The sequence below is a fragment of the Bradyrhizobium lupini genome (genome assembly GCF_040939785.1).
GTDB lineage: Bacteria > Pseudomonadota > Alphaproteobacteria > Rhizobiales > Xanthobacteraceae > Bradyrhizobium > Bradyrhizobium canariense_D.
In genome coordinates this window covers 7,204,490-7,260,068 of the sequence record NZ_CP162553.1, presented here as the reverse complement: position 1 = coordinate 7,260,068, position 55,579 = coordinate 7,204,490, and the positions used below count along the sequence as shown (strand labels likewise).

General features: G+C 64.1%; 54 protein-coding genes, 1 tRNA gene and 4 pseudogenes (2 of these 59 cut by a window edge). 22 read left to right on the top strand and 37 right to left on the bottom strand.

Going from position 1 to position 55,579, the window contains the following annotated elements; translation table 11 throughout:
• From clpA to AB3L03_RS34890, 3 genes are all read right to left on the bottom strand, one after another.
• Positions 1-2,075 carry the 5' portion of an ATP-dependent Clp protease ATP-binding subunit ClpA gene (clpA, locus tag AB3L03_RS34900; protein ID WP_018455181.1) on the bottom strand. It extends 331 nt beyond the left edge of the window, so the window shows 2,075 of its 2,406 coding nt (coding positions 1-2,075); its start codon is at positions 2,073-2,075; its stop codon lies off the left edge, out of view.
• A gap of 290 nt (positions 2,076-2,365) precedes the next feature.
• Positions 2,366-2,698, bottom strand: coding sequence for an ATP-dependent Clp protease adapter ClpS (gene clpS, locus AB3L03_RS34895; protein ID WP_018455182.1), 333 nt, complete (start codon positions 2,696-2,698; stop codon positions 2,366-2,368).
• Positions 2,699-3,479: 781 nt separating this feature from the next.
• Complete coding sequence (locus AB3L03_RS34890) at positions 3,480-3,818, bottom strand: phasin family protein (protein WP_368507949.1); 339 nt, start codon at positions 3,816-3,818, stop codon at positions 3,480-3,482.
• A gap of 384 nt (positions 3,819-4,202) precedes the next feature.
• On the opposite strand from AB3L03_RS34890, the gene AB3L03_RS34885 reads away from it, so the two are divergent.
• Positions 4,203-6,053, top strand: coding sequence for a serine hydrolase (locus AB3L03_RS34885; RefSeq protein ID WP_368507948.1), 1,851 nt, complete (start codon positions 4,203-4,205; stop codon positions 6,051-6,053).
• A 224-nt stretch (positions 6,054-6,277) separates the two neighbouring features.
• Here the strand turns inward: AB3L03_RS34885 and AB3L03_RS34880 are convergent.
• The 4 genes and pseudogenes from AB3L03_RS34880 to AB3L03_RS34865 form a co-directional block, all read right to left on the bottom strand.
• Positions 6,278-7,001: pseudogene (locus tag AB3L03_RS34880) on the bottom strand (DnaJ domain-containing protein).
• Between the two features lie 70 nt (positions 7,002-7,071).
• On the bottom strand, positions 7,072-7,821 hold the full coding sequence (locus AB3L03_RS34875) for a hypothetical protein (RefSeq protein WP_085351368.1): 750 nt from the start codon (positions 7,819-7,821) through the stop codon (positions 7,072-7,074).
• Positions 7,822-7,942: 121 nt separating this feature from the next.
• Positions 7,943-8,803 carry an alpha/beta fold hydrolase gene (locus AB3L03_RS34870; RefSeq protein WP_007603233.1) on the bottom strand — a complete coding sequence of 287 codons (861 nt, stop codon included), beginning with the start codon at positions 8,801-8,803 and terminating at the stop codon, positions 7,943-7,945.
• A 343-nt stretch (positions 8,804-9,146) separates the two neighbouring features.
• Complete coding sequence (locus AB3L03_RS34865; RefSeq protein ID WP_247399092.1) at positions 9,147-10,070, bottom strand: division plane positioning ATPase MipZ; 924 nt, start codon at positions 10,068-10,070, stop codon at positions 9,147-9,149.
• Positions 10,071-10,351: 281 nt separating this feature from the next.
• Between AB3L03_RS34865 and panC the strand changes: the two genes are divergently transcribed.
• Positions 10,352-11,203 carry a pantoate--beta-alanine ligase gene (panC, locus tag AB3L03_RS34860; protein WP_368507947.1) on the top strand — a complete coding sequence of 284 codons (852 nt, stop codon included), beginning with the start codon at positions 10,352-10,354 and terminating at the stop codon, positions 11,201-11,203.
• On the opposite strand, the gene AB3L03_RS34855 is transcribed toward panC, so the two are convergent.
• The 4 genes and pseudogenes from AB3L03_RS34855 to AB3L03_RS34840 form a co-directional block, all read right to left on the bottom strand.
• Positions 11,200-11,640: a DUF1489 family protein gene (locus AB3L03_RS34855; protein ID WP_007603229.1), complete on the bottom strand. Its 441-nt coding sequence runs from the start codon at positions 11,638-11,640 to the stop codon at positions 11,200-11,202. The genes panC and AB3L03_RS34855 overlap by 4 nt on opposite strands.
• 42 nt (positions 11,641-11,682) lie before the next feature.
• A complete protein-coding gene (locus tag AB3L03_RS34850; RefSeq protein ID WP_368507946.1) occupies positions 11,683-12,648 on the bottom strand; it encodes a hypothetical protein in 966 nt (321 codons plus the stop codon).
• 159 nt (positions 12,649-12,807) lie between these two features.
• Positions 12,808-13,011, bottom strand: a complete 204-nt coding sequence (locus AB3L03_RS34845) for a hypothetical protein (RefSeq protein WP_007611353.1) — start codon at positions 13,009-13,011, stop codon at positions 12,808-12,810.
• A gap of 327 nt (positions 13,012-13,338) precedes the next feature.
• A pseudogene (locus AB3L03_RS34840) lies at positions 13,339-14,000 on the bottom strand (glutathione S-transferase family protein).
• 124 nt (positions 14,001-14,124) lie between these two features.
• On the opposite strand from AB3L03_RS34840, the gene AB3L03_RS34835 reads away from it, so the two are divergent.
• From AB3L03_RS34835 to AB3L03_RS34815, 5 genes are all read left to right on the top strand, one after another.
• A complete protein-coding gene (locus tag AB3L03_RS34835; protein WP_085351440.1) occupies positions 14,125-14,838 on the top strand; it encodes a DUF599 domain-containing protein in 714 nt (237 codons plus the stop codon).
• Positions 14,839-15,950: 1,112 nt separating this feature from the next.
• A complete protein-coding gene (locus tag AB3L03_RS34830) occupies positions 15,951-17,216 on the top strand; it encodes a glycosyltransferase (protein ID WP_368507945.1) in 1,266 nt (421 codons plus the stop codon).
• A complete protein-coding gene (locus tag AB3L03_RS34825) occupies positions 17,213-17,638 on the top strand; it encodes a hypothetical protein (protein WP_368507944.1) in 426 nt (141 codons plus the stop codon). Before AB3L03_RS34830 ends, AB3L03_RS34825 begins: the two co-directional genes overlap by 4 nt.
• Entirely contained in the window at positions 17,589-18,266 is a 678-nt protein-coding gene (locus AB3L03_RS34820) for an HlyD family efflux transporter periplasmic adaptor subunit (protein WP_368507943.1), read from the top strand. The genes AB3L03_RS34825 and AB3L03_RS34820 overlap by 50 nt, the downstream gene beginning before the upstream one ends.
• Before the next feature lie 481 nt (positions 18,267-18,747).
• Positions 18,748-18,912, top strand: coding sequence for a hypothetical protein (locus AB3L03_RS34815; protein ID WP_247336178.1), 165 nt, complete (start codon positions 18,748-18,750; stop codon positions 18,910-18,912).
• 541 nt (positions 18,913-19,453) lie between these two features.
• Here the strand turns inward: AB3L03_RS34815 and AB3L03_RS34810 are convergent.
• The 4 genes from AB3L03_RS34810 to mgtE all read right to left on the bottom strand — a co-directional run bounded on the left by AB3L03_RS34810 (position 19,454) and on the right by mgtE (position 23,452).
• On the bottom strand, positions 19,454-20,437 hold the full coding sequence (locus AB3L03_RS34810; protein WP_368507942.1) for a hypothetical protein: 984 nt from the start codon (positions 20,435-20,437) through the stop codon (positions 19,454-19,456).
• Between the two features lie 49 nt (positions 20,438-20,486).
• Entirely contained in the window at positions 20,487-21,305 is an 819-nt protein-coding gene (locus AB3L03_RS34805) for an aldo/keto reductase (protein ID WP_018455196.1), read from the bottom strand.
• 185 nt (positions 21,306-21,490) lie between these two features.
• Positions 21,491-21,808, bottom strand: coding sequence for a DNA-binding transcriptional regulator (locus AB3L03_RS34800; protein ID WP_085351361.1), 318 nt, complete (start codon positions 21,806-21,808; stop codon positions 21,491-21,493).
• Between the two features lie 222 nt (positions 21,809-22,030).
• Positions 22,031-23,452, bottom strand: a complete 1,422-nt coding sequence (gene mgtE, locus AB3L03_RS34795) for a magnesium transporter (protein ID WP_018455198.1) — start codon at positions 23,450-23,452, stop codon at positions 22,031-22,033.
• Positions 23,453-23,568: 116 nt separating this feature from the next.
• Here mgtE and AB3L03_RS34790 point away from each other — a divergent pair, with 116 nt between their 5' ends.
• Positions 23,569-24,342 carry a polysaccharide deacetylase family protein gene (locus AB3L03_RS34790; protein ID WP_368507941.1) on the top strand — a complete coding sequence of 258 codons (774 nt, stop codon included), beginning with the start codon at positions 23,569-23,571 and terminating at the stop codon, positions 24,340-24,342.
• 190 nt (positions 24,343-24,532) lie between these two features.
• Positions 24,533-25,852 (top strand): polysaccharide deacetylase family protein, encoded by a 1,320-nt coding sequence (locus tag AB3L03_RS34785; RefSeq protein ID WP_368509110.1) that lies wholly within the window; start codon positions 24,533-24,535, stop codon positions 25,850-25,852.
• 3 nt (positions 25,853-25,855) lie between these two features.
• Here the strand turns inward: AB3L03_RS34785 and AB3L03_RS34780 are convergent, their stop codons facing one another.
• Positions 25,856-26,230 carry a hypothetical protein gene (locus AB3L03_RS34780; RefSeq protein WP_368507940.1) on the bottom strand — a complete coding sequence of 125 codons (375 nt, stop codon included), beginning with the start codon at positions 26,228-26,230 and terminating at the stop codon, positions 25,856-25,858.
• Positions 26,231-26,517: 287 nt separating this feature from the next.
• On the opposite strand from AB3L03_RS34780, the gene AB3L03_RS34775 reads away from it, so the two are divergent.
• The gene (locus tag AB3L03_RS34775; RefSeq protein ID WP_240543306.1) at positions 26,518-26,775 is read left to right on the top strand and encodes a hypothetical protein; all 258 of its coding nucleotides are present in this window, start codon (positions 26,518-26,520) and stop codon (positions 26,773-26,775) included.
• Positions 26,776-26,796: 21 nt separating this feature from the next.
• On the opposite strand, the gene AB3L03_RS34770 is transcribed toward AB3L03_RS34775, so the two are convergent.
• From AB3L03_RS34770 to AB3L03_RS34740, 7 genes are all read right to left on the bottom strand, one after another.
• Positions 26,797-26,985, bottom strand: coding sequence for a hypothetical protein (locus AB3L03_RS34770; RefSeq protein ID WP_018455203.1), 189 nt, complete (start codon positions 26,983-26,985; stop codon positions 26,797-26,799).
• 10 nt (positions 26,986-26,995) lie between these two features.
• Positions 26,996-27,325, bottom strand: coding sequence for a four-helix bundle copper-binding protein (locus tag AB3L03_RS34765; RefSeq protein ID WP_007611368.1), 330 nt, complete (start codon positions 27,323-27,325; stop codon positions 26,996-26,998).
• 101 nt (positions 27,326-27,426) lie between these two features.
• Positions 27,427-28,371 (bottom strand): cation diffusion facilitator family transporter, encoded by a 945-nt coding sequence (locus tag AB3L03_RS34760; protein ID WP_247362521.1) that lies wholly within the window; start codon positions 28,369-28,371, stop codon positions 27,427-27,429.
• 18 nt (positions 28,372-28,389) lie between these two features.
• Positions 28,390-29,295 carry an NAD(P)/FAD-dependent oxidoreductase gene (locus tag AB3L03_RS34755; RefSeq protein WP_247336174.1) on the bottom strand — a complete coding sequence of 302 codons (906 nt, stop codon included), beginning with the start codon at positions 29,293-29,295 and terminating at the stop codon, positions 28,390-28,392.
• Positions 29,292-30,368, bottom strand: coding sequence for a flavodoxin family protein (locus tag AB3L03_RS34750; RefSeq protein ID WP_018455206.1), 1,077 nt, complete (start codon positions 30,366-30,368; stop codon positions 29,292-29,294). The genes AB3L03_RS34755 and AB3L03_RS34750 overlap by 4 nt, the downstream gene beginning before the upstream one ends.
• 80 nt (positions 30,369-30,448) lie before the next feature.
• Positions 30,449-30,649: a hypothetical protein gene (locus tag AB3L03_RS34745; RefSeq protein ID WP_026232903.1), complete on the bottom strand. Its 201-nt coding sequence runs from the start codon at positions 30,647-30,649 to the stop codon at positions 30,449-30,451.
• A gap of 2 nt (positions 30,650-30,651) precedes the next feature.
• Positions 30,652-30,858, bottom strand: a complete 207-nt coding sequence (locus AB3L03_RS34740) for a hypothetical protein (protein WP_018455208.1) — start codon at positions 30,856-30,858, stop codon at positions 30,652-30,654.
• Between the two features lie 23 nt (positions 30,859-30,881).
• Between AB3L03_RS34740 and AB3L03_RS34735 the strand changes: the two genes are divergently transcribed.
• Positions 30,882-31,451, top strand: a complete 570-nt coding sequence (locus AB3L03_RS34735; protein WP_368507939.1) for a hypothetical protein — start codon at positions 30,882-30,884, stop codon at positions 31,449-31,451.
• A 47-nt stretch (positions 31,452-31,498) separates the two neighbouring features.
• Here the strand turns inward: AB3L03_RS34735 and AB3L03_RS34730 are convergent, their stop codons facing one another.
• The 5 genes from AB3L03_RS34730 to AB3L03_RS34710 form a co-directional block, all read right to left on the bottom strand.
• The gene (locus tag AB3L03_RS34730) at positions 31,499-31,711 is read right to left on the bottom strand and encodes a hypothetical protein (RefSeq protein ID WP_018455210.1); all 213 of its coding nucleotides are present in this window, start codon (positions 31,709-31,711) and stop codon (positions 31,499-31,501) included.
• Between the two features lie 138 nt (positions 31,712-31,849).
• Positions 31,850-32,596 carry a Crp/Fnr family transcriptional regulator gene (locus AB3L03_RS34725; protein WP_368507938.1) on the bottom strand — a complete coding sequence of 249 codons (747 nt, stop codon included), beginning with the start codon at positions 32,594-32,596 and terminating at the stop codon, positions 31,850-31,852.
• The gene (locus tag AB3L03_RS34720) at positions 32,596-35,763 is read right to left on the bottom strand and encodes a CheR family methyltransferase (RefSeq protein ID WP_247392984.1); all 3,168 of its coding nucleotides are present in this window, start codon (positions 35,761-35,763) and stop codon (positions 32,596-32,598) included. The genes AB3L03_RS34725 and AB3L03_RS34720 overlap by 1 nt, the downstream gene beginning before the upstream one ends.
• Before the next feature lie 170 nt (positions 35,764-35,933).
• The gene (locus AB3L03_RS34715; protein WP_018455213.1) at positions 35,934-36,200 is read right to left on the bottom strand and encodes a hypothetical protein; all 267 of its coding nucleotides are present in this window, start codon (positions 36,198-36,200) and stop codon (positions 35,934-35,936) included.
• An 8-nt stretch (positions 36,201-36,208) separates the two neighbouring features.
• Positions 36,209-37,216, bottom strand: coding sequence for a chemotaxis protein CheB (locus tag AB3L03_RS34710; protein WP_368507937.1), 1,008 nt, complete (start codon positions 37,214-37,216; stop codon positions 36,209-36,211).
• 89 nt (positions 37,217-37,305) lie between these two features.
• Between AB3L03_RS34710 and AB3L03_RS34705 the strand changes: the two genes are divergently transcribed.
• Entirely contained in the window at positions 37,306-37,716 is a 411-nt protein-coding gene (locus AB3L03_RS34705) for a response regulator (protein WP_083926391.1), read from the top strand.
• Between the two features lie 331 nt (positions 37,717-38,047).
• Here AB3L03_RS34705 and AB3L03_RS34700 read toward each other — a convergent pair whose 3' ends face one another.
• On the bottom strand, positions 38,048-38,830 hold the full coding sequence (locus tag AB3L03_RS34700; protein WP_085351353.1) for an SDR family oxidoreductase: 783 nt from the start codon (positions 38,828-38,830) through the stop codon (positions 38,048-38,050).
• A 171-nt stretch (positions 38,831-39,001) separates the two neighbouring features.
• Between AB3L03_RS34700 and AB3L03_RS34695 the strand changes: the two genes are divergently transcribed.
• The 5 genes and pseudogenes from AB3L03_RS34695 (at position 39,002) to AB3L03_RS34675 (ending at position 43,842) form a co-directional block, all read left to right on the top strand.
• Positions 39,002-40,177, top strand: a complete 1,176-nt coding sequence (locus tag AB3L03_RS34695) for a zinc-dependent alcohol dehydrogenase (protein ID WP_085351352.1) — start codon at positions 39,002-39,004, stop codon at positions 40,175-40,177.
• Between the two features lie 12 nt (positions 40,178-40,189).
• Positions 40,190-40,732: a hypothetical protein gene (locus tag AB3L03_RS34690; RefSeq protein WP_018455219.1), complete on the top strand. Its 543-nt coding sequence runs from the start codon at positions 40,190-40,192 to the stop codon at positions 40,730-40,732.
• Positions 40,733-40,759: 27 nt separating this feature from the next.
• Positions 40,760-42,363 (top strand): annotated as a pseudogene (locus AB3L03_RS34685) (alpha-amylase family glycosyl hydrolase).
• A 142-nt stretch (positions 42,364-42,505) separates the two neighbouring features.
• Positions 42,506-42,685, top strand: a complete 180-nt coding sequence (locus AB3L03_RS34680; RefSeq protein WP_085351350.1) for a CsbD family protein — start codon at positions 42,506-42,508, stop codon at positions 42,683-42,685.
• Positions 42,682-43,842, top strand: a complete 1,161-nt coding sequence (locus AB3L03_RS34675; protein ID WP_247399116.1) for a DUF305 domain-containing protein — start codon at positions 42,682-42,684, stop codon at positions 43,840-43,842. The genes AB3L03_RS34680 and AB3L03_RS34675 overlap by 4 nt, the downstream gene beginning before the upstream one ends.
• Before the next feature lie 12 nt (positions 43,843-43,854).
• On the opposite strand, the gene AB3L03_RS34670 is transcribed toward AB3L03_RS34675, so the two are convergent.
• On the bottom strand, positions 43,855-44,463 hold the full coding sequence (locus tag AB3L03_RS34670) for a cysteine hydrolase family protein (RefSeq protein ID WP_018455224.1): 609 nt from the start codon (positions 44,461-44,463) through the stop codon (positions 43,855-43,857).
• 34 nt (positions 44,464-44,497) lie between these two features.
• Complete coding sequence (locus AB3L03_RS34665) at positions 44,498-46,819, bottom strand: FdhF/YdeP family oxidoreductase (RefSeq protein ID WP_018455225.1); 2,322 nt, start codon at positions 46,817-46,819, stop codon at positions 44,498-44,500.
• Between the two features lie 237 nt (positions 46,820-47,056).
• Here AB3L03_RS34665 and fdhD point away from each other — a divergent pair, with 237 nt between their 5' ends.
• Positions 47,057-47,809 (top strand): formate dehydrogenase accessory sulfurtransferase FdhD, encoded by a 753-nt coding sequence (gene fdhD / locus AB3L03_RS34660; RefSeq protein ID WP_247399119.1) that lies wholly within the window; start codon positions 47,057-47,059, stop codon positions 47,807-47,809.
• 185 nt (positions 47,810-47,994) lie between these two features.
• On the opposite strand, the gene AB3L03_RS34655 is transcribed toward fdhD, so the two are convergent.
• Together AB3L03_RS34655 and AB3L03_RS34650 are read right to left on the bottom strand one after the other, a co-directional pair.
• Positions 47,995-48,079, bottom strand: a tRNA-Leu gene (locus AB3L03_RS34655).
• A 218-nt stretch (positions 48,080-48,297) separates the two neighbouring features.
• The gene (locus tag AB3L03_RS34650) at positions 48,298-48,540 is read right to left on the bottom strand and encodes a FliM/FliN family flagellar motor switch protein (RefSeq protein WP_085351347.1); all 243 of its coding nucleotides are present in this window, start codon (positions 48,538-48,540) and stop codon (positions 48,298-48,300) included.
• A 79-nt stretch (positions 48,541-48,619) separates the two neighbouring features.
• On the opposite strand from AB3L03_RS34650, the pseudogene lipB reads away from it, so the two are divergent.
• Positions 48,620-49,356, top strand: a pseudogene (gene lipB, locus AB3L03_RS34645) (lipoyl(octanoyl) transferase LipB).
• A gap of 184 nt (positions 49,357-49,540) precedes the next feature.
• Complete coding sequence (locus tag AB3L03_RS34640; RefSeq protein ID WP_368507936.1) at positions 49,541-50,254, top strand: DNA helicase; 714 nt, start codon at positions 49,541-49,543, stop codon at positions 50,252-50,254.
• A gap of 57 nt (positions 50,255-50,311) precedes the next feature.
• Here the strand turns inward: AB3L03_RS34640 and AB3L03_RS34635 are convergent, their stop codons facing one another.
• The gene (locus AB3L03_RS34635; RefSeq protein WP_018455230.1) at positions 50,312-50,734 is read right to left on the bottom strand and encodes a 4-oxalocrotonate tautomerase family protein; all 423 of its coding nucleotides are present in this window, start codon (positions 50,732-50,734) and stop codon (positions 50,312-50,314) included.
• Positions 50,735-50,845: 111 nt separating this feature from the next.
• Here AB3L03_RS34635 and AB3L03_RS34630 point away from each other — a divergent pair, with 111 nt between their 5' ends.
• Both AB3L03_RS34630 and AB3L03_RS34625 read left to right on the top strand, forming a co-directional pair.
• Positions 50,846-51,700, top strand: coding sequence for a LysR family transcriptional regulator (locus AB3L03_RS34630; RefSeq protein WP_368507935.1), 855 nt, complete (start codon positions 50,846-50,848; stop codon positions 51,698-51,700).
• Between the two features lie 147 nt (positions 51,701-51,847).
• Entirely contained in the window at positions 51,848-53,368 is a 1,521-nt protein-coding gene (locus AB3L03_RS34625; protein ID WP_368507934.1) for an ATP-binding protein, read from the top strand.
• An 8-nt stretch (positions 53,369-53,376) separates the two neighbouring features.
• Here AB3L03_RS34625 and AB3L03_RS34620 read toward each other — a convergent pair whose 3' ends face one another.
• The 3 genes from AB3L03_RS34620 to AB3L03_RS34610 form a co-directional block, all read right to left on the bottom strand.
• Positions 53,377-53,676 carry an acylphosphatase gene (locus AB3L03_RS34620; protein ID WP_007603158.1) on the bottom strand — a complete coding sequence of 100 codons (300 nt, stop codon included), beginning with the start codon at positions 53,674-53,676 and terminating at the stop codon, positions 53,377-53,379.
• A complete protein-coding gene (locus AB3L03_RS34615; RefSeq protein WP_368507933.1) occupies positions 53,673-54,539 on the bottom strand; it encodes an oxaloacetate decarboxylase in 867 nt (288 codons plus the stop codon). The genes AB3L03_RS34620 and AB3L03_RS34615 overlap by 4 nt, the downstream gene beginning before the upstream one ends.
• 163 nt (positions 54,540-54,702) lie before the next feature.
• Positions 54,703-55,579, bottom strand: the 3' end of a protein-coding gene (locus AB3L03_RS34610; protein WP_368507932.1) for an acetyl-CoA carboxylase biotin carboxylase subunit. Its footprint extends 1,139 nt past the window's final position; only the last 877 of its 2,016 coding nucleotides appear in the window; its start codon lies off the right edge, out of view; its stop codon occupies positions 54,703-54,705.

Sequence of the window (55,579 nt, the reverse complement as noted above, 5' to 3'; positions counted from 1 at the left end):
TCGGACAGTTCGATGGTGACATCGCGATCGCCGAGTTGCGCTTCGAGCTGAAGCACGAACTTCTCGACCACCGTACCGATCACCTCGACGCTGAGATGGCCGAACGACACGACGGCATCGAGACGGTTGCGGAATTCCGGCGCGAACTGCCGGTTGATCGCCTCGTGGTCGTCGCCTTCGCGCTTCGAGCGCGTAAAGCCGAACGCCTGCTTGGCGAGATCGGACGCGCCCGCGTTCGTGGTCATGATCAGGATCACGTTGCGGAAGTTGACCTGCTTGCCGTTGTGGTCGGTGAGCCGGCCGTGATCCATGATCTGGAGCAGGACGTTGTAGAGATCGGGATGCGCCTTCTCGATCTCGTCGAGCAGCACCACGCAATGCGGATGCTGGTCGACACCGTCGGTGAGCAGGCCGCCCTGATCGAAACCGACATAGCCGGGAGGCGCGCCGATCAGGCGCGACACGGTGTGCCGCTCCATGTATTCGGACATGTCGAAGCGCAACAGCTCGACGCCGAGCGACGCCGCCAGCTGTTTTGCGACCTCGGTCTTGCCGACGCCGGTCGGACCCGAAAACAGGTAGCAGCCGATCGGCTTCTCCGGCTCGCGCAGGCCGGCACGCGCCAGCTTGATCGAAGCGGCGAGCGATTCGATCGCCTTGTCCTGACCGAACACCGTGCGCTTCAGGGTCTGCTCGAGATGCTTGAGCACCTCGGCATCGTCCTTTGACACGCTCTTCGGCGGGATCCGCGCCATCGAGGCGATCGTGGTCTCGATCTCCTTGATGCCGATGGTCTTCTTGCGCTTGTTCTCGGCGACCAGCATCTGCGCCGCGCCGGATTCGTCGATCACGTCGATCGCCTTATCCGGCAGCTTGCGGTCGTGGATGTAGCGCGAAGAGAGCTGTACCGCAGCCTCGATCGCCTCGTTGGTGTATTTCAGCCGGTGGTAGTCTTCGAAGTACGGCTTGAGGCCCTTGAGGATTGCGATCGCGTCCTCGACCGTCGGCTCGTTGACGTCGATCTTCTGGAAGCGCCGCACCAGCGCGCGGTCCTTCTCGAAGTGCTGCCGGTATTCCTTGTAGGTGGTCGAGCCCATGCAGCGAATGGTGCCGGAAGCGAGCGCGGGCTTGAGCAGGTTCGAGGCATCCATCGCCCCGCCCGACGTCGCGCCCGCACCGATCACGGTGTGGATCTCGTCGATGAACAGGATGGCGTTGGGATGCGCCTCGAGCTCCTTCAGCACCTGCTTCAGGCGTTCCTCGAAGTCGCCGCGATAGCGCGTACCGGCGAGCAGCGTGCCCATGTCGAGCGAGAACACGGTCGCAGCCGCCAGCACCTCCGGCACCTCGCTGTCGACGATGCGCTTGGCCAGGCCCTCCGCGATCGCGGTCTTGCCGACGCCGGCCTCGCCCACGAACAGCGGATTGTTCTTCTGCCGGCGACACAGCACCTGGATCGCGCGGTTGATCTCGGAATTGCGTCCGATCACCGGATCGATCTTGCCGTCGCGCGCCTTCTTGTTGAGGTTGACGCAATAGGTCTCGAGCGCCTCGCCCTTCTTCTTGGCGTCCTCGCTGCCCTTGGTCTCGGTCTCCTCGTCGACACCGCGCACCGGCCGCGCCTCGGAGACGCCTGGCCGCTTGGCAATACCGTGGCTGATATAATTGACGGCGTCGTAGCGCGTCATGTCCTGCTCCTGCAGGAAATACGCGGCATGACTCTCGCGCTCGGCAAAGATCGCGATCAGCACGTTGGCGCCGGTCACCTCTTCGCGACCGGACGACTGCACGTGGATCACCGCGCGCTGGATCACGCGCTGGAAGCCTGCGGTCGGCTTGGCGTCATCGGCGCCGTCCGTCACCAGGTTCTCGAATTCGGTCTCAAGATAATTGACGAGGCTCGTACGGAGCTTGTCGAGGTCGACGCTACAGGCGCGCATGACGGCGGCTGCATCGGAGTCGTCGATCAGGGAGAGCAAAAGATGCTCGAGCGTCGCGTATTGGTGATGACGCTCGTTTGCGATCGCCAGTGCACGATGCAGGGATTGTTCAAGGCTTTGGGAAAAAGTCGGCATTCGCGTCCTCTATGGCCCCCACCATCATGATCGCCATCGCCCGGTCAGGCAACAACAACCTTTGTCACATATAGTTATACAAGATCGCGGCGAAAGACCGGTTCCGCGACTCAGGCGGCTGCACAGCTACGGTATTTTTTGATGCAAAACCCGTTCCGGTTTGGGCACGATCAGCACCGGTCCGAAATTCCGTAGTTTTGCCCTCTGCAACGAACATCGCGCGCAGACATCACGCGGCAATCACACTGCGACATGCACAAGAACCGGCTTCGAATGCGCCGTAACGTGTCTTACTTCTTTTCCATCACGCATTGCAGCGGATGCTGGTGCTTGCGAGCGAAATCCATCACCTGCGTTACCTTGGTCTCGGCGATCTCGTAGGTGAACACGCCGCACTCCCCGATCCCGTGATGATGAACGTGCAGCATGATCTTGGTTGCGGCCTCGGCGTCCTTCTGGAAGAATTTCTCCAGCACATGAACGACGAATTCCATCGGCGTGTAATCGTCGTTCAGGATCAGCACACGGTACAGGTTCGGCCGTTTGGTCTTCGGCTTGACCTTGGTGATGACGGACGTGTTTGGCGCGGAAGGACCGCCGGAACGGTTCTCGTCGTTGCTCATCAGGGCAGCGTGGGCGGCGGCGGCCGCGGACGGATCTGGTCTGGAAGACAGTTGCGGCATGGCTCAGGCGTTCAAATTCCCCACGGAAGCGTATGACGGTTCGCCGCGCAGCCCCGGCCTTCGGAGCTTCGCACAGGCGCACCGCCTTTTGGATCGCCGCTTCCAGCCGGTCCGGTCCAAACCGGATCGGCCTCACCGAATATGGGCCTGCCCCCGGCTCGCCGCAAGCGTGCGGCAGCTCGGCCGATGCGGCCATGGCGGTCCCGATTCCCGGTCCGGGCGATCCTCACCAAGGTTAATCAATCCGGACTGATTTGACAAAAGCTTCCGCCCCGCCGGTTTAGAAGATGTTCACCAGGAACCCGGCCAGCAACGCGGCTGCGGCGGTTTCGCGCGGGCTATCTCCGGTTTTCTACGGACCAATTGCCCCTCAATGGCGTGACGCGAAAACGGGCAAAGGCACAGATTTCCGGGGATCGTCACGCCTCGCAGATCGACGCGCGGCAGAAGAAGCTGTGCGATGACGCCAAGGCGGCGAACATCACGATCCATACGGTGCAGGTGAACACCGGAGCGACCCGACTTCCCGCGTGCTGCAGTATTGCGCGAGCCGCTCCGACAAGTTCTATCTGGTGACGAAGGCAGATCAGACGTCTCGATGTTCAAGGAAACCGGCACGCTGTGGAAGCTGCGCGTGGCGCGCTGAGACCTACACTTCGAGACAAACAAAAAAAGCCCGGCTAGTGCAGCCGGGCTTTTGATTCCAGGACGTCAGGAAACGTTAGCTGGCGGCCGGGGTGAACTTCGACGCGATGGTCTCGACCGGCTTGAACGCCTGCTTGGCGAGGTCGCTGTAAAGGCCGGCGATCTTCTGCGATTCCGCGACGAAGGACTCGTAGGCGGAACGGGCGAATTCGGTCTGCGCTTCGACGGCCTTGTCCAGCGACTTCACGCCGGAAAGCTTCTCGACGAAGGACTTGGTGTCTTCGAACGACTTCTTGGTGTAGTCGCCATAAGCGCTGGCGATCGCCTGAAGGCCGTGCTGCATCGACGTCGCGGAGGCGACGTACTGCTCGAAGTGCTCTTTCCCGTAGCCCTGAAAGTCTTCAACCTTGAACATTCGGAATCCTTTTCCCTAGCCTGTCGGAAGCCCCGGCTCCCTGACTCTGCTCACGATTAGTGCAACGCACAAAAAAGTCAAGAATTTTGTGCGTCGCACAAAATTGCGGGCAAATTTGCCAAGATTCCCGGGGTTTCCCGCAATGGTTCCTTAAGCTTTTGGAAACCGCGGCCCCCTACCTTGATTCCCTGGACGTGTTCAACTTCCACAAGCGGCCAAAAGCCGTTGGAGAACATCACCTTAGCCAGAACAGCGGCTCAGGTCCAACGTCCCCCGCGGCGAACATCTGCGGAGGACAGCCTGAGCAGGTAATGATCCCGGGTCCCTTGGGCACAATTTCGCCTCACGAGCCGGTGATCAAGTCAGAAACGGGGACGGGGTTTCATGCTTCGTAAAAACTTGTCTTCCTCGCGCTTGGCGCGGGTTGGCGTTTTTGGGCTTCTTGCGGTCACGAGTGCAGTCATCTTCACCACCGATGCTGCCGAGGCGCGGCGCCACCGGCGTCACACCGCGCACCACCGCGTGCAGCGCGATGTGTCCGAGAGTTCCAGCCCGAAATTCGCGTCGATCATCGTCGACGGCAACTCCGGCTCCGTGCTTCAGGCCACGAGTCCCGACGGGATCCGCCATCCGGCCTCGCTGACCAAGATCATGACGCTCTATTTGCTGTTCGAGCGCCTCGAGTCCGGGAAGATGAAGCTCGACACCGAGATGCCGGTGTCGCAGCACGCCGCCGATCAGGATCCCACCAAGCTGAACCTGCGTGCCGGCCAGACCATCCGCGTCGAGGACGCGATCAAAGGTCTCGTCACCCGCTCCGCCAACGACGCAGCCGTTGTGATCGCGGAAGCGATTGGCGGCGACGAGGACGACTTCGCCCAGATGATGACGCGCAAGGCGCGTTCGCTCGGCATGTCCAGGACGGTTTACCGCAACGCCAACGGTCTTCCCAACGACGAGCAGGTCACGACCGCGCGCGACCAGGCCACGCTCGGCCGCGCCATCCAGGAGCGCTTCCCGCGCTACTATCGCTATTTCGCGACCTCGACGTTCAACTGGCGCGGACAGTCGATCCGGAACCACAATCATCTGCTCGGGAATGTCGAGGGCGTGGACGGCATCAAGACCGGCTATACTCGCGCCTCCGGCTTCAATCTCGTGACCTCGATGCGCCGCGGCAACCGCCACCTGATCGGCGTGGTGCTGGGCGGCCGTAGCGGCGGCTCGCGCGACGCCATCATGCGTAACCTGCTCGCGGAGAACCTCGATAAGGCCGCGACCACCCACACCGTCGCCGCGGTCACCGAACGCAACGGCTCCGACGCTGCTGCCGAGGTTGCGGATGCGTCGGATATCCCGGCCCGCTCCGCTCCGCAGGTTCAGGCGTCGGCTGCCCCTGCTCCCGAAGCAGCCCCGTCGCGTCTCGCCGCGCGCCTCTCGACGCTTGCGGCTGCGGCTGCCGCGGTGCCGCCGGCTCAGCCCAGATCTGAAGCCAATAGGCCTGAAGTTCGGCCGATAGAATCCAAGGTCGAGCCTGCGCCGCTCACCAATGGCGTGATCTCGAGCCAGCCGCTCTCGATCATCCCCGGTTCGTCCGAACCGATGAAGCCGGTCCGGGTCAAGACCGTCCAGGTCAAGGCCGGCGCGGTGAAGGTCGCCTCCGCCGCCCCGGCTCAGATCGCACCGCAGGTCACGAGCACGATCGCATCCCGCTCCGAAGTCGCCGAAACCTCCGGTGCCGTCGTCGCCCGCGCAGACCTCATCAACAAGCCCGAGGTCGCCAGCCAACCGGAAGCTCCGAAGGCCGAGATCACCCGTGCCGAGCTGCCGTGGCAGCCGGCGGGCTTCGGCACCGGCACCGGCATCCTCGGCGTCTTGCCGGCCGCCACCGCCGCCGCACCCGCCCCGGCTGCTGCGAAGCTCGCATCAGCCGACCCGGCGCTGCAGCCGATCCAGATGAGCGCCACCACGAAGGCGGTCGCTACCCACAGCGGCTGGATCGTTCAGGTCGGCGCGCTCGAGAGCGAGAACGAAGCCCAGCAGCGCATCGACGCGGCGCGCAGCTCGGCTCGCGGCCTGCTCAGCAAGGCCGACCCGTTCACCGAGCCGGTCGTCGCGAAAGATAATCGCAAGCTCTACCGCGCCCGCTTCGCGGGGCTCGACCGCGACCAGGCCGAAGCCGTCTGCCGCACCCTGAAGCGCGCCGATATCTCCTGCATGACCGTCCGCAACTGAACTTTCGCACCGCTCCTATGAAAATGCCCGCGCCTTGCGCGGGCATTTTCATTTTCGGGATGCGGTGACCGACGAGGCTGTTCCACGACAACCTCTCGTCAAGGATTTACGGTTAAAACTTTACGCAAGGGATCGACCACGCCGACAATGGCGGGCATCGGGGCGACGGCAAACAGAGCAAGCAGAGCTCACACGGGACGAGCGTTTGTAGCGTGGTGCCGGAGTTAGCCGTTATGCGTGCGAAGCAGAGTATCCTTGGCCTCGTTTACACGGGCAGCGAGATACGTCGAGCCCCCTGGTCGGGATGCAGTTTCTTCATCAGGGACTTGTGAGCCCGGCTGATGTCGTCACGCCCCGCCCCCGGCTGCAGGCCAAGGATCTGATAGGCCTCCTCCGTCGTCATTTTACCGCTCGCCACCGTGCGGCGCTGCCCCCTGCCGCATCGCTCTGCGCGTTCTGACGCCAAGCGGGAAACCGGCGGTCCAGATAGCTTTCAAGTAGGGCCACGCTCTCGGCGTCGAACGCCGGGACCATTGCCAGCAGGGCCGCGAGATCGAACTCATCGAGATCGCGCCCGGCGTGAGGCCCGGCGACGATCTGGCCTCCGAGCTGGCCGGAATCGTGATCGAGCCGCATATCCAGGAATTGCGAGCGCACGCGCGAGGCCTGACCGGCCGGGCGCGTCGCGCCCCCGCCGAACAGCCCGCCGATATTGCCGAAGCCGGCGTTTGCCATCGGTGTCCAGCCCAAGAGCCCGGCGCCGAATATCCCGAGCGGGATCGCCACCACCAGTTCGCCCTTCAAGCCCGTGAACGCTGCGACAGCCAGCGCCACCACGCCGCCACCGAACCTGATCGCGCGTGCCAGCACGGCCGGATTGGCCGAACGGAACATCTGGAGCAGCAAATAAAGGGTGATAATGGCGATAGCGCCGGCGATCAGGGTCATGGCCGGAATATAGTCGGCCTACCGCCAAAAAGCATCGAGTCCTTGCGCCCCCGCCGACCGCGCGCCAGCGCTACTTCATCTGGCCGATCAGCCTGGCCGCGCCACTGGCGGTCTTCGCCAATTGCAACAGCGCCTCGCGTCCGCCGGCCGCGTAGGCGGCGGCTGCGCGCAACAGCTCGCGCAACTGCGCCGCCGCGCCCGGATCGAACCGGCACCAAGCGCCGCCGGTCAGGCGCGCGATCTCGCGAAAGGCCTTCTCGGCCACCGCGTCATGGCCTTCCTGAAAGACGAACACAGGCACTTTGAGCATGCCGAGCTCGCCTGCCTTGGCGCAGAGCTGGTCGACGTTCTCCTCCATGGCGTCGCCGACGAAGACGACGGCGCGCACGCCGGTTGCGACGGCCTCGCGCCGCGCCTCGCTCAGCACCTTGCCGATCTGGGTGTCGCCGCCACGGCAATCGATCTTGCTCATCAGCGCCGCCAGCCTGGCGCTGTCGGAGATCCATCCCGTGGCGCGGCACTCGTTGAAGCCGCGATAGTAGACGAGCCGGATGTCGAGACTGCCGAGCGCGGCGGTCTCACGGAACATGTCGGCCTGAAGCGCGCAAGCCATGTCCCAGGTCGGCTGCCGGCTCATCGTCGCATCCAGCGCGAAGATCAGCCGCCCTTTTGCACCGGGCGCATGCGGTGACAGCGCGCGCGCGTTGGCGACGAAGGCGGCGATGTCCTCCGAGGTCGAGGTCCCCGCCTGCGGCACAGCGTCGCTTGGTTGCGCCGAGACGGCATCGCGGCCGCGCGGTTTGATGGGTTCGCCGGACATTTCCTTGACCCTTGCGTGAGCGGCTAATGTGGTCAGCACATGCAGCCCGGTCAATGCGCAAAGCCCCCGCAGGCGGCAGCCGGCGGAGGCTTTGAAATCGGTATCGACGACGAGGAAGGCGTCAGCTCTTGGCGGGCGCCATCAAAGCGACCGGCCCGGGCTCTAGAATCTTGGGCGGGGACGATTGCGTGTCGACCGGCGCCACTTCACTGTCGGTCGCGCTCAGGAACTTGTCGAGCATGCCCTGGATCGAGTTCTTGGCAGCATCCGGACCGGTGTCGCGCATGTCGTTGTGCTGGAATTCGGTCTTCACGACCTGGATGCCGGCCTTCTCGCATTCTTCGTCGGTCGGGATCACACCCGCATCGGCCTTGAACTGCGGATCGGTGGAGCGGAACGACAGGATCTTGAACTTCCCGGCGGTGACGAAGGGCACGCGAAGATTGTCGAGTGTGACGACCTTCTTGACCTCATCCGGATACTGCTTGGCGAAATACATCGTGATGTCGCCGCCCATGGAGTGGCCGACCATCGTCACCTTTTCGTAGTCGGCGTTGGGCTGAACCTTCTTCATCTCCTGCATGGCGAGATGGATGTTGGCGACGCCGCGCAGGATCTGCGGCAGCCGGCCGACATAGATCTCGCCGGGCTTGGTCACCATCGGTGGATCGGTCGGCAAATCATGCTGCGGGCTGACGACGAGGTAGCCGCGCGCGGCGAAAATGTTGGCGAGGAAGCCGTACTCGGTGTTCTTGACGGTGTTGCCGTGGTTGATCACGGCGACCGGCATCGTGATCATGCCGGCATTGGCCTGCATTTCCTTGTCACGACGGATCGCGATATCGACGGGCACCGCACGGTTGTCGCGCGAGGCATCGTAGAAGGTGATGGTCTCGTGCCTGATTGCCCACTTGCTCGCCGTGAAATAGGCGACGCCACAGAGGGCACTGACCGAAACCAGAACGGCAATTCCACGCTTCATTTTGGTCCTCAGCCTCAGGCTCTTGCGGCCTGAATCCCTGTTGAAAATCGTGTTCTTCCGGAGCTCTTCGGCCCCTGGTCGCCTATTCCCTAATATATGTCACAGCCGCGTGACAGGAAGGCCAAATATTGTGAACCGGCAGCCCTTTCATTGTGCGGCGCACACGTTTCTTGGGCATCTCGCTCTCACACGGCTACGTCAGGGTGCACGTCACTATCCGACGCACTGTCTCGATCGGGTTCCGTTTTGCAGTAAACACGGGGTGAAAACGGTTGAGCGCGGGCTCGGTTCCCCGGGGGAGACCGGCCTCTTGATCGACTGGAAGTAGCGATGTACCGCCGCCTCAAGCGCCGAGGATGTCGTGGACCTCGAGCGGCTTGTCGACCTGGTTGAACCACTCGGCGCGATTGGCCGCGCGGCGACGTCCGCGCTCGTCGAGCGGAAGCTTGAGCTGGCGGAGCAGGCTCGTCACCTCCTCCCGTGCGGTGAGATGGCCGAGATTTGGCCGCATGCCGAGCGTGGCCTCGTCGATCTCGTCCAGCGCGGTCAGACCGCGCGGGAAGAACTCGCGATAGACGACCCGTTCGGCGAAGCCGTCGACGTAGCGGAAGCCGAGCCGCAGCGACAAATCCTTCAACCCATCGGCAACGAGCTGCTTGTTGCGGGAGCCGAGCATCGACAGGCGGTTGCGCACCACGATCCAGTCGGTGGTCGCACCGTCGAGCTGGCGGCGCTTGCGCCTGACATCCCGCACCATCTCCGCGTAGTGGCTCTCGCCTGTCACCGCGTAATTGGCGGGATCGACAGTGCCGAGCACATCGAAATCGAGGAAGCTGTCATTGATCGGGGTCACCAGCGTGTCGGCCATCGAGTGCGCAAGCCGCATCAGGTAGCTGTCGGTGCCGGGCGTATCGATGACGATGAAGTCGAAGCTGCTCTCGACCGCCGAGACCGCCTCCATGAACTGAAGGAACTCCGAATTCTCGTTCTCGGCAACCTGCATCGTTTCGCCAAGCTTGATGCAGCGATGCAACGGCAGTTCGAGGTCGAGCTTGGTTCGGCGCGCCCAGGCGGAACGGTTGTCGATGTAGTGAGTAAAGCTCTGCTGACGGCAGTCGAGGTCGATGGTGGCGACGCGCTGGCCGGCTTTGAGAAGCGCGACTGCGATGTGCAGGGCGGTAGTCGACTTGCCGGAGCCGCCTTTCTCGTTGCCGAGCACGACCACATGCGCCGAGCCGGACTGGCCTTGGCTAGCTTGCACAAGCATCGCGATCCTCAACACCCCTAACGAATATCTTCGAGTTGGCCGCGTCTGCGGTCAAGTGAAATGCGTGACAGGCAAGACAAATCGCGGCGCGCTGACCTTCATCATGAATCGCGGCGCCGCTTCGCGTCTGTGATCCAGCCCACAATGCCGCGACGCTTGCGCGGCTTTGCGCGGGATGCTGTGCCGCATCCGGATGCATGGCGTCCATGGTCGCCGCTTGTTAAGGTTAGCCTGCCGGGCGCCGGAACGCGCCCGTCGATTCCCAATCCCGTCGAGTTCTGATGTCACGCAGCCCCTTGATCGCCCGCACGGTCCCCACCTTGCGACGCGCCGTCGACAATCTTCGCAAGCGAAAGGCGACGATCGCGCTGGTCCCGACCATGGGAGCGCTCCATGACGGCCATGTGTCGCTGGTGCGCCTGGCCAAGCGGCGCGCGAGCCGCGTCGTGGTGTCGATCTTCGTCAACCCGACCCAGTTCGCTCCGACCGAGGATTTTGGCGCCTATCCGCGAACCTGGAAGGCCGATCTCGCCAAGCTCGCCGCCGAGGACGTCGATATCGTCTGGCATCCCGGCGCCGAGGCCATGTACCCGGAGGGCTTTGCCACCCGCATCATGCCGGAGGGACCGGCGCTGGCTGGCCTCGAGGACCGCTTCCGCCCGCATTTCTTCGCCGGCGTCGCCACCGTCGTCGGCAAGCTGTTCACCCAGTGCCGGCCGGATGTCGCGATCTTCGGCGAGAAGGATTTTCAGCAGTTGCGGGTGGTGGCGCAGATGGCCCGCGACCTCGAGCTCGGCGTCAAGGTGATCGGCTCCCGCACCGTGCGCGAGCGCGACGGGCTCGCGATGTCCTCGCGCAACGTCTATTTGTCGCCACAGGAGCGGCAGACCGCAACCACGCTATACCGCGTCATGAAGGAGAGCGCCGGGCGCATTCGCGCCGGCGAAGCGGTCGCGCCCGCAATGGCGCGCGGTGCCGCGATGATCACGGCGGCCGGCTTTGAGCTCGACTATTTCGAAGTGCGCCATGCAGCGACCCTGGCACAGGTCAGCTCGCGCAACGACGGACCGTTGCGCATCCTGGTCGCGGCCAAGCTCGGCACCACCCGGCTGATCGACAATATCGCGGTTTAGAGCAGCCCGAGATCGCGCAGTTCGCGCCGCATCGGCTCCGGCATCGCCGCGATCGAGCCGGCGGCGGACTTGCCGAGATCGGGCGGCACCGAATCGTCGGCGAGATAGCGCCAGCCCTGGAACGGGCGCATCGGCCGCGGCGACACCGGAATCACCTTCGGCTGCATCACGATCCGGCAGCGCCCGATGCCGTCCTTGTCGCGGAACGGCTCGATGCCGATGATCTTTTCGCGCGCGGCGACCTCGCCCTTGATCACCCAATAGAGCGACCCGCCCGACAGGATCTCGGCGTCGCGCTTGGGCACCATGCGGGTGATGTGGATGTGATGTTGCGGCAGACCCTTCTTCTTGGCGGTCTGCATCCGTTCGGCGGTCCACTCCTTCAATTCCTTGACGGATTCGCAGCCGACGGCGAGCTTGATCAGATGTAGTGGCATGCCCCAGCATTAGCCGGACAGCCACGCATTTGGAATGCCGATCTACTTGTTATCCGCAGCCGGGGCAGCCGCGGCCGGCGGCGTGAGCGGAACCGGTGCTGCCGCCGGCGCCCGCGCAGCCTTCGGCGCAGGCGGCTTCTTCGCGGCGGGAGCTGCGGCCTGCGCCGAGGCCGCTGCGGGGGCGCGCGGAGCCGCCGCGTTTGCGGTGGGCGCCGCCTGACGCGTCGGCGGCTCGGGATTCATGATGCTGACCGGCGGCGTCGACGAGGCACTCGGGAACTCGGCATTGGTCGGCTTGCCCGTCGGCATCGACGGCGGCAGTCCCGCAAGTGCGGCAGTGGCCGGCAACGATTGCGCTGCTGCAGGCGCATTCCAGGTCGGGGCGTAGCGCGCGACCAGCGTGTCGTAGAGATGGGAATCCATGTTGGCGGCGACCTGCTGCTGGTCGGTCAGCGAGCGGAAGGCCGCACAGTCGAACTGCGTACAGCCGTCGCGCACGACCAGTACCTGCGCGACCAAGCCATAGCGATCACGCTCCAGCGATTTGCGCAGCACCTTGATGTCGGGCGTCAGGCTCTTCTCGGCGGTCGCGGCATCGCCGAGCGCCGTCAGACGGTCGATCCTGGCCGCGGTCGTGGAGACGGCCGCAGCGGCCACGTCCGGCGCGCCGAACAGCGCCTTCTCGCAGCCCATGGCCACGGCATCGCCGGCGAGATCGTCGAGACAGGACAACGCCGGCAGGCTCGCGGTCATCGCCGCCTGTGCGCGCGCCTCGGTCGGCGTGGTCTGCCCCGCCGGTCCATCGACGCGCACAACAGCAGCCAGCGCGATGGCAATGGCGAGCAGCGCAAGGACGGTCAGCGCGCCGTTGGCGACCGATCGTTCGGCGCGCAGCAGCGTGACCAGGAGGATCAGCCCGAAGAAGCCGGCAGCCGCCAGCATCATCCACATTGGAAAGGCCGGCGAGCGCCAAATTTGGTCGAGCGACGAGGCCCATGCCCAGTTCATGCGCGACGTCCCCTCACGCGAGCAGAGAGCGAATGGTCAAAGCGAGTACCGAGAGTCGGCAACTGCCCCCGGCCCACCTTTTGAAGGTGAAGCGGGCCTTTTGACGGCGGCAGAATACAAATTCCCGGGGACGCGCCAATGCGCGGATAGCGTCGGCCTTCAGGACAGCGCGAGCTGGCTTTCCTTGGCGACACGTTCGAAGGCTTCGGTCGAGCTCTTGATCCGGTACTGACAGTCGTCACCATCGGTCGGCAGGAGGCGGATGACCTCATACGAACCGCTGGCAGCGGGGCGTGCGACATTGCTGGCGGTGAACAATACGCGCGCGCCAATAGGGAATTTGTGCTTCAACACCCTCTCCATCACTCAAACAACGCCTGCCACGCCCATGGTCCCACTGCGTCGGCCGGCCGGAAACCCGGCCGCTGTATAGCATGCGACGAGCGTTTTTGGCCAGCAGTATGCGACATGGCAAACGTGCGAATTTTGCAGTTATTTCAGAGTGATGCCGTCAGCCGACGATACCGCTGGAACCGGTTCTTCCGGGGGTATGTGGCAAACGGCCGTCGGGGCTGGCGTGATCCACCACCTTGGGCGGTTCCTGGGCCGTGAGGTCCCTCTCCCTGCCGACCATCCTAGCATGGAGCGCCGCCGGCTTGCTCGACGTCGAGCGAGGCCGATCACCGCAGATTACACGTTCTCGAACTTTTCGATGACAAGCGTTTCGGCGAGCGCGTCCCGGGTCCATTCCTGGAACGCCGGAAGCGCCAGCATCGTATCCATGTAGGCCTTGGTCTCCGGCGTGACCTCAATCGCGTAGGTGCGAAAGCGGTGCACGACCGGAGCATACATCGCATCCGCCGCGCCGAAGCGCCCGAACAGGAACGGTCCATTGGCGCCATACCGGGCCCGGCATTCGCGCCAGATCTCCTGTACGCGCGCGATATTGGCCTCGGCGTCCGCCGACAGCGTCACGGGGCGCACCGGGCGGTGCAGGTTCATGCCGCATTCGTTGCGAAGGGCCATGAAGCCGGAATGCATCTCGGCGCACACCGAACGGGCATGGGCGCGCGCGGCGGCCTCGTCCGGCCACAACTTCACTTCCGGATAGCGCTCGGCGATGTATTCGATGATGCTGAGCGAATCCCACACCGTGATGTCGCCATCGACCAGCACCGGCACCTTGCCGGAGCGGCGGAACGAGATGATCTGCTCCTTGTCCGCGGGATTGTCGGTGTAGAGCGGGATGAGGGTCTCCACGAACGGAATGTCGTTGGCGCGGAGCGCGAGCCAGGCCGCATCGACCATGACGAGTAATTCTTGTTGCCGATTGCGAGTTTCAGCGCAGCCATGTCATCAGTCCTTCTCGATACGCCTTGAAGCGAGCCGCTTTTAACGCCATCGCCTGCCGCCAATCAATCGTTGCTGCACCTCGCCATGCGTGGCAAGCGTTGCGATCCTCTCCAGGAGACTGACATGAGCAGGCATTGGGTCGACATCACAGCCGTCGGCTTCTTCATCATCGAATGGCTGGTCTACGCCCTGACGCTGGAGCATTCGGCCTATGGCCGCGACAGCCTGTCGGCGCGCATGAACCGCTACCGCGAGGTGTGGGTGCGCCGGCTGCTCGACCGCGACGCGCGCATGGTCGACATGCAGATCATGGCCTCGTTGCAGAACGGCACCGCCTTCTTCGCCTCCACCAGCCTGATCGCGCTCGGCGGCGCGCTGGCGCTGCTGCACGCGACCAACGACGCGATCACGATCTTGAGCAAGCTGCCGATCGATCTCAGTACCTCGCCGGCGATGTGGGAGCTGAAATGCGTCGGCCTCGTCCTGATCTGCGTCTATGCCTTCTTCAAATTCGCCTGGTCGTACCGCCTGTTCAACTATGTCGCGATCCTGTTCGGCGGCATGCCGGCAGCCTCGCAGCGTGACACGCCGGAGGCCGAAGCTCATGTGATCCGCACCTCGCGCCTGTTCGAATCCGCCGGCCGCCATTTCAACCGCGGCCAGCGCGCCTTCTTCTTCGCACTCGGCTATCTCGGCTGGTTCGTCAGCCCCTGGGTGTTGTTCGTGACCACGGCAACCGTGGTGATCGTGACTTGGCGGCGGCAATTCGCCTCGAGCGCGTGGGAAGCGATGGCGCCGGAGGTGGTGAATGGCGAGGAGACGCGGCGCGGTCCCTGACGCGCTCGTGTTGCGGCTCTGCAGTGCACCGCTGAGTAGCGGTGCGTCCACAAGAGCGAATGTGGCGCACCCTCTCTCCACATCGTCATTGCGAGCGCAGCGAAGCAATCCAGAATCCCTCCGCGGCGGCAGACTGGATTGCTTCGCTGCGCTCGCAATGACGGAGCATGAGGCGGCAGCGCCACTTTTCCAGCTCGCATCTTGAATTGCGACCATAGCTTCGCACCTTCGCGGCGCATTTTGCCCGAGTCTGGCCACTTCACCCTCTTGTCCCAAGAGGCACAGGGAAGTCTGCGGTCATAGTCCTAAGCCGGCGTCTCGATCTGCTATGTGCAGCGATTGCCGCATGGAACTCCCGAAAGTCGCTTTGATCTATCTCAATTCTCTTACAGGCGCGGGCATCAACTTGAGAGAGTCGCGTCCATCGCTCCGCCGCGCCGGCTGGGCGGTTGGGCGCTTCCAGGGAGCTCGATATGATCAAGTCGCTCGCAATTGCCACATTCGCCTTCTGCTTCGCAGTATCGGCTCAGGCGATGACACCTGCCCCGATTGCACAGCCCGAAAGCCTCGTTACGGAAGTTGCTGCTGCCTGCGGCGTCGGTAGGACACGTATCAACGGCGTGTGCGTAGCACGGACGACGGTCCGTCATACCCGTCGGGCGGTCCGCAGATGTGTGAGAGGAACAACGTGCTGATTGCTTGTCCTTCAGGACAATACCGCAAAGTGGTCTCGCCATGATTAAAATAGAAGAGTACCGACCCCAACGGTACATCAACGGCCCCCGGCCTCAGCCCTCCAGACTGAGGCCGTCTTGCGCCTGAAAGGTTGGCCGGACCGGTCACCTTGTCGGAATTATCGACCCGGCAACAGCATGAAACCGCAATGCTGATGCCAGCAGGCCAACAAAATCAAAACTCGAGAGCACGCTTCCATCGTCAATTGGCCAAGCCGATGCTGGAGGTGAATAGCGCAGACACACAAAGCAAATGTTTACGCAATTTACCACTCGACCATCAACGCGATGGTCTTCATTTTCCCATCTGATAATTGCCTTGCGCGCCTTGTTTGGTCGGATGCTCGGAATGGTCCTTTCGCAGCGGAGGTGGCCGGCATGTCCGAAATGGTAGAAGTGCTCGCCGGAACGAGTTTGTTTCTGCTCGCCTTCTCGCTGCTGATATTCGACATACCTCGCTACACCTTATCGCTGGTGTCTCTTGCTCTGTTCAGCTCGAAGCGGCGAAGCGCCAGTGGGACGGTTTGCCAAGCGACGGTAAGCGTGATTATCCCGACATTCAACGGCGGCTCCGGGCTTGCTCCTTCGATCAGCTCGCTGCGCCGGCAAACCCTGCGACCTGTCGAAATCATCGTCGTCGACGACGGCTCCACCGACGAAACACGCGCGGTCGCGGAGCGGGCGAGAGCGCAGGGGCTGGTTGACATGGTCATCTGCCATGGGACCCGCTGCGGCCGCAGCGCTGCCATCAACGCTGCAGCACGGTTTGCCCGCGGCGATCTTCTTCTGACCGTAGATGCCGACACTGTCTTCGAACCGAGCGCGGTTGAGCGCCTCGCGGCTGCGTTCGGCGATCCGCTCGTCGCCGGCGCAAGTTGCAACATCGCGATCAGCAATGAGCGCGATTCGATATGGACAGGACTTCAAAGCGTCGAATACCTGATGTCGATCACTGCGGGGCGGTCGATCCTCGACGTGGTCGATGCGATCGCGTGTCTGTCCGGCGCCTGTTCCATGTATCGCCGGGATATTTTTGCGCGACAGGGCGGGCTCGATGTCGGCCCGGGAGAGGATATGGAGTACACCTTGCGGCTCCGCAGACTCGGCTATGTCATTCGGTTCGTGTCCGACGCCTGGGCGGAAACAGCCGGCCCCGCAAGCGGCATCAGTCTGTTGCGCCAGCGCGCGCGCTGGGATCGCGATGCTCTGCGCATCCGTTTCATGATGTATGGCGAGCTGAGTTTTCGCCATCCGCTAGAGCGTTTACCGGACACGATCCAAAGGCTGGACTTCATCGTCTTCGATCTCGTTCCGACGCTCAGCCTGCCGTTCTACTTGGCCTACATTGTGCTGTTGTTCGGCCCGGATGCCGTGTTGTTTCTCTCGGCGATCTACCTGCTGCTGCTCTGGATCTCGGTATTCACTATGGCACTTGTGTTCGCCCTATTCCAACGATCCGTCGGAAACTTTGGCTGGAAGATGGCGCTGATCTTTCCCTTGTACCAGGGCGTCTATCTGAAGTGCGCGCGGTTTTTTTCCTACTCTTCGGAAATCATCTTTGCCTCGTCGCGGAACGATGATTTCGTGCCACCGCGCGTTCGCCGTGCACTATTCGGAGATCGGACAAAAGAGGTGGCCAAATGACGGTGGCCCTGACGCGACTCGATCCGCATATTCCCGATCCTATCGAGAGCCGTCGGCGCGCGGCCGGACGGACCGTCCGCGCCGCCTATGCGACAATCGTATTCGGCATACTCGCATTCTTTGTCGTCTATTTCGGGAGGCCAATTCTCTATCTCGGCGGCCCGGGCAGCGTGTCCTCGCCAAGATATTTGGTTTCACTGCCCTACATCGTGCAGATCAACAGCATCACCGTGGTGAGAGGTGGATCGGTCAAGGCAGGCGAAGAAATCGGAAGGGTGCGGTCTCCGCAGCACGATGAAATCGTCGCTACTTATATGCGCTCGCTCGCGGACATCGCCGGCCGCAAAGCGGAACTGCGTGTCAAAGCCCGGGTTGCGCGCAGAATCTCTCGACGCGGCGCGCTCACATCTGCAGCTTGCTGAGGAAGCTGTCCAACTTATCGCAACCTCATCGGCCGCGAGCCTGAATTACCGCATTGACATGTCGCGGGAGCGCGCCCTGGCGAACAAAGCCGTGGTCTCGCAGGAGGCGGAAGCCGCCGAGGCCAGCACTCAATTGGCCGCTCTCGACGAATTCAGCCGGCAACTTTCTGATCGCCTCGAAAAGGTTGAAAGCAGCTTTGCCGACGGAAGAATCTTTTCACCCATAGCTGGCATCGTCGCGAACAATCCAGCGCGTGCCGGCCAGTCACTGGTGGCGGGCACTCCGATCGCAGAAATTCTCGACCCCACCGATGTCTTCGTCGACTGGTACGTTCCCAACGAACGCCTGTCCGACCCGAAAGTCGGCAACGAAGTCTTTGTCCTGTTCGGCAACCGGCGAATTCTGGGCGAGATCGTGGAAATTCTGCCGGTGTCAGACGTGTACCCCGGAGCGGGCTCATCGGCGGCGCGCGAGCGTACCGCCTCGCAAATCGCGCGAATTCAGTTCAGCCCAGGCGCGCATCCCCCGGCGCTGAACTCGGCCGTCGACGTTCACATGCACTACACACAACTCAGCGCGCGCATCGCTTCCATGCTGGTGAAACTATTCGGGCTCGACGAGCTGTGAGAGGGAGCGAGGTGCAGCATGCAGATCGAAGCGAACCAAACGGGTTGCCCGGCTTGCGGCTCCTCCGCGCTGATGTTGTTTCCAGTATTCCACCACATGATCTGCGCCTATGTTGGTCCGGAGTATGACTTCACGCCAAACATCGCGGGATATACGTGCCCGAAGTGCTGCCGCGACATTGTGTCGGCCGACCCAGCTTGCGAGATCGTGGGCACTAGCGCGCGGTGCACAAGGTGTTGGGTCGAGATGGTGGTGTCCCCAGCGTGTGCTCCGGCTGGCTTGTAAGGATTAGCGGCGATCTCGGCTTATCCGTCGCTCAAGTGCGACTGCGGCGAGCAGAGTTGGACAGAGAATAAGCATAGGGTAGCTTCAGCAGCCAGGTAGAGCTGCCTTGGTCGGTAGCACGATGCCCGACTGTAACTACGATAGTTTCAACGGTCTCGCCTGTCTCCACAGGGCGAGTGAAGTTTGAGACAAATGGTTGCAACTCAACAGCGCATCGGTCAACAATGCCGCGCGAGTTGACGAAGGCGGAATTTTCACCACTTTTCCCAAGCGCGCCCGCGCTCCCACACACGGCGTTCTGGACCCAACGCGGTTGGCCGACATTGTGGCGATGGTCGCCGAGCAGGCACAAACTGCATAGACACCCGGTCGTAGCGGAGGCATCATAGCACCCGGTTGGCGTGTATCGGAGGACACCATGATCAGCTTGATCCGCGTTTTCGATATCGCCGTACTCACGTTGGGCATGTTCAACGTCTTGCTGGTGGCATTGATTATCTTTGCATTTTGATGCTCCCGCCGACGCGGCAATCGCCGTGCACGCGCGGCGGCTGCGCTTCAATTTCGCCGCCCGACTCAGGCTGAGGTTGTATTCGCTGCCGGCGTCTCGTCTGTGGCGGTTTGACAGGCGGCGCCGTGACGAAGCTTTGCAGCGCCGCTCGTCGGCACGAAGCTTTGGGCTCACAGAGAGCAATCCGCCCTGCCCTTGGCCTCTCGCACCCGAACGCTGCCGCGTCCACCGCAAGCCGGCTCGCGAACATGACGACCACAAGATCGCCCCTCAAGGATGAGCCGGGATGGCCAACACATACGCCGTGTCCGAATTTCGGCAAAGTGGAATATATTTGCGAAGATGGATTGACAGCAGAGCGACAAAGCAAGGCCGTAGCCCAAGCGAGAGTTTAGCCGCCGAAATCCCGCGGGCTGAACGGCAGGTCCATCACCTTCCATTCCCCGTATTTGTCGGCCGGCAACATCTTGTAGGGCTGGCAGGCCTGAAGCGCGCTCATGGCGGACTTCACGAGCGCGACGCCCTTTGCGGACGGCGGGGCTTCGATCAGGATCGGCTCGCGCGCCAGCGTGCCGTCGGTCGCGAGCACGGTGCGCAGCTTGATGTTGACGTTGTCGGTCGGCGCGACCCCAGCCGGCAGCTTGGCGCAGCTTCGCAAATGACGACGCAGCTCGGCGATGATTTCGACCGGCAGCTTCGCCGCGATTGAATCCTTGGCATCGCCGCCATCGTCTTTGGGGGCGTCTTTCGGCAGCTCCGTCGGAAATTCCGGCGGCAGGCCCAGCATGACGCCGTATTTGACAGTGACGTCGGGCTCCGGCGCCTGATAGGACGGCGGCGGCGCGGCCTCCGGGTGCTGCATCGCTTGTGGCAGTAGCTGTGGCGCCGGGGGCTGCGGCGTCGCCTGAGGCGGCGGCGACTGCGATGGCTGAGGCTGTGGCTGTGGAGGCTGCGGTTGCGGCTGCGCATTTGCCTCGCGCTGCTGCGGCGTCTGTGAAGGCTGTGGCTGCGGCTGTTTCTGCTGCGGCGGTTCAGGCGAGGCCTGCTGCTTCGAGGACTGTGCCGCAGCCTGCTGCTTCGCCTCGGGCTTCGGCGCGGCCGCCGCCTTGTCCTTATCGTTCAAATCGAACTTCGGCAGTTTCAGGTCAGGGGTCGGCTCCGGCGGCTTCGCCTTGAGTTTTTCCCCGGTCTTCTCCTCGGCTTTGGCCTCCTCCTGCTTCACCTGCTCCGGCGTCACGATGCTGACGGAAACCGATTCGGGCGGGCTGGCGTGAAACGGATGGACTTCGCTGATCACGATGATCAGCGCGACCAGCGTCAGATGGGCGATCGCCGACGCTGCAATGTCCGTCCGTATGATCTTCCGCAGTTCCATCGCCTGACTTCAGGTTGCCAAGCTGGTCCTAGCATACGGCAGGCCCCTCTCAATCCCATTTTGGCGCGAAGGCGAAATCGGTCAGGCGGCCCCTGGGACTGGCCAGCGCGGCGATCTGGGCCATCTCGTCGTCCGAAAGCTCGAAATCGAAGATCTCGATGTTTTCCGACAGGCGTTCGACGCGCGAGGTGCGCGGGATCGCAGCGACATTCTGTTGCACCAGCCAGCGCAGGCAGACCTGCGCCGGCGTCTTGTGATGCAGACGCCCGATCTCGGCGAGCGTCCGGTCGGTCTTGATCCGCCCCTTGGCGATCGGGCTGTAGGCGACCAGCGCGAGCCCGTGCTGATCGCAGGCCGCCCTCACCTTCGCCTGGTCGAGATAAGGGTGGTATTCGACCTGGTTGCAGGCCAGCGGCTCCGGCGACAACGCCACCGCCTGCTCGATCAGCGCCACGGTGAAATTGGAAACGCCGATGTGGCGGGTCAGGCCCATGCGCTTGGCATGCGACAGCGCGCCCAGCGTCTCCTCCAGCGGCACGTGCGAATTGGGCCAGTGCAGCAGCAGGAGATCGACGGAGGGAAGTCGCATGCGCGCCAGGCTCTCCTTGACCGAGCGCTCGAGATCGTGGGGCGCGAAATGATTGGTCCAGACCTTTGTCGTCAGGAAGATGTCGTCGCGGCGCACGCCGGAGGCGCGCAAGCCGTCGCCGACCTCGCGCTCATTCTCGTAGACCTGTGCGGTATCGATGTGGCGATAGCCGAGCCGCAGCGCCTGCTCGACCACACGGGTGCACATGCGCCCGCTCAGCTCCCAGGTCCCCAGCCCGATCGCCGGTATCCTTGCGCCATTGGTCTCGACGAACAGCATGAGGAATCCTCTCTGTCGCGGTCGCCCCAAATCATGATCCAGGCGTCATTATGAACCCGGCTGGCAACACTGCCAACGGGCGACACCGGCCGCCGGGTCGGATCTTGCGCGCAATGCTAACGGGAGGTTCGTGCCAGGCCTTGACGTCAGGCCTTGACGTCAGGCCTTGAGGTCAGGCCTCGAGCTCAGGCTTTGGCAAGCGCCTGGAATACGGTGTCAGGCGCATGCGCGATCACAGCGAGCAGCGCGCGGGCGGGTCCCCGCGGGGCCCGCTTGCCCTGCTCCCAATTGCGGATGGTCTCGACGGGAACGCCGAGCTTGGCCGCGAACTCCATCTGGGTCAGGCAGGCACGGCGGCGCAAATCGCGCACGGCGAGCGAGCTGGTGTCGGGCGGCGCTGCGTTAGGTACGGGCTGGATTGGAAACGGCTGGACCGGAAACTCCCGCCCATCCCGCAACTCGACAATCCGTCCGTCCGCCTTCAACCGCACACGCATGCTCATTCCCCCAAGCAAGGCGATGATGCGGCAGCTCGCTTAAGTTCGGATTAAAGATGATGGCTGCGTATACGGTCTCGTGCCCCGGACGCAGCGCAGCGCTTCTTCAGCGGTGCGCTGCAGAGCCGGGGCCCATGTCGCTGCAATACTGTGCCGCTTCTGGGTCCCGGTTGCGCAGCAACGCCAAGGGCGTTGCAGCGCGCCGGGGAGACGAGAGTGCGTGTAGCCCTACCTCAACCCGAACCACAACGTCGCGATGCCGAGGAAGGAGAAGAAGCCGACGACGTCAGTGACCGTTGTCACGAACGTGCCGGAGGCCACGGCCGGATCGGCCCTGACACGTTCGAGCGCCATCGGGATCAGGATGCCTCCGAGTGCGCCGGCGAAGAGGTTCACGATGATGGCGAGCCCGATGACCAGGCCGAGGCCCGGGATCCTGAACCAGGCCACCGCAGCGACGCCCGTGATCACGGCAAAGGCGAGACCGTTGACGAGGCCGACCAGGCCCTCGCGCACCACCACGCGCCAGGCATTGGAGGAGCCGAGCTCGCGCGTCGCCAGCGCCCGCACCGCGACCGTCATGGTCTGGGTCGCGGCATTGCCGCCCTGGCTTGCGACGATCGGCGCCAGCACGGCGAGCGCCACCATCTTCTCGAGCTGCCCCTCGAACAGGCCGAGCACGGACGACGCCAGAAAGGCGGTGGCGAGATTGACCAGCAGCCAGTTGAACCGCGCGCGTGCAATGGTGAACACGGTGTCGGACAGCTCTTCGTCGCTGTTGACGCCGCCGAGCGCCTTGAGGTCCTCGTCCGCCTCTTCCTCGATGACGTCGACGACGTCGTCGACGGTGATGACGCCGACGAGGCGGTCCTGGGTGTCGAGCACCGGGGCTGCGACGAGATTGTACTTGCCGAACATGCGCGCCACCTCCTCCTGGTCCTCCAGGACGGAGACGCGGCGGCGATCCTCGTCGGTCAGCTCGGCAAGCGCCACCGGGCGGCGGGCGCGCAGCAGCACGTCGAGCGAGACCGCGCCCTGCCAGTGCTGCTCCTTGTCGACGACGTAGATCTCGTAGAACCGGTCGGGCAGATCCGGCGTCTCGCGCATGTAGTCGATCGCCTGCCCCACGGTGAAATCCTGCGGCACGGCGATGAACTCGGTCTGCATCCGGCGGCCGGCGGAGTTCTCCGGATAAAGCAGGCTGCGCTCGAGCACGACGCGCTCCTTGAGCGGCAGCTTCTCGAGGATCTCCTCCTGATCGGCCTGATCGAGCGTTTCCAGCAGCTCGACCGCGTCGTCGGATTCGAGCTCGCGCACACCTTCCGCGACCGTCTGCGGCGGCAGTTCCTCGAGGATCTCCTCGCGCACGCCCTCGTCGAGCTCGTTCAGCGCGGAGAAGTCGAAATCGCGCCCCGTCAGCTCAACCAGGCGGACCCGATCGTCGGGCTCGAGAGCCCCAATGAGATCGCCGAGATCGGCCTCGTGCAGCTCGGCAACGCAAGCGCGCAGCGCGGCGCTGTCGCCGGCCTCGATCGCATGGGTAATTTCCGCGACGAATTCGTGACGAATTTCGCCGTCTTCATTGCGCATCGGCACGTGGTCGAGTACCGATTCCGCGGCAGATGCGGCACCGTCCAGATGTTCATCCATGGCGCGCCTCGCCGTTCGACAGGTTGGAACGAGTGGTCTGAGCTGACGGTTCAGGCAATACCCACAAGGCAACTCTGAGCGCAATGACAAAGATGCTTCGACTGAGGTGGACCTCGATGTCGGCAGGCGCAGCCCTCGCCGCCCTCACCGGCATCGCCTCGAGTGAAGCCGCCGAGTGCCCGCGCAAGGACGCGCTCGGCACCTCCCGCATTCTGAGCGTCGACGCCAAGACCGCGCCGCGCGTGGGCCTGAAGAGCTTTCCGCAGACGCTGGAGCTTGCCGATCACGAGGTCGTGCTGACCTTCGACGACGGCCCGCATCCGCCGACGACGTCGAAGGTATTGGTGGCACTGGCGCAGGAATGCGTGCGCGCGACCTTCTTCCTGATCGGCCTGCACGCCTCCGAACGCCCTGACATGGTCAAGCGCATCGCGCGCGAGGGCCACAGCATCGGTCACCACACCTTCTCGCACCCGTTCATGGCGCGCATTCCGTTCGACAAAGCGAAGAGCGAAATCGACCGCGGCATCGCGGCCGTCGAGCTGGCTCTGCACGGCACCTCGACAACGACGCCCGCGACCCCGTTCTTCCGCTTCCCCTATTTCGAGGCGACGCCAGCCGAGCTCGACCTGCTCCAGTCCCGCGGCATCGTGGTGTTCGGGGCCGACCTGTGGGCCAGCGACTGGAACGAGATGACGCCGGAGCAGGAATTGAAGCTCGTCACGGAGCGGCTCGCCGCCGCCGGCAAGGGTATCATCCTGTTCCACGATCCCAAGGCGCGTACGGCTGCGATCATGCCGGCCTTCCTGCGGTATCTGAGGGAGAACCGCTATCGGGTGGTTCACGTCGTGCCGGCGGGCGCATCACAGAAGAGTGCCGACGCGCATTGATGCCGGAATGTCACGCCGGTGCAAAATGGGGTGATTTGGGCCCTATTAACAGTCTGTTCATGCTACGCCATGCAAGTATCAAGGGGACTTGTCGCGGCAGGGTTCTGGGTAACGGTTCTTGCGCCTGAACCGTTTGCTGATGTCTCCGACCTACTATGGCGGCAATCGCGTAAGAGGGCAGACCGGGTTCATGATCGGAAGTAGCGTTGTTGCTCGGACGCGATCGTGGATCGTCCTTTGCCTTGGCAGCTTTCTTGGCGGATTCCTTGGTGTCCTGACCATCGGCTCGCCGGCCATTGCGGCCGACTGCCCCGGCCATCCGGACGCGCTCGGGACCTCCCGCACGCTCGTGGTCGATCCGCACGAGCATCCCCGCATCGGCACCATGCAGTACCGCGAGACGCTGCCGCTGAAGGACCATGAAGTCGTCCTGACCTTCGACGACGGTCCGTTGCCGAAATATTCCAACCAGGTGCTGCAGATCCTCGCCGACGAGTGCATCAAGGCGACCTTCTTCATCATTGGCGAACAGGCCAAGGCGAACCCGGAAGGCGTGCGCAAGCTGGTCGCAGCGGGCCATACCGTCGGCACCCACAGCATGACGCATCCGCTCACAATGGACCGGATGCCGCTCGACAAGGCCGAGGCGCAGATCAATGGCGGCATCGAGTGGACATCGGCCGCAATGACCGATCCGTCCAAGCTCGCGCCGTTCTTCCGCATTCCCGGCCTGATGCGCGCCGACGGCGTCGAGAACGTTCTGATCTCGCGCGGGATCCAGGTCTGGAGCGCCGATTTCCCGGCGGACGACTGGCGCCATGTGTCGCCCGATCGCGTCTATCAGCTCGCAATCCAGCGGCTTGAGGCCAAGGGCAAGGGCATCCTGCTGCTGCACGACATCCAGGCCCGCACGGTGGCGGCGCTGCCGAAGATTATCCGCGACCTCAAGGCGCGCGGCTATCGCATCGTGCACGTGGTGCCCGCGACCGCCGAGCAGCCGGCGACGCCGACAACGCCGGTGGAATGGCTGCTGCATCCGCCGACCGAGACCACACCGATCGCGCGCTGGCCGGCCGTGCCGAATTTCGTGTTCGCGCAGACCAAGACGCTTCCGGCACCCTCGCTGGCCGACCTCAACGCACAGGCCGCGCACCAACCGCTGCTGCCGCGCAAGACCATGGCGCTCGCCAATGTCGCGGCCACCCTGCCCGTGCCTGGCCGCGATCTCTTTGCGATCCCGGAAGGCTCGGTCGAGGTGCTGCTGTCGACGACCTTGTCGCGGCGCGCCGCGACGCGCCTGGCAATGGCGGCCGAGAAGCCTCCGACGGCCAAGGTCAAAGCCGGCAAGTGGCACGCTCACCGCACCGCGCGCGCTGCTCATGGCACACCGAACCACGCCGCAGAGACCGAGGGCACTGCAGCCAAGAGCACTGCCCCCAAGAGCGCCGCGCCCAAGAGCACAGCGCCGCGCCCGACCCGTGTGGCAAGCCTGAAGAAGCGCGCGCAGTAGAGCTTACTGTCGCATGATGTTGGCGACGCAGAGCAATACGATCAGCGCCAGGAAGAACAGGTCCATATAGGACTTGACCTCGCCGTCGCGCCGCAGCCGGGCGACGTCAACCACGACCTGCTTGCGCACACTCGTTCCGCCAGTGCCCTCATTGAGCGGAGCCTGAAGGCGCTTGGTCTCGGCTTCCAGCTTCTCGATCTTCTGGTAAAAGTAGAACGCCCGCAGCGTCGAAGCTGCGCGCATGCCGGTATAGACCAGCACCAGGATCGCGATAATCGCCCGGTTCTGGTACTTCTCCATGAAATTCAGGCTGAAATAGACCATCGCCATGAATGCGAAGTTGGTCACGAAGCGATAGACGAAGCTTAAAAAGACCATGCGGGCTTAAGCCTTGAAGGGTGGCGCAACCGACCGTGTTGCAAATGCGGGGATCAGGAGCCCAGACCGGAACAGCCGGCCTGAATGCCATGCAGCCCCGTCTACGCCAACTTTGTTTCAACAAAGATACTATTGCCCCGGCAATGCCGCCTTTTAGCCACGCCCGGCCATAATGCAAGCCGGAGCCCCGGCCGTCGAGCCGTCCGCGCGCCTGTTGGCTGCAACGGCTCCTTGGAGATTTGGCGGAAGTCCCGATAGACTGGGGTCGCCACATGTGGGGTCTGCCGATGCCGAAGAAGGGAATCACCGGCCACGACGACTGGGTTCTGACCGAGGCGCTGGCGACTGCGCTGGTCGCGCTGGAGCAGCTCGACACCAAGCACCAGCCGAGCGCGCATATGGACGACATCCGCAAGATGCTCGCGAACGGCAAGGAGCCGGCGGCGGTGACCCTGCATCTCGCCCAGGCCAAATGCCGGCTTTTTCCCGACCTCGATCCGCTGGAGATCTACCGGGAATACGGCATCGGCGAGGAATATGGCTGAGGGCGCCGTTGACGGCCGGACCTAAGGCCCGCCGGCGACCGATCCGGCGATCACCATGACCAGCGCGGCCAAGTCGATCTTGCCGTTGACGATCAGCTCCTCCGAGGCTTTCGCGTCGTGCGCCCGTTCGACCTTCAGCGATTGCGGCCGGTTCGCCGCCTGCCGCTTCAGCTCCTCGACGATGGCTTCCGTGAGTTTCTCTTCCAGCATGGGCTTGTCCTCAGGCCGCCATCGCACGGCAGGATTGCGCGCAGGAGCGGCACATGGCGACGCACTCGTCCATGCCGCCGACCCGCTCGCAATCCTCGGCGCATTCGCTGCAAATTTCGGCGCATTCGCCGCATGTGTGCCGGTGATGCGGCGTATTGATCAGCATGAAATGCGCCGCCGTCCGGCACATTTCGGCGCACGCCATCATCAGGCGGAAATGCTTGGGCTCGACGTGCTTGCCGCCGGTCTCGAGGCAATGGTTCATCGCGGTGCCGAGGCAGGTCTGATAGCAGCTCATGCAGAGCGCGATGCAGCGCGTCATGTCTTCGGATTGAGCCATCCGGTGTCTCCATTGCTCGCCCCCTGCACCGGTCAACCAGGGGGATGTTGTGATCGTTCCTGCCGTCGTGCCGATTGTGACGTCCAGGGAACCTCGCAAAGCTAGCCGTAACGCCTGGCGCGCACCGCCCGGTAGCGAGCATCGGTCTGCGGCTTGATGAACAAGGCGGCCACGCTTGGATGGCGTTTGCGTATCTCGGTCTCGATCGAAACGACGCATCGCTCGATATCGTCGGCGCGCTTGTCGTCCGCAAATTCGATGCTGAGGGCCGCAACGATTTCGGCCGGCGACAGCTGCACCGTCAGCAGGCCGTTGGCCCTGAGCACGCCGGGCGACCGCCTTGCGATGTCGAGGACCGATCGCGCAAGTTCCGGATCGGCGGGCTCGCCGATCAGCAGGCTCTTGCTCTCGCGCGCGAGACCGATCGACACGATCGCCAGCAATATCCCGATCATGATCGAACCGATCCCGTCCCAGACCGGCTGGCGCAGCAATACGGCCGCGGCAGTGGCCGCCGCGGCAATGGCGATGCCGACCAGCGCCGCGCTGTCCTCGAGCAGCACCATGAATGCCGGAGGATCCTTGCTGCGAACGAAAGCCTGGTAATACCCGAACCGCTGGCCGTCGGAGCTGAAGCGCCGCAGGGCAACCAGCCAGGAACCGCCTTCAAACAGGAACGACAGCCCGAGCACCACGAAGCTGACGATCGGACTTTCGATCGGCTCGGGTGCGGCGACATGCAGAATGCCCTGATACAGCGAGACACCGGCGCCCAGGGCGAAGATCAGCAGCGCAACGATGAAGCTCCAGAAATACAGCTCGCGCCCATAGCCGAGCGGATGGGATTCGTCGGGCGAGCGGCTCGCGCGCCGGTAGCCGTAGAGCAGCAGGATCTCATTGGTCGTATCGACGAGCGAATGCACCGCTTCGCTCGTCATGGCCGAACTTCCCGTCCACGCGGCGGCGCCGATCTTCGTGACCGCGACCAGGACATTGCCGAAGAGCGCCGCATAGACCGCGGTCTTCGAGGATGATTCTGTTGCCAATGTCCGATACCCCGTTCCTCATGCCAGCCGCCGCGGCAGGCTGTTGTGGATCGTGCAGGCGGCGAGCGCGGCGTGGCCGAACGCGACCGATATCTGGTGCAGGTCGGTGACGACGTCGCCGATGCCGTAGAGCCCGTCGACCGAGCTGCGCTGATGGTCGTCGACTTTCAGATGGCCGTCTGCGGTGTGTTCGGCCCCAAGCGTCATCGCGAGATGCGAGCGCACTTCCGCACCCATCACCGGGTAGACCATCTCGAATTGCGCCGTCCGGCCATCGGCGAAGACGGCTTCAACGCCGTCGTCTCGCCGCCTCAGGCGCAGGCCGGGCGCGACGACGATCTCGACACCGGCTTCATTGAGCTCCGCTGCCGCGGGCTTCCCGTCATCCTCGCCCGTTGCCAGCAGCGTCACGTCGCGCGAGTAGCCGCGCATGAAGAGCGCCTTGCCGGCGGCGCGGTGAAGCGGACCGACGATGCCGATGCGACGGTCGATCGCCTCGAAGGCGTCGCAAACGGGACAGTAGCGCAACAGCCCGTCCGCGACGGCCGCGCGCCATTCGTCGAACGGCGGATGGGCGTCGACGATGCCGCAGGCAAGGATGACGGTGGCGGCCGTATGCGCGCCGCCGTTCCAGATCGCCTGAAAACCGTGATCGTGTCGTCGCAAGCTGGTGACCTCGGCATCAACGCGCGTGACCGCGAGCTCGCCCAGTTGCGCGGACATGCGCGCGAGCAGGTCAGTGCCGGAGAGGCCGTGGACGAAGCCCGGCACATTGTGACTGCGCGGGATCAGCGCCGCCCGGCTCGCGCCTGCGTCCACGACACAGACGCGGCGCCGAAATCGCGCGAGGTAGATCGCAGCCATCAGCCCGGCCGGGCCGCCGCCGACGATCAGGCAATCATACGGCTGATCATTCGCCATCATTTGGGGTTTGGATCCGACAGGCCCGCACCGGGCTCGCGAAGCTGTCCGCTCCGCGCCAGGCGGACCGCGTTGCCGAGTGCGCGCGCGACGTTCTGCACCTCCGTCTGGAATGCCCTGTCGTCATCGAGGTCGCGGTGCGAGGTGGCGTATGGCTCCATGTAGCCGACATAGCCATCGAGCTCGGCGAAGCGGCCCGCCGAGATCAACTGCATATCGGTCAACCAATCCGACAAGGCCCGGCGCACGCCCTCGGCACCGACCGCATCGCCGTGAACGACGAGGCCGAAATGACGGCCGGCGAGATGGCGCGGATAAGGCCAGCCCTTCAGCTCCAGCGCCTTCGCCTCGGCCGCCTTCTTGCCGTGGGTCGAGGTCGGATCGGGATTGCCGCCGTCGGCGCAGACCATGCGGTCCATCATCGCCTTCAGTCCGGCGGGTACGTGATACCAGTTCACCGGCGTCACGATCAGGATGCCGTGGGCCGCGACCCACAGCGGATAGATATCGTTCATCCAGTCGTCGGTCTGCCCCAGCGAATAGTTTGGATAGCAGCTGCACGGCCAGTGGCAGAGCGGCATCGCGGTTCCGACGCAGGATTTGCAGGGATGGATCGTCTTGCCGAACTCCGAGGCCAGGCGCGACAGGTCCAGGATGTCGACGGCAAACCCAAGCTCGGCAAAGACCGGCTCGGCGAGTTCGACCAGACGCCAGGTCTTGGACATCTCGCCGGGACAGGTGTGCTCGCTGCGGGCCGAGCCGTTGATGATGAGGATGCGCGGCGTCTCGTCCGCATCGTCATGGCGTCGCTGCGCCGCCAGGATCTTCGCGCGCGCATCGAGCCAGTCGATGGCGATGTCGTAATCGGGATCGGAGAATCCCGCGCCCGCCTTTCGCGTCAGCGGGGCCTTGCGTGAATCGCTGTAGGCGTCCCAGGCCGCGCCGACGATGGCGTCGAGCTCGCGCTGGAGCGGTGCAAAGGCGGGATCGACGAACCGGCTCCTGTAGCGGCGCTCGAAGGCCTCGCGCGAGAGCTTGACGGGCGGCATCCCCTTGCGAATGTCGGCTTCCGTCATGCTGGCTCCTCGCGAGGTCGGTACAGTTCGACCAACCCGGGGCGCAGCGCGCGGTTCCTTCTCGCTCTCCTCTCGTCGCCCTACTGGCGGACAACTTCCGGCGGCACATCGAACTGCGCGATGCGCTGGTCCAGCCGCCACAGTTCGATGCGGTGCACCAGCACGAGCGATGCGGCCTCGCGCTTGGCCTGCTCATCATCGTCGCAGACCAGGTTGATGCATCCAAACACATGCCCGTCCGGATCGATCTGGAACGCGCGGTAGTGCTTGATGCTCCGCATCGTCACCCTCCCCGTCTCGGGTAGACAGGTTCGCTCAGCCAGTCCGTCAGGTTCGAGGTCACCTCGTTCTGCTTGGCGCGCTGAAGCAGCATGTCGCGCTCCTTGCCGGGCGGCAGGCTGCGCGCACGCTCGCGAGCGGTTTGGGCGAATGCCGCCAACCGCTCCTGGAGCGATTGGGTCTGTTTCCTGCGGTTGCGTTTCGCGGTCATTGTACTTTCACAAAGCCCTTCAGATGGAAGGATTGGGATGGGAGGAATTGGCCCCGGCGGGAGGTCGGCGCCGGGGCCAGAGTTTCGTGCCGGTTGGGGCGGCCCAGCCCGGCAGTGTTGGCAGCTTCGGCCGCAACCGCAGGTTCCGGCATTTCAATAAGTTAACGGTGCGTGATTTTGCTGGTGCGAAACGAAACGGCCGAGCAGCGACGGATGCGCGCATTCCCTTCGCGCGCCGGCACTGCCTCGAGTGCGCCGGAACCGAAATGCTGATTCGCTTATTGATGAGGGACTTGAAGGAGGATCATCATGGTGAAAGCAGCATGGAAACAACCGGGTTCACCGATCGGCCGCAAGGGCCCGCGCAAGGCAAACCCCGCGTACAAGCGGCGGGCGCGCGAACGATGGACACCTGCGGACGTGAGCAAGCTGAAGCAGCTCGCAAAGGAAACACGCCCACGGGCGTCATGAGCATCAAGCTGCAGCGTCCGGTCGCGGCCATTCGCAGCAAGGCGCAGCGCGAAGGCATTTCGCTCAAGCCCGTCAACCGCTCGCCTTACAACAGGCGATCCAAAGCAGCGAAGCGGCGCTGAGCGAGGCACCCATCCCGGCGCAGCTAGACGTTTAGTGTCGTCGGCTCCTATTCCGACGGCGCGCGGTGCCGGAGATCCTGTCCTTCCCGGTCGTCGCGGAGGGCCTTGAGCTCCGAGCGCAACATCGCGCTTTCCATCACCACCCGGCGCACCTGGCGCGTGGCGTGATCAAGCTGGTCCGCGACCGCTCTGCGCTGCGCCCGGAGGGCGCGGCTTGCTTCGATCGCGCGCTCAGCGCGGGCAAGCAGGACGTCGTTCATGGAACGACAATACAGGATTCGGGACGAAACTGCCTTTACGTAAGTTACGTCAATTACTCAAAACCAGCCATCCGCTCAAAAGACATTCGCGAACGCTAACCTGGATCAAGTACGACCGTTCCCCAACCGAGCAAACGCTTAGCTCCGTCGATAGAGTTGCAGATAGCTCGGCGAGAACAGCGCCGCGTCCTTGAGCGCATCGAGATCGGTGATGGTCAGCGTGCGATCGCGCAGCACGATCAGACCGGAAGCACGCAACTCCTGAACCGTGCGGTTGAGATGGACCACCGACAGGCCGGTGGCGTCCGCAAGATCCATTTGCGTCACCGGCATCACGCAGGAATTGCCCTCGACCATGCCGACAGGACGCAGCCGCTCGATGATTTCGCAGAACAGATGGGCCACGCGTTCGAAGGCCACCCGGCGGCCGAGATTGATGGCCCATTCGCGCTGGATCGCGTTGTTGACAAGCGTCTCGCACCAGAACGCTTCCGCCAGCGCGCCGTCGCTCGCCACCAGACTCTCGAACCGCGCGCGCTTGATTTCGGTGTAGACGACCGGCGTCATCGCCGCGATGGAATGATCCATCACCGACAACAGGAACGCGTGCGCGTCGCAACTTTCGCCGGGAAAGAGAAAATTGACGATCTGGCGCCGCCCGTCCTCGAGCGTCTTGTAGCGGCAGAGCCAGCCCGACAGCACGAGGCGCACGCTGTCGACCGGATCGCCCTCCGAGATCAGATCCTCGCCCGCTCCTGCGCGCTGGATTCCCTCGAGCATTGCATATTCGAGCGAGGTGCGGGCCTCCGTCGACAGCGGCCTCAGCACGTTCAGCCGGCGAATGACCGGGTCCACCTGGCTGCGATCTAGCGTCGACAAGGGCATCAGCTGGCCACCGCCGGTGTATGAAACGCCCGCTTGCTGAGGGGAATGGTGATCGTGCATTCCAATCCCTTGGGACTGAATGCCAACCTGGTCTGCCCCTTGAACTCGAACGCGAGTGTGCGCTCCAGAAGCTCGGTCCCAAATCCTTTGTGCGGCGGCGGCGCAACCGGCGGCCCACCGCGCTCCCGCCACTCGAACACCAGCTCCGCCGGGTCGGTGCCCTGCTCGAGGCGCCAGGAAATCTCGATGCGACCGGTCGGCCGGCTCAGGGCGCCGTATTTGAGTGCGTTGGTCGCGAGCTCGTGAATGGCAAGGGCAAAGGTTTCCGCTGCCTTCGACTGAAAACGCACCGGGGGACCGCTGACACGTACCTGCTCGCCCTCCCTGGCATTATAGGCCAGCATCTCCTCGACGGCGAGGTATTCGAGATCGACGCCGCCCTCGGGATCGCGGGTCACCAGCGCCTGGGTACGGGCGAAAGCGTTGAGCCGGCCGTCGAGATGAGAGGCAAACTCCTCGACCGTCGAGCTCGTATCGGCCGTGCGACGGGCGATCGAGCGCACCACGCCGAGCGTGTTGCGGACCCGATGCTGGAGCTCGGCCAGCAGCAGGCGCTGCCGCTCCTCGGCGCGGGTCATGGCGGTGATGTCAACGAAGGTGATCACGACCCCGGCGATGAAGTTTTCGATGCTGCGATAGGGCAGGATTCGCACGATGTAGCGCGTGCCGCTGTCCGGCGCCCTCAGCTCGCGCTCGGCGCTGGCAAGCGTCCGCAGCACGCTGCGAACGTCGTCATAGAGGTCCTCGATCGGGACGCGCGCCTTGATGTGCGCGATGGGCCGGCTAATGTCGGTTTCTACGAGATGCAGAATTTGCGTGATCGCCGGCGTGAAGTTCATCACGCGCAACTCGTTGTCGAGGAATACGGTCGCGATCTGCGTGCTCTCCAGGAAATTCCGGAGGTCACTGGTGGCGCGCGTCAATTCCTGGACGCGGTGAGCAAGCTCGCCGTTGACGGTGGTCAGCTCCTCGTTGACCGACTGCAATTCCTCGCGCGAGGTTTCGAGTTCTTCGTTCGCGGACTGGAGCTCCTCGTTGAGGGACTGGTATTCCTCGTTCGAGGACTTCAGCTCCTCATTGGTGCTTTCGAGCTCTTCGATGGTCGCCTGAAGGCGCTCCCGCGTCGCCCGCAGCTCGCCTTCGATACGCTCGACATGCTCGGTCTGCACCAACGCATTGGGCTTGCCTGCGCCGGCATCGATGGCGCGCACCGGGCCGTCCTTGAACAGGACGACAAAATTGCGATCGCCGCTGCCGCTCTCCTGGATCGGCTCCACCGTGATGTCGACGGGAATGTGCTGGCCGTTGGCGCCGAGCTGCACCTGTTCGGCATGGGCGGGCTCGTTGGTCTCCGCCGCGCGGCTGAGCACCGCCCGCAGGTCCAGGCGGAGATCGCGGTGGACGAGTTGGAGCAGATCGAGCGTGGCGGCGCCTGCCGTCGGCTCGATGTAGCGTCCGGTGCGCCCGGAAAAGTGCAGGACCTGAAAGTTGCTGTCGGCGATGACATAGGCGGGCGCATAGCGCTCCGCGATCCGCTGCGCGCGACGCTCCAGCCCGATATCAGGGCGGAAGGAGCGCGCCGGCGCTATCTCGAGGTTTGCCCTCCCCGCGGCGGTCGTGATCGGAAATTCCGGCGGCAGCCGGGTTCCGGTCTCGAGCTTCTTGAAGATGCGGGCGCGGCGGTCGACCGGTACGAACAGTTTTGGATGCCGCGTGACGTTCTCGGAATTGCCGAGGAACAGGAACCGATCCGGCAGAAGGGCGAAGTGAAATAACGGGATCACCCGGTTCTGCAATTCGGCATTGAGGTAGATCAGCAGGTTGCGGCAGGAGACGAGATCGAGCTTGGAGAACGGTGCGTCCTTGATCACGTTGTGCTGCGAGAAGATGCACATCTCGCGCAGCTCCTTGACCACGCAATAGGTGTCACCTTCGCGCACGAACCAGCGCGCCAGGCGCTCGCCGGTCATCTCCGCTTCGATCTTGGTGCGATAGCGGCCGACGCGCGCAGCCGCCAGCGCCCGTCCGTCGATGTCGGTCGCGAAGATCTGAACCTGCGGTGGCGAGTCCATTTTGGCCATGTACTCGCGCAGGAGGATAGCGATCGAATAGGCCTCCTCGCCGGTTGCGCAGCCGAGCACCCAGACGCGAACCTGCTGGCTCGCGTCCTTGCCTTCGAAGAGCTTCGGGACGATCTGGTTCTCCAGCACCTCGAATTCACGCTTGTCGCGGAAGAATTCGGTGACGCCGATCAAGAGGTCGTTGAAGAGGTGCTGCGCCTCGTCCTGGTCGTTGCGCAGGAAATCGACGTAAGCGGAAATGTCGCCGATCTGGACCACCTGCATCCGCCGCTGCACGCGACGCAGGAAGGTGTTCTGCTTGTAGCCGTGGAAATCATTGCCGGTCTTGCTGCGCAGGATGTCGGCGATGCGCGACAGCGAGGTCGCTGCAGCGGCCAGCACCTCATCGAACCCCTGCTTCTCCTCCAGCCGCCGCAGATGACGGGCATAGACCTGGATGTGCTCGGCGATGTCTTCGGCGGTCAGCACGTAGTCGGCGATCGCCGCCGGCGTATCGGCGTCCTTCAGATGATCCGCGTCGTCGCTCGCGCCTTTTTCGGCGATGGCAAGGCCGCCGTGGTCCTTCAGTGTCGCGGTACCCAACGTGCCATCGCCGCCGATGCCGGACAGGATCACGCCGATCGATTGCTCGGCGCGTTCTTCCGCCAGCGACACCAGGAAGCTGTCGATCGTCGCCCGCTCGCCGGGCGCCTGCTCGGCCGGGCGGACGCCGAAGCGACCGTCCTGGATCGTCGTGATCATCGCCGGCGGGCACAGATAAATCGTGCCACCCTCGATGGTCTGGCCGTTGCCGACGTCGGAAATCTTGCCACCGTGGGAATTTCGCACGATCTGGCGCAGCCGCGGCTCGTCGAGGGCCTCATGATGCTGGAATGCGAGCACGACGGCCTGGTCGGCGCTTACGGTCAGCCTGGAAAAGAACCGCTCGACGCTATCCAGAGCTGTCGGCGCGGCGCCCACCCCGATGATCAGCGGAGACCTGGTCTGGCGCTCTCTTTCGACCGACTGGTCGCCGATTTCATGCATGGTCTCGGTAGCTCTCATTCATTGACGGGAACCAGAGGACGCCCGCTCGCCGCAAATAGCAGAATTGATATTATCCCAACAGGTGCAAGGCGGAAACGTCACGCTGCGTTCCGTACAGCGAGCATTGGGCATTAGGCATTGAGCTTGGGTGGCCTGCCAACGCCCCCAGATCACTCCGGACCGACTTGCTGCCGAAGATAGGCGATCCGCTGCTCGATCAGGACGCGATGGCGCAGCCATTCCGTGAGGGTCTGCTTCAGCGCCTCGACCAACCGTTCCGCCTGGCCCGCGTCGTGGCCGCCGGCACTGAGCTCGCGGATGCGCGCCTCCTGATCGAGGATGCGCCGCGAACCCTCCTCGATATCCCGATCGGCCTTGATCAGATGGCGGCGCTCGGTATCGAGTTGCTCGGTCCATTCGGCGAGGGAAATGGCCATCGCGACCCTCAAGCCTCCCGCTTGCGAATGGGAGGATCGAGCGACTTTAGCACAACGCGCCGGATCATGTCGGCATATTCGCGATATTCGGCAGCGCGCGCCTGGTACATCTCGGCCACCGCCGGCCGGCCGTTGCGCCGTCCGTCGGCGGCCATGCGCTGCACCAGCTCGGCCCGCTCCTCGATGATGCGCAGTGCGACCCGCAGGGCTTCATCCACTTGCCCCTCCTGCTCTTTTGCGAGGACGTCGGCGGCGAAGGCGTGACCGACCTGGCAACGGAAGCGCATCGGGTGCGATTCCTTCATCTCGGACAGGACGCCCCCGCAGGCCGGACAGGTCAGCGCAACCGGATCGGCCATCGAGACGAGACGGTCACTGCCGATCCGTTCGCCGGCCGCGATCTCGACCTCGAGCCGGATCTCCGGCGGGATCGGCAGTGCGGCGCCGGCAGCCTCCCTGGCGAGATCAGACAGCACGTCGCCCATTCCGGCGCCGGGAACGCAAAGATCGATGATGGTCGCCTCGAGGGCGCTCCTTGGCAATTCATCGGCGATGGCATCCGAGGGGTCCTGAACCACCGAAATCCCGCCGCAACGCTTGATGGCGTTGAGACCGGCCGAACCGTCCGACAACAGGCCGCTGAGCAGCACACCGATCACACGTGGGCCGTAATTGATGGCGGCCGAGCGAAACAAGGCATCGATGGCCGGCCGGACCATGTTCTCGCGCGGGCCGCGCCCGAGGAATACGCGATCCTCGGACAGCAGCAGATGGTGGTCCGGTGCGGCCAGATAAACCCGGCCTGGCTCGATCTTCATGCCGTTTTCGGCCTGCCGGACCGGGAGCGGACCGGCGCTGCTGGCCACCGTCGAGAGAATGCCGATGCCCTGCGCCGGGATGTGCAGGACGATGAACACCGCCGCGGGCAGATCCGGCGGCAGCCGGCCCAGGATCTGCTTCAGCGGCGCGGTCGCGCCGGCCGAGCCACCTATGACGATGATGTCGCGGTTGCTCATGGAACCCACTATCGGTTGTATTCGTTTGTACCAAGGCGGGTCACCGCCCTATGTTCCTATGAACCGGCAACGAAGGGGTGGAAGGCACCATGGCGATGTCGCCTCGATCGTCAGGTCCAGAGTCGGCGCTCAGCGGGCGACGCATCTTCATTGTCGAGGACGAATATTTTCTCGCCGACGACATTGGCAGAGCATGTCGCGCGCTCGGCGCAGACATCGCGGGCCCGGTGGGCGATCTCAACGACGCACTCCGTATCCTGCACGACGGCAGTGTTCTGGATGCCGCCGTGCTCGACGTGAACATCCGCAGCGAGATGATCTTTCCGGTCGCGCGCGAACTGAAGGCACGGAACGTCCCCTTCCTCTTCACGACCGGATACGACAAGGTCACGATCAGTCCGGAATTCCACGACGTGCCGATCCTGGAGAAACCGATCGATATGCCTGCGATGGCACAGAGGCTGGCGGCGCTGATCGCCGATCCGCACGGCCGAGCCTGACGGCGATCAGAACAGATGCGCGAAAGCGAGCCAGGCGGTCACCGCCAGACACAGAAGCACCGCAGCATAGGGCAACGCGATCCGCAAATCAGCAGCCCTCCCGGTCATCAACCCATCATCATCCAGACGATCGCCGCCATCATGACGAGAAAACCCGTGATTGCCGTTGCGACAAAGGCCTGTTCGACGCGATCCATCGGCATCACAGCCCCCTTTTTCCAGCCGAACCAGTCTGACGGCGCGGGGAGCTTTGCGCATTAGGCTATGTGAATCGGCGTCCTCCTTATCGGTCCGCGCCGCACTGGTTAGCTTAGATTGCGACGGTATCGTTCTACGACTTCGCCGTGCCCGGCTCCGCCATCTTGCGATGCTGCTTGGCCAGCATCTCGTTCGGCGTGACGTTGGCGATCGTGGTCTGGATCTTGTTCTTCATTCCGGTCACGATGTCGGACTCCCCGCGCAACATGGCGTCGAAGCCGGCCTTCGCCACGTCGTAGGCACTGTCCTTCGGCTCGGTGCCGACCTTGGTATCCATCATGTCGGCGCGGCGGAAGAACTCCGTTTCCGTGGCGCCAGGCATCAGGCAGGTGACGGTGACGCCGCTGTCGCGCAACTCCTCGCGGAGCGCAAATGAGAATGAATCAAGAAACGCCTTGCTGGCGTTGTAGACCGCCTGAAAACTGCCCGGCGTGAATCCCGCGATCGAGCCCGTGATCAGGATGCGCCCCGAATTGCGGCGAAGCATCGCGTTGCCGGCGCGATGGATGAGATACAGCGTGCCGGTGATGTTGGTGTCGACGAGGTGCTTGATCCTGGCAAAATCCTGGTCGAGAAAGGCCTTGCCAAGACCAACGCCGGCATTGGCCAGCAGCGCGTCGATCGGCCGGTCGCCGACCGCGGCGCAGAGCTTGTCGACGCCTTCGGTGGTGGCGAGATCGGCCTGCACCGGTTCGACGCTGCTGCCGAGCCTGCGCAGATCGACGGCCACCCTCTCGATCTCGGGCTCGTCCGCCGCAATGACAAGGTTGAAACCTGCTTGGGCACAGCATCTGGCGAGTTCCAGCCCGATGCCGGTGGAGGCGCCGGTGACGACGGCGAGTTGATTGGCGGGCATGAGCGTATCCTTCGCTAATCCTCGAGGGGGATTGATGACGCTCCAATCACCGCAATGCGCGCTCGTTCCTATCGGGGACGCACGCTGGTGCGGCGCAAAGATTTTGCACTGTGGAATAGCAACCATCGTTCGTTGTTCGACTTGGTTGCCTCGTAGCTCGGGAGAAAAGAGATGAAGGCGCTGGTTTGGCACGGCAAGGAAGACATACGCTGCGACACCGTTACCGATCCGGAAATTCAGGACGCGCGGGATGCCATCATCAAAGTCACGAGCTGCGCCATCTGCGGCTCGGACCTGCACCTCTTTCACAATTACATTCCGGGCATGCTGCCCGGGGACATCATGGGCCACGAGACCATGGGCGAAGTGGTCGAGGTCGGTTCGGGCGTCGACGGCAAGCTGAAGAAGGGCGACCGCATCGTCGTGCCCTTCACAATCATTTGCGGCGAATGCGACCAGTGCAAGCGTGGCAATTTCTCGGTTTGCGAAACCACCAATCGCAAGAGTCATCTCGCTGAAAAAGCGTTTGGTCATTCGGGCGCCGGCCTGTTCGGCTATACGCACCTGACCGGCGGCTATCCCGGCGGCCAGGCCGAATATTTGCGCGTGCCGTTCGCTGACGCCACGCACATCAAGGTGCCCGCGGGCATTCCCGACGAGCAGTTGCTGTTTCTCAGCGACATCTTCCCGACCGGCTGGCAGGCCGCCGTGCAATGCGACATCGAGCCGACCGACACGGTCGCGATCTGGGGCTGCGGTCCCGTGGGGCAGATGGCGATCCGCAGCGCCATCCTGCTCGGCGCCAACCAGGTGATCGCGATCGATTGCCTGCCCGAACGGCTCAGCATGGCCGAAGCCGGCGGCGCCACCACCATCAACTTCGAAAAAGAAAGCGTCCTGGAGCGGCTCGAGGAGCTCACCGACGGCAGAGGCCCCGAAAAATGTATCGATTGCGTCGGGATGGAGTCGCATGTGATGGCTTCCCTGCCCGACACGCTGCTCGACCGCGCCAAGCAGATGGTCATGGTGGAGAGCGACCGGCCCCATGTGCTGCGCGAGATGATCTATGTCTGCCGGCCCGGCGGCATCATTTCGGTGGCAGGCGTGTACAGCGGATTCTCCGACATGCTGCCGATGGGCGCCTTCATGAACAAGGGCCTGACGATGCGCACCGGCCAGACCCACGTCAACCGCTGGACCGACGACCTGCTCCATCGCATCGAGGAAGGTCAGATCGATCCGTCCTTCGTCATCACCCACACCGTCCCGCTTAGCCAAGGCCCCGAGATGTACCAGGTGTTTCGCGACAAGCGCGACTCCTGCGTCAAGGTCGTGCTGAAGCCCTGAGGAGCAAGACCCATGTTTCATTTCTCCAACATCGTTCGCACCAAGGGCGACCCGAAAATCGTCGAGGGCGGCCCGAGCCTGAAGCGGCCCGAAGACCAGCTCGCCCGTGCGCTCGGCTGGTTCAGCATCGGTCTCGGCGTCGTGGAATTCTTCGCGCCGCGGCGCGTCACGGAAACGCTGGGCATGGAGGGCCATGAGACGCTGGTCCGCACCTTCGGCCTGCGCGAGATCCTGGCCGGGGTCATGACGCTCTCGGTCGAGAAGAACGCCGGCCTGTGGGCCCGCGTCGGCGGCGACGGCCTCGATGCCGCCGCGCTGCTCTCGGGGCTGACCGCGGACAATCCCAAAAAGGGCAATATCGCGCTGGCGCTGCTGATGGTCGGCGGCATCGCGATGCTCGATTACCGCGCCGCGCAGGACACCAAGCCGCAGCGGCCGCAGCGCGACGCACGGCGCAAGCTGTATCCGAACCGCAGCGGCTTTCCCAAGGGCATCGAGAGCGCCCGAACCGCGGCCAAGCAGATCGCAGCGCACGCCGCGACGGAACGGACCTGAGAACGCGCGACGAGGTGATGCAAGACAATGAGCGAAGCGTCCCGTAACGAAGGTGCGTGGTGGAATCCGCCGTCATCTACGAAATCGCACTGATCTCGTTCCAGGACTCGGACGGCGACGGCAAGGGTGATCTCGCCGGCCTGACATCCCGCATCGACTATCTGAAATGGCTCGGCGTCGACGCGGTGTGGCTGACGCCGGTCTACAAGAGCCCGTTTCGCGACCTCGGCTACGACATCTCCGACTACTGCTCGATCGATCCTGCGTTCGGCAGCCTCGAGGCGTTCGACCGCCTGCTCAAGGCCCTGCACGCGGCGGATATCCGCGTGATCCTCGATCTCGTGCCCAATCATACCGCGAACGATCACGCATGGTTCATCGAGAGCAGCAGCTCACGGAACAGCGCGAAGGCCGATTGGTACATCTGGGCCGACGCAGCCGAGAACGGCGGCCCGCCCAACAACTGGCTGAGCCGCTTCGGCGGCAGCGGCTGGGAATGGTGCGAGGCGCGGCGGCAATATTACTATCACTCCTTCCTGGTCGAGCAGCCCGATCTGAACTGGCGCAACCCGCAACTGCGCGCCGCGATCGCCGACGTCATGCGCTTCTGGCTCGATCGCGGCGTCGACGGCTTTCGCGTCGATGCCAGCGCGGTCCTGATCAAGGACGCGCTGCTGCGCGACAATCCGCATAACCCGCAAGCGAAAGGCAAGCCGCCGCCGCAGCGCCAAACGCCCGTCTTTACCGACGACCGGCCGGAGACGATGGATTGCATCGAATTCATTCGCGAGGTGATCGACGGCTATCCAGGGCGGATGTTGTGCGGTGAAGTCCAAGGCAAGACCGACCGCATCGGCCACTTCTACGGCAACGACGGACCGCGCCTGCATCTGCCCCTCAATTTCGCACTGCTGGACTCGCAATGGGACGCGCTGTCCCTGCAAGCAACGATCGACGCGTATTTCAACGCCATCCCGGATCATGCATGGCCGGTCTGGGTGATCGGTGGTCACGACAAGCAACGGATCGCGAGCCAAATCGGCGAGCCGCAAATGCGCGTGCTGGCGATGCTGCTGATGACGCTGCGGGGAACGCCCTTCTTCTTCATGGGCGACGAGATCGGCCGCAAGCGCGTTCCCATTCCGCCCGACCGCGTCCACGATCCCTTCGAGAAGCTCGTGCCGGGGTATGGCCTTTGCCGCGATCCCGAACGCGCGCCGATGCGCTGGGATGACAGCAGCAACGGCGGCTTTACAACCGGCGATCCATGGCTGCCGCTCGAGCCGCGCGACGGCGCGGCCAACGTGGCCGCGCAGCAGCGCGACCCACGTTCGATCCTGGCGCTGTTTCGCGCGCTGATGCGACTGCGGCGCGAGCGCGCGTGCCTGCGCCACGGCGGCTACGAGCCCCTACGCGCGCAGAACGACGTTCTTGCCTACAGGCGGACGGATGGCGGCAAGGAAATTCTGGTCGCGCTCAACATTGCCGCCGAGCCGCGGAAATTGCATTGGCAAGGTCGCGGCCGCCTGCTGATGTCGACGCATCTCGACCTGCCGTCCGAGCCGCTGCCGGACGCCTCCATCCTGCTCCGCGGCAATGAAGGCGTGATCATCGAACTCGAGCCACGGTGACGGCCGAGGAACCATCCGCGCGTCGAGAGTCTCATCAACGCCTCCGACGTCCCCCCTGCCGGAGGCTGAATAGACGAAACCGCAGCCCCGGCGCTCACCCCCTTCAAGCGCCGGGGTGGCGGCGTGAGCCAGGAGGCGGATCATGAGCAAGACCAAGGGCCTCGGTCAGCGGATCGCCGGCAAGGCGAAACAGGCCGTCGGCGAGATCGTCGGCGATCAGAATCTCCATGAGGAAGGCAAGGAGCAAGCGGAGCGCGGCCGGGACGAACAGAGCAAGCCAAGCGAGCTCAATCCGTTGAAGAAACTCAATCAGCTGACGTGAACGCTGCCGCGCCGTCAGCCATTTCCAAGTCAATTCGCACCGGTGATGAAGGCGCCTCACGGCGACGCTCGCGCTGGGTCGCCGCTGCCGAACTCGGCCTGATCAGCAGCACCTTCTCGACCATCGTCAGCCAGCTCTTCGCCGCGCGCATCGGACGCGATGCCGCGGTCGACTGGATGACGGTCGCCGCCATTCCCGCGCGCGATTGGGCGATCAGCGCAGAGCCGTCGTGGAGCGCGATCCTTGCCGGGATCGCCTTCCACCAATGGGCGGACTTCTCCTGGGCGCTGGTGTTCTTCGGTGTGCTCGGGCGCTGGACCGCCGACCTGCGGCCGCTGACGATCCTGCTGCTCGCGCTGCCCTGGGCCGTGTTCTCGTCAAGCATGGAATGGTTCGTGCTGGTGCCCCTGTTTCCGTTTTGGCAACCGCTGTTCACGCTGCAGCAGCCCTACTGGATCGGCCTGCTCGTCCACGGCTCCTCGGCCGTGATGTACCCCCTGTTTGCCCGGCTGCGCTGGACCGGGGGAGCAGCACCCGCGCGCGATGTTCGCTTCACCAATGCCTGGATCACCGGCGCGCTGGCTTTGATCGCACTGCTCGGCGCGGCTGCCTTGTTCGGCAGCCATGGTTACGAGCCGCAGTGGGCGGGCCGCGACAGGGACGCGGACCAGACTTACATCCGTCACATGACTGCGCATCACGCCCAGGGCATCGCGCTGGCCCGGATCGCCACCGAGCGCGCGCAGGACCCGCATCTGCGAAAGCTGGCGATGCTGATGGTCGCAAGCCAGACCGGCGAGAACCGGATTTTCGAGACGTGGTGGCTGAGCTGGTTCGACACCGAGATGCCCGATTGCAGCTCGGACGAACGTGCCGCCATGCCGGGCTTCCTGACACAGGCCGAGATGCGACAGGTCAAGGCCGCGCCGGCGGACCAATTCGACACGGTGTTCGTCGAGACGATGAGCAAGCATCACGCAGGCGCGGTCAGGATGGCCGACCAGATGTGGCATAGCCGCGGCGATCTGCGCCTGCGTGTGATGGCCCACGCCATCCGCCATGAGCAACAGGGCGAGATCGCGCTGATGCACGGCGCCAGCGGCATTGCCGCCGCCGCCGCCGCCTTCCGCAACATGCTCGGCGACAATGTCAATTGAGCGGGTCGTGCCCTACTCGCGCCAGAACTCCGCCAATTCCTCGGCGGTCATCAGATCGACCTGGCCGTGAAAGCGGGTGCGATACATCGTCATCAGCGCATCATGGCCGACGTCGGACGAGCTGCACAGCGCATCCTCGACGATGACGACCCTGAAGCCGAGATCGACGGCGCTCAGGACCGTCGAGAGCACGCAGACGTCCGTCTCCGCCCCGGTGATGACGACCGTGCCGACGTTCTTGTCGATCAGCAGGCTCGCGAGGCCAGGATTGCTGAACGCGGAATAGGCCGGCTTGTCGATGACGGCAGCCGGCGGAACGAAGCGGCTCAGAGCCGGCACGAGTTCGAGGCCGGATGGCGGCAGATGTTTGCGGGTCGCTTCGCGCCAGCGACGAAAATAGCGCTGCCACTGTCCGGGACGATCTTCCGGATCTTCCGGCGTGATGAATCGCGTGAAGATCGTTCTGGCCTGATGGCGCGAAACGATCGAGGCGATCGTCGGCAACACTCGCGCCATCCATGGCGTCTCCCAAAGGCCACCCGGAGCGAAGATGTTCTGCATGTCGATGCACAAGTGAACGGCGTCGCTGATGTCGGTCACGTCCGACGCGCTGTCTCTCATCGTCCTTCACTCCTGTGGGCGTGATCGACGGCGTTCACGACGCCGAGATCGGAGCCTCTCCGGCCTCGACGATCTCTGGAAGGATGTCCTTGAACAGACGCACCGGAATGGATTTTGCCGCAGGGACCTTGCTGCCCTCCGCGTAATGCCAGAGCGGAATGAGCACGTTGCACTCCGGATAATAAGCCGCAATGCTCCTGCGCGGGATGCCATAGGGGACGATTTGGAGTTCGCTCAGGCTGCGTTCGACACCGTCGCCCGCCTCCGTCACCAGCGTGACGGTATCTCCTGCTTTCAACCCGTCTCCCTCCATGTCGGCGGGATTCATGAACACGACGTAGCGGCCGCCCTCGATGCCGCGAAAGCGATCGCCTTCGGCGTAGATCGTCGTATTGAACTGCCCGTCCGCGCGCAGTGTCATCAGCTCATAGACGCGGTCGGTCTCGCGCGGCGGCGCGAAGGCCGACTTCGGAACGGTGAAGTTGGCCTTGCCGTTCGGGGTCTTCCACTTCCGCTCGCGCGCCGCGAGCGGCCGCGCAAAACCGCCGGGTTCGAACATGCGCGCATTGAAGTCCTTGAACTGGTCGGGATAGGTGCGCTCGATGGCGTCCCGAACCCGCGAATAGTCGGCGACCCAGGCGTCCCAATCGATCTTGGGGTTGGGCTTCAACGTTGCCTTTGCCAGGGCGGCGACGATCGCCGGCTCCGACAGGAGATGGTCGGCCACCGGCTTGCGCTGGCCGCGCGATCCGTGAATGCAGGTGGTGGAATCCTCCATCGACACCGCTTGTGCGCCGCTGGCCTGCCGGTCGATCTCGATCCGGCCGAGGCACGGCAGCAGATAAGTGACCTCGCCCGGCACGAGGTGGGTCCGGTTGAGCTTGGTCGCGATCTGCACCGACAGGCGCAGGCCGGACCAGGCGGGCTCCATCAGGGACCGCTCCGGAACGGCGCGCAGGAAATTGCCGCCGAGGCCGACGAAGCCGCGAACGTCGCCTTTCAGAATACCCTGGCAGGCGTCGACGGTGGACAGTCCCTCCCACCGCGGCGGCTCGAAACCGTAAAGCTCCGCAAGCTTGTCGAGCGGCACCAGCTTGGTCTTCTCGGAGATGCCGACGGTGCGCTGGCCCTGCACGTTGGAGTGGCCCCGGATCGGCAAAATGCCCGCGCCCGGCTTGCCGATATTGCCGCGAAGCAGCAGCAGGTTGACGATCATCTTGTTCGTCTCGACGCCGTGCTTGTGCTGGGTGATGCCCATGCCGTAATTGGCGATCACAGCCTTGGCTTCCATATAGGTGTTCGCGGCTTCGCGCAGCGCACCGCGCGAAAGCCCCGAGGCCCGTTCGATCTCGTCCCAATCCTGTGTACGGCAGAATGCGGCGAACTCCTCGAAGCCGGCCGTGTGCTGCTGGATGAATTCGACATCCACCACGCGCGCAGCTTCATTCTTGCGCGCGAGGTCGTCCGCCTCGATCACCCATTTGCAAATCCCGACGATCGCCGCAGCATCACCGCCGACCCGCACCTGATAATATTGCGAGCTGATGCGCGTGCCGCCGGCGATCATCTGGACCGGATTTTGCGGATTGACGAAACGCTCCAGGCCGCGCTCGCGCAGCGGATTGAAAGATATGATCGGCACGCCGCGCTGCGCCGCCTCCTGGAGCGGATGCAGCATGCGCGGCGCATTGGTGGTCGTGTTGTGGCCGAAGAAGAAGATGCAACCGGTAGTCTCGAAATCCTCCAGCAGAACGGTCCCGACCGGAACTCCGATCACCTCCGGCAGCGCCACCGACGTGGTTTCGTGGCACATGTTCGAGCTGTCGGGGAAATTGTTGGTGCCGTACATGCGGCCGAATAATTGGTACATGTAGCTGGTTTCGAGCGAGGCACGTCCAGACGTGTACATCACGACCGAACGGGGATCGAGCCGGTTCAGCTCGGCGCCGATAGCTGCAAAGGCCTCCTCCCAGTCGACCGGCAGATATTTGTCGCTTGCCCTGTCGTAACGCATCGGCGTCGTCAGGCGCCCCTGCTCCTCCAACTGATGATCGGACCAAGTTCGTAGTTCAGCCAGCGTATGTTGCGCAAAGAACTCCGGTGTCACGGTCTTGCGCGTAATCTCCCAGGCGGTCGCCTTGGCGCCGTTTTCGCAGAACTCGAACGGACGCGGCTTGGCCGGCTTGGCCCAGGAGCAGCTCACGCACATGAATCCGTCCGGCTTGTTCTGCTTGAGCAGGATCTCGCTGCCGAGAATGGCGACCTCTTCCTGTGTCAGGATACTGGCAACGGCTTTGAGCGAGCCCCAGCCGCCTGCCGGCGCATCATAGTTCTCGACCTTTGCCTTTTGCCGCATGGCGTTTCCTTCAATCGCAAGCCCTGCACGCAAAACCCGAGATGGGATGGCAAGTTCCAAGCGTTCGGAACCTTGCTCCGGTTCGTGCGTCGATGAATCGACGTAGGACGTACACCCATGCACGGCTCTCGATCCGGCGCACACGATCGCGCATCCATGCCCACGGCATCCGTGAGAATGCCCCGGCTGACGTCGAGCGGAACGCGGGATGAGCGGATGCTGGCGGAGGAATGTCCCGTGGCACTCGTCTACGACGGAACGACCGTCGCCGTTGTGATGGCAACTCCCGCCGATCTGACCGATCTTGCTGTGGGATTCAGCCTGACCGAAGGGATCATCGGGGACATCGGCGAGATCGAGGAGCTCACGGTCGTTTCCGGTCGCGACGGCATCGAACTGCGGCTATGGCTGCGAACGAACGCCGGGCGCCGCCTGAAGGAGCGCCGGCGACATCTGGTCGGGCCGACGGGTTGCGGCCTGTGCGGCATCGACAGCTTGCGGGAAGCCGGGCGGATCGTTCAGTGCGTCGAGCAGCCAGCGAACCTCACGGCGGAGCAGATCAGCACGGCCGTCGCAACCCTCAGCGAGTCACAGATCCTCAACCACAAGACACGCGCCGCTCACGCCGCGGGTTTTTTCGAGCCAGTCGGCAAGACCATGACGGTGCGCGAGGACGTGGGGCGCCACAACGCCCTCGACAAGCTTGCTGGCGCTCTCGCGACGGAAGGAGCATCCGGCCGCGCTGGCGCCGTCATTCTCACCAGCCGGATTTCGGTCGAGATGGTGCAAAAAACCGCCGCGATCGGCGCCGGCGTCGTCGTTGCCATGTCTGCACCGACCGCGCTCGCAGTCCGAACGGCCGAAGCCAGCGGGATCACGCTTGTCGGCATAGCGCGGGGCGACGAATTCGAGATCTTCAGCCATCCGGCGAGGGTGTTTAAGCCCGCCGCCACGCAGATCGAGCCGGAGTCTCGACCGCAGGCAAACTAAGGGAACCCGGGCGTGAGGGCATAGCGAACTTCGCCAGGCAACTTCATGCCCGATCGCGCCGAGGGAGCGAACCCTCGGCCGCGAGATCGAACATCGAAGACTTGGGGAGGCCCCGTTCCAGGGTCCGCAGCGCGAACAGGGCGGGCACCGATATCGCGAAACAATCTTTCGCGTGTCTGTTTGCTTGGTGCGCTCGGAGGGACTCGAACCCCCACGATTTTACTCACTGCCACCTCAAGGCAGCGCGTCTACCAATTCCGCCACGAGCGCTTTGGGGATGCCGGCTTGAGGCTTGAAGGCCAACCGGATCAACGGCGCCGATCTAACAAATCCGTCAGAGGGGTACAAGCCTCCAAAGGCCCTGAATTCCACAAGCTTGGCAGGAAAGTTCCGGCTCCTTGCGCCGGGATCGGCCTTTTCCGCCTGCCCGGCCGCTACTGCGTGCCCAGGCCGCGACGCGTGCCCGGGCCGCGACGCCTGCCGGGCCGCTACCGTGTGCCCGGGACACGTGGCAGCATCTGCTTGACCTCGACCGCGATGCGGTTGCGGTCGACCAGCACGACCCCGGAGGCGACCGGCAAATTATTGGCCAGAACCTTGACCTCGTCGGCCTCGGTTGCGTCCAGCTCGATGATGGCGCCGCGGGAAAGACGCAATACCTGATGGATCGGCATGGTCGTCGTCCCGAGGACGACCATGAGGTCCACGGTGACTTTGTCGAGAGTAGGCACTTCAGCACCACCGCAACTTGGGACTAGGACTAGGGACTGGTATTTGCTCCTGGGATCATCACCCGGTTATGGTTAGCCAATGGTTAATTCGCCCCAACACCCCCGCCAAGAGCTCGATTTGACGCCGTTTTCCGCTTCCACCGGCGAGCCGGTGGAATGGCGGATTTCGGACGCGCCGGTGCCCTATCCGGAGGCGGTCGCCGAAATGGAGGCGCGCGTCGCGGCGATCGCGGCCGGTGCAGCCCCGGAGCTGGTCTGGCTGCTGGAGCACCCCCGCTCTACACGTCCGGCACCTCGGGCAAGACCACCGACCTGCTCGATGCCCGATTCCCGACCTTTGCCACCGGGCGCGGCGGCCAGCTCACCTATCACGGGCCCGGCCAGCGCGTGGCCTATGTCATGCTTGACCTGAAGCGCCGCCGGCCGGATGTCCGGGCCTATGTCGCGAGCCTGGAGGAGCTGATTGTGCAGACGCTCGCCGCCTTCAACATCCGTGGCGAGCGGCGCGAGGACCGGGTCGGCGTCTGGGTCAAGCGGCCCGACAAGGGACCCGAGCACGAGGACAAGATCGCCGCGATCGGCGTCCGGCTGAAGCGCTGGGTCTCGTTTCACGGCATTGCCATCAATGTCGAGCCGGAGCTGTCACATTTCGCCGGCATCGTGCCCTGCGGCGTCGCCGATCCCCGCTACGGCGTCACCTCGCTGGTCGATCTCGGCCAGCTCCTGACGATGAGCGATGTCGACGTGGCGCTTCGGCAAGCCTTCGAGGAGCTGTTCGGGCCGACCCAGGCGCTGATGCCGGAAGCAGCGGCCTAACTTCGGTCTCCCTCATTCTCGGCAAACCCGGAATCAGCTACCCTCGATTCCGGTGTCGCCCACGCCTCCCCCTCCGCCGGGAAAGCAGATGTCATGCCGGGCGAATTGATCATCGGACCGACTGTTCGAGCGCCAAGGCATAAGGAGGGGGTTGCGCTTCAGCTCGCAATGGGAGGTTTTTGCGATGAGACTGTCTGCACCCATTTATCATCTGAAACGAAAAGCGAAGCGCTTGTCCCGCGAGGTAGGCATCCCGCTGCACGATGCGCTCGACCGCGTCGCTGCGACGCAAGGCTTTTCCGCATGTAGCCTGCTCGCGGCGAAAGCGGCCACAGCGACGCCGGCCAACCGGCTTTTCCCGCAATTCCAACCGGGTGACCTGGTGCTGGTGGGCGCGCGTCCCGGCCAGGGCAAGACCCTGATGAGCCTCGGGCTTGCCGTAGAGGCGATGCGGTCGGGCCACCGCGCCGCGTTCTTCTCGCTCGAATACACCGAGAAAGACGTTCTGGATCGCTTTCGGGCGATCGGCGTGGATCTGGCGGGGTTCGAAAAACTCTTCGAGATCGATTGCTCCGACGCCATCAGTGCCGACTACGTCGTCAAGCAGATGGCCGCAGCACCGCGCGGCACGGTCGTGGTGATCGACTATCTGCAGCTGCTGGACCAGCGGCGGGAAAATCCCGACCTCACCGTTCAGGTGCGCGCGTTGAAATCATTCGCGCACGACAAGGGATTGATCGTCGTCTTCATCTCGCAGATCGACCGTTCCTATGATTCCTCGCTCAAACCCTGCCCTGACCTGGACGATGTCAGGCTGCCGAACCCGCTCGACCTGAAGCTGTTCGACAAGACCTGTTTCCTGAACAAGGACGAAGTTCAGTTTCGCATAGCGAGCTGACGATCCCTGGCAACGGTTCAGGCCGCGGGTGCGGTTATTCACCCGCGGCCTCCCTCCTCACGCCTTCTCCGGCGAAACCTCGAGCTTGCCGGCGATGTAGCGCCGCTCCTGGGTCAGGCCGCCAAAGCCATAGGCGTCGCCCTTGACCTCGTCGACATGCAGATAGGTCTCGTGATGCAGCGGGCCCAGGATCCCGGCCATGCGCTGGAACATCGCGGCGAGATAGGCGGCCTTCTCGTCCTTGGTGTTGGTGCCTTCGCTGACGTGAATGTCGATCCAGTAGCTCGCGAGCTTTTGCTCTGCGAGCGACTTGCCGCCAGCGAACCAGTCGCTCGCCTCCACCGACTTCACGATAATGGCCGTGACCTCAGGGTCCTTGTGCAGGATTTTTGCGGTGAGCTCGGATACGGCGCTCGCGATGTCGGCCTTCAGCGGCGGCGACTGGCGCGGGGTGGTGTAGGACACGGTGATCAGCGGCATGGTCGTTCTCCTCGGATGTCGCGCAGATGTGCGCGGCGTTGGTGAGAAGCTAGACCCGCCCTCGACATCTTGGTATCTTATCTCTGTTGATACCAGTGATAAGAAATCGTAATGATAGCAACGCTCGACATCGCCACCGTCCAGGCCTTCCTGCTGGTCGCCGACCTCCAGAGTTTCACGCGGACCGCCGAAGCGCTCGGCACGACCCAGGCGGCTGTCAGCCTCAAGCTGCAACGGCTGGAGACGCTGCTGGGAAAACGTCTCGTCGAGCGCTCGCCGCGCGCGGTCCGGCTCACGGCAGACGGCGCGACGTTCCTGGAGCGCGCCCGCGCGCTGATCGCGGCGCATGACCGCGCGCTATCGGGCGAGGCCTCGGTCGCGCAGTCGCTCTCGCTCGGCATCTCCGACCATGCTGCGGGGCCGGAGCTGGTACCCCTGCTCGAACGCCTGCATGCGATGTCGTCGAACCTCACGCTTGCCGTCATCATCGGCTTCTCGCGCGAGATGCAGGAGGCCTATGATGCGGGCCGACTGGATGCGGTGATCGTGCGCCAGGAAGGCAGCCGGCGCGGCGGAGAGACGCTGGCCGAGGACGAATTCGGCTGGTTCGCGTCACGACGCTTCACCGTGCCAAAGGGGCAGCCTTTGCCGCTCGCGACGCTCGCCCCGCCCTGCGGCGTCCGCGCCATCGCCGTGCGCGCGCTCGACAAGGCCGGCCTGAAATGGCGTGAGCGCTTCGTCGGCGGCGGCGTCACCGCCGTGGTTGCAGCCGCGCTCGCCGGACTTGCAATCGCGCCGCTGGCGCGACGGATCGCGCCGGCAGGCCTGGTCGACGTCGGCCCCGCCCACAAGCTGCCGAAACTCGGCAGCTCAAAGGTGATGCTCCATTCGAAGGTCAGCGATCCCGCAAAGCTTGGGGCGCTGCGTGCGGTGGCGGCGACGTTCCGGAGCGTGGCGGCGGTCTGACGCGCACGGCTTTCCGGCTTGAATGCGGGCGAGCGTCTGCTGGCTTGCGTCCTGCATACGGACGCGCAATGTTGCCTAAAAATGTTCCAACCTCCGGGAACAATCCGCCACCTACTGCGTTTGCCCCCGTTGAGGCAGGGTCCGGGAATGGTCGAGAAGTCTAGTCAGCAGAGGGATTTGTTCGAAAGCGAACGCAGTTTCCGCCTGTTAGTTGAAGGAGTTGCGGACTACGCACTCTACATGCTGGATCCCACCGGGAGAATCACCAGCTGGAACATTGGCGGCGAGCGCATCAAGGGCTATTCACCCGGGGAGATCCTCGGCCAGCACTTTTCCCGGTTCTACACCGAGACCGACCGCGCCAACGGCAAGCCCGCACGTGCGCTCGGCATCGCGCGGGAAAAGGGCCGCTACGAGGAGGAAGGCTGGCGCGTCCGCAAGGACGGCACCTTCTTCTGGGCCAGCGTCGTGATCGATCCGATCTACGAGGCCGGCGAGCTGGTCGGCTTCGCCAAGATCACGCGCGACATCACCGAGCGGCGCAATACCCAGCTCAAGCTCGAGGCGATGCAGAAGCAGCTCGCCGAATCCCAGAAATTCGACGCGCTCGGCCAGCTCACCGGCGGGGTCGCCCACGATTTCAACAACCTCCTGATGATCATCAGCGGCAGCCTCCACATGCTGAAACGAGGGGCCGACGACGAAGCCAAGCTTCAGCGCGCGATCTCGGCCATCGAGACCGCTACCAGGCGCGGCGCCGCGCTAACCAACCAGCTCCTCACCTTCGCGCGGCGGCAGAGCGTCAATCCGCAGGCGATCGACTTCGCCGACCGCATCGCGGCGATCCGCGAGGTACTCGATGCCGGCGTCGGCAGCTCCGTGCGCCTGGCTTTCGACGTCAGCGACGACGTCTGGCCGATCAGGACCGACGTTTCCGAGCTCGAGACCGCGCTGCTCAACCTTGTCATCAATGCCCGCGACGCGATGCCCGACGGAGGCACGGTGACGATCGCAGCGCGCAATCTCGTGCTCGACGAGGACCCCCTCGTGGGCGAATTCATCGCGATCGACGTCACCGATACCGGCCTCGGCATTCCCTCCGACGTTCTCGACAAGATCTTCGAGCCGTTCTTCACGACCAAGGCGATCGGAAAAGGCACTGGCCTCGGTCTCTCCCAGGTGCACGGCTTCGCCCATCAGGCCGGCGGCACGGTCCGGGTCGCGAGCGCGCTCGGCAAGGGCACGACCTTCACCATCCTGCTGCCGCGCGGAGAAGACGAGCCATCGCGTGAGGCGGCGGGAGAACCGGCGTTCCAAGGCAGCGGCACGGTGCTGCTGGTCGAGGACAATCCGGACGTCGCCGCCGTCAGCATCGGCCTTCTGGAGCAGCTCGGCTATCAGGTGCGCCGGGTCGCGGACGCCGAAGCCGCCTTGAGCGAGATCGAGAAGAACGGCGTCGACTTCGTGTTCTCGGATATCGTCATGCCCGGCAAGATGGACGGGCTCAGCCTCGCCCATCACCTCCGCCAGATCCGCCCCGGCCTGCCGATTCTGCTCGCCACCGGCTACAGCGAAGTCGCCGCAGGCTTGCGCGGCGATTTCCCGATCCTGCGCAAGCCCTACGAGATCCACGAATTGAGCGAAGCGATCGCCAAGCTGCCGCGGTGATTCTTTAGCTACACCGTCGGCAACACCGAAAACGCCTCGCCTGCTCGGCGCAAGTTCAGTTCATCGACGTCGGCCGTCTCGCTGGTGACGCTGTCGACGCGCGAGGACGGCGGGCCGTGGCGGCACAGCGCAACCATGTCCGCGACGTGCTTCGGCGGCCCCGCGAACAGCGCTTCGACGCTGCCGTCACGGCGGTTGCGGACCCAGCCTTCGAGACCGCACGTCGTCGCCTGATACTCGAGCCAGGCCCGGTAGCCAACGCCCTGCACGCGGCCGCGGATCATGACCTGGAGGATCGCCCGGCTCATTGTTTCAGTCCGAGGACATCGGCGCTGCGCGCCTTGACGTCGGCCTCCCGCGTGACGCGGCTGGTCAAGTCCGACGATGGGAGACCTTTGAGATTCTTCGGCGCAGTGCCGTCGCGCAGCGCCTTCTGCGTCTCGTAGACGGCCTGCGTTGCGGCCGCGATCGGCGCGTGGCCCTGAAGCGCGATGCGCACGCGCTCGCCAGCGAGGTATTCGAGCACGTTCAACTCCTCCGGCGCGCCGCCGAGCACGATCGGCAGGCGCGTCGCAGACACGATGGCCTCGAGCTCGGCGCGCGACTTGATGCCGGTGAAGAACAGCGCGTCGACGCCGGTAGCCTCATAAGCTCTGGCGCGGCGGATCGCATCCTCGATCGAGGTGATCGAGGCCGCACCGGTGCGGCCCATGATGACGAGCGAGGGGTCGCCGCGGCCGTCGAGTGCCGCCTTCATCTTGCCGACGCCCTCCTCGAGCGAGATCAGCTGCGTCTCCGCTTCGCCGAAGCCAGCCGGCAGCAGCGTGTCCTCGATGGTGAGGCCGGCGGCGCCCGCCGTTTCCAGCTCCTGCACCGTGCGACGCACGTTGAGCGCGTTGCCATAGCCGTGATCGGCATCGACCAACACCGGAAGCGCTGCAGCACGCGACATCCGCCGCATCTGCTCGGCAAGTTCCGTGAGCGTGATCAGCGTGATGTCGGGGTCGCCGAGCACCGCGAGCGAAGCCACCGAGCCGCCGAACATGCCGAGCGGGAAACCGAGATCCTCGGCGATGCGGATCGAGATAGCGTCGTAGACCGAGCCGGGATGGACGCACGTCCCGCCCGACAGGATCGATCGCAGTTTTTCGCGGCGGGAACGAAAGGCCATGGTGATGTCTCGGTTAGGTCACGGAGGCCGCAGCATACTCCGTCATTGCGAGCGAAGCGAAGCAATCCAGAAATGCATCCGCAGAGACAAACTGGATTGCTTCGTCGCGGAGCCTGTCATCGGGCCGCGCTTCGCGCGGACCCGGTGGCTCCTCGCAATGACGTTACGCAAACTCCAAAATCAGCGCATCCACCGCGAGCGTCGCGCCGGCGCTGGCGTGGATCTTCTTCACCGTGCCGTCCTGCTCGGCGCGCAGAACGTTCTGCATCTTCATGGCTTCGACCACCGCGAGCGTCTCGCCGGCCTTGACCTCCTGCCCTTCGGTCACCGCGATCGAGACCACGAGACCGGGCATCGGACAAAGCAGCTTCTTGCCGGTGTCGGCAGCCGTGGTCACCGGCATCAGCCGCGCCGAGGCAGCTTCCGCTTCGGTCCAGACATAGACCGGCACCTCGACGCCCTGATGCGCGAGGCGGATACCGTTCGCGATCGGGCGCACCTGCACCGCGACGACATGCCCGTCGATGGTGCCCTGCCAGACAGGATCGCCCGGCTTCCACGGCGACTGCAACAGATGCGCATTGCCGGTCTTGCCGTCAGCATCGACGAAACGTACCGCGACCGCCTCGCCCTCGCGCGCGATCTCCAGCAGGATCTCCTGGCGGTCGAGCCAGACCGCACGGCGACGCTCGCGCTGCACGATGCGGCCGCCCATCTGCCCCGAGATCTGCCGCTTGCGCTCGCCGAGCACGTGATCGATGGCGGCGCCGACCGCAGCGAGCCGCCGTGCGACCTCGCCTTCAGGCACGCGCACGGCAAAGCCCTTGGGGAATTCCTCGGCGATGAAGCCGGTGGAGAGCCGGCCTTCGCGCCAGCGCGGATGATGCATCAGCGCCGACAGGAACGGGATGTTGTGGCGGATACCGTCCACATAGAACGAGTCCAGCGCAGTGGCCTGCGCCTCGATCGCGGCGGCGCGCGACGGCGCGTGGGTGACGAGCTTGGCGATCATCGGATCGTAATGGATCGAGATCTCGCCG

Coding starts and splice junctions, on each gene's coding strand:
- AB3L03_RS34855 (WP_007603229.1), bottom strand. CDS start 11,640: ATGCCACTACATCTGATCAAGCTCGCCGTCGGCTGCGAATCCGTCAAG.
- AB3L03_RS34720 (WP_247392984.1), bottom strand. CDS start 35,763: ATGCATGAAATCGGCGACCAGTCGGTCGAAAGAGAGCGCCAGACCAGG.
- AB3L03_RS34865 (WP_247399092.1), bottom strand. CDS start 10,070: ATGCTTGTGCAAGCTAGCCAAGGCCAGTCCGGCTCGGCGCATGTGGTC.
- AB3L03_RS34805 (WP_018455196.1), bottom strand. CDS start 21,305: ATGCTGTTCGTCGAGACCAATGGCGCAAGGATACCGGCGATCGGGCTG.
- AB3L03_RS34730 (WP_018455210.1), bottom strand. CDS start 31,711: ATGAACGACGTCCTGCTTGCCCGCGCTGAGCGCGCGATCGAAGCAAGC.
- AB3L03_RS34665 (WP_018455225.1), bottom strand. CDS start 46,819: ATGCGGCAAAAGGCAAAGGTCGAGAACTATGATGCGCCGGCAGGCGGC.
- AB3L03_RS34790 (WP_368507941.1), top strand. CDS start 23,569: ATGTCGGCAGGCGCAGCCCTCGCCGCCCTCACCGGCATCGCCTCGAGT.
- AB3L03_RS34715 (WP_018455213.1), bottom strand. CDS start 36,200: ATGGCCATTTCCCTCGCCGAATGGACCGAGCAACTCGATACCGAGCGC.
- AB3L03_RS34870 (WP_007603233.1), bottom strand. CDS start 8,803: ATGAAGCGTGGAATTGCCGTTCTGGTTTCGGTCAGTGCCCTCTGTGGC.
- AB3L03_RS34875 (WP_085351368.1), bottom strand. CDS start 7,821: ATGTCCGGCGAACCCATCAAACCGCGCGGCCGCGATGCCGTCTCGGCG.
- AB3L03_RS34780 (WP_368507940.1), bottom strand. CDS start 26,230: ATGGTCTTTTTAAGCTTCGTCTATCGCTTCGTGACCAACTTCGCATTC.
- AB3L03_RS34700 (WP_085351353.1), bottom strand. CDS start 38,830: ATGCCCGCCAATCAACTCGCCGTCGTCACCGGCGCCTCCACCGGCATC.
- AB3L03_RS34835 (WP_085351440.1), top strand. CDS start 14,125: ATGAGCAGGCATTGGGTCGACATCACAGCCGTCGGCTTCTTCATCATC.
- AB3L03_RS34785 (WP_368509110.1), top strand. CDS start 24,533: ATGATCGGAAGTAGCGTTGTTGCTCGGACGCGATCGTGGATCGTCCTT.
- AB3L03_RS34890 (WP_368507949.1), bottom strand. CDS start 3,818: ATGTTCAAGGTTGAAGACTTTCAGGGCTACGGGAAAGAGCACTTCGAG.
- AB3L03_RS34885 (WP_368507948.1), top strand. CDS start 4,203: ATGCTTCGTAAAAACTTGTCTTCCTCGCGCTTGGCGCGGGTTGGCGTT.
- AB3L03_RS34725 (WP_368507938.1), bottom strand. CDS start 32,596: ATGCCCTTGTCGACGCTAGATCGCAGCCAGGTGGACCCGGTCATTCGC.
- AB3L03_RS34620 (WP_007603158.1), bottom strand. CDS start 53,676: ATGAGCCGGGCGATCCTCCAGGTCATGATCCGCGGCCGCGTGCAGGGC.
- AB3L03_RS34745 (WP_026232903.1), bottom strand. CDS start 30,649: ATGCGGAGCATCAAGCACTACCGCGCGTTCCAGATCGATCCGGACGGG.
- AB3L03_RS34615 (WP_368507933.1), bottom strand. CDS start 54,539: ATGGCCTTTCGTTCCCGCCGCGAAAAACTGCGATCGATCCTGTCGGGC.
- AB3L03_RS34810 (WP_368507942.1), bottom strand. CDS start 20,437: ATGGAACTGCGGAAGATCATACGGACGGACATTGCAGCGTCGGCGATC.
- AB3L03_RS34800 (WP_085351361.1), bottom strand. CDS start 21,808: ATGAGCATGCGTGTGCGGTTGAAGGCGGACGGACGGATTGTCGAGTTG.
- AB3L03_RS34625 (WP_368507934.1), top strand. CDS start 51,848: ATGGTCGAGAAGTCTAGTCAGCAGAGGGATTTGTTCGAAAGCGAACGC.
- panC (WP_368507947.1), top strand. CDS start 10,352: ATGTCACGCAGCCCCTTGATCGCCCGCACGGTCCCCACCTTGCGACGC.
- AB3L03_RS34630 (WP_368507935.1), top strand. CDS start 50,846: ATGATAGCAACGCTCGACATCGCCACCGTCCAGGCCTTCCTGCTGGTC.
- AB3L03_RS34705 (WP_083926391.1), top strand. CDS start 37,306: ATGGCGATGTCGCCTCGATCGTCAGGTCCAGAGTCGGCGCTCAGCGGG.
- AB3L03_RS34740 (WP_018455208.1), bottom strand. CDS start 30,858: ATGACCGCGAAACGCAACCGCAGGAAACAGACCCAATCGCTCCAGGAG.
- mgtE (WP_018455198.1), bottom strand. CDS start 23,452: ATGGATGAACATCTGGACGGTGCCGCATCTGCCGCGGAATCGGTACTC.
- AB3L03_RS34710 (WP_368507937.1), bottom strand. CDS start 37,216: ATGAGCAACCGCGACATCATCGTCATAGGTGGCTCGGCCGGCGCGACC.
- AB3L03_RS34695 (WP_085351352.1), top strand. CDS start 39,002: ATGAAGGCGCTGGTTTGGCACGGCAAGGAAGACATACGCTGCGACACC.
- AB3L03_RS34845 (WP_007611353.1), bottom strand. CDS start 13,011: ATGGAGAGGGTGTTGAAGCACAAATTCCCTATTGGCGCGCGCGTATTG.
- AB3L03_RS34830 (WP_368507945.1), top strand. CDS start 15,951: ATGTCCGAAATGGTAGAAGTGCTCGCCGGAACGAGTTTGTTTCTGCTC.
- AB3L03_RS34680 (WP_085351350.1), top strand. CDS start 42,506: ATGAGCAAGACCAAGGGCCTCGGTCAGCGGATCGCCGGCAAGGCGAAA.
- clpS (WP_018455182.1), bottom strand. CDS start 2,698: ATGAGCAACGACGAGAACCGTTCCGGCGGTCCTTCCGCGCCAAACACG.
- AB3L03_RS34670 (WP_018455224.1), bottom strand. CDS start 44,463: ATGAGAGACAGCGCGTCGGACGTGACCGACATCAGCGACGCCGTTCAC.
- AB3L03_RS34635 (WP_018455230.1), bottom strand. CDS start 50,734: ATGCCGCTGATCACCGTGTCCTACACCACCCCGCGCCAGTCGCCGCCG.
- AB3L03_RS34750 (WP_018455206.1), bottom strand. CDS start 30,368: ATGACGGAAGCCGACATTCGCAAGGGGATGCCGCCCGTCAAGCTCTCG.
- AB3L03_RS34755 (WP_247336174.1), bottom strand. CDS start 29,295: ATGATGGCGAATGATCAGCCGTATGATTGCCTGATCGTCGGCGGCGGC.
- AB3L03_RS34735 (WP_368507939.1), top strand. CDS start 30,882: ATGGAAGGATTGGGATGGGAGGAATTGGCCCCGGCGGGAGGTCGGCGC.
- AB3L03_RS34825 (WP_368507944.1), top strand. CDS start 17,213: ATGACGGTGGCCCTGACGCGACTCGATCCGCATATTCCCGATCCTATC.
- AB3L03_RS34770 (WP_018455203.1), bottom strand. CDS start 26,985: ATGCTGGAAGAGAAACTCACGGAAGCCATCGTCGAGGAGCTGAAGCGG.
- AB3L03_RS34765 (WP_007611368.1), bottom strand. CDS start 27,325: ATGGCTCAATCCGAAGACATGACGCGCTGCATCGCGCTCTGCATGAGC.
- AB3L03_RS34850 (WP_368507946.1), bottom strand. CDS start 12,648: ATGAACTGGGCATGGGCCTCGTCGCTCGACCAAATTTGGCGCTCGCCG.
- AB3L03_RS34640 (WP_368507936.1), top strand. CDS start 49,541: ATGAGACTGTCTGCACCCATTTATCATCTGAAACGAAAAGCGAAGCGC.
- AB3L03_RS34690 (WP_018455219.1), top strand. CDS start 40,190: ATGTTTCATTTCTCCAACATCGTTCGCACCAAGGGCGACCCGAAAATC.
- AB3L03_RS34775 (WP_240543306.1), top strand. CDS start 26,518: ATGCCGAAGAAGGGAATCACCGGCCACGACGACTGGGTTCTGACCGAG.